45 protein-coding genes, 1 tRNA gene and 3 pseudogenes are annotated in these 53544 nt (G+C 69.3%); 26 read left to right on the top strand and 23 right to left on the bottom strand.

Annotation, left to right across the window (positions count from 1 at the left end):
* Positions 1-218, bottom strand: a 218-nt coding sequence (locus tag ACTWP8_RS34060; protein WP_443325947.1) for a hypothetical protein, incomplete at its 3' end; no start/stop codon positions are given.
* 880 nt (positions 219-1098) lie between these two features.
* On the opposite strand from ACTWP8_RS34060, the gene ACTWP8_RS34055 reads away from it, so the two are divergent.
* Positions 1099-3231 (top strand): ATP-binding protein, encoded by a 2133-nt coding sequence (locus ACTWP8_RS34055; protein ID WP_443325946.1) that lies wholly within the window; start codon positions 1099-1101, stop codon positions 3229-3231.
* Positions 3232-3661: 430 nt separating this feature from the next.
* On the opposite strand, the gene ACTWP8_RS34050 is transcribed toward ACTWP8_RS34055, so the two are convergent.
* Complete coding sequence (locus tag ACTWP8_RS34050; protein ID WP_443325945.1) at positions 3662-4915, bottom strand: hypothetical protein; 1254 nt, start codon at positions 4913-4915, stop codon at positions 3662-3664.
* Positions 4916-5201: 286 nt separating this feature from the next.
* Between ACTWP8_RS34050 and ACTWP8_RS34045 the strand changes: the two genes are divergently transcribed.
* Positions 5202-8360: a tetratricopeptide repeat protein gene (locus tag ACTWP8_RS34045; RefSeq protein WP_443325944.1), complete on the top strand. Its 3159-nt coding sequence runs from the start codon at positions 5202-5204 to the stop codon at positions 8358-8360.
* Between the two features lie 447 nt (positions 8361-8807).
* On the opposite strand, the gene ACTWP8_RS34040 is transcribed toward ACTWP8_RS34045, so the two are convergent.
* On the bottom strand, positions 8808-9371 hold the full coding sequence (locus tag ACTWP8_RS34040) for a type ISP restriction/modification enzyme (RefSeq protein ID WP_443325953.1): 564 nt from the start codon (positions 9369-9371) through the stop codon (positions 8808-8810).
* A 199-nt stretch (positions 9372-9570) separates the two neighbouring features.
* On the opposite strand from ACTWP8_RS34040, the gene ACTWP8_RS34035 reads away from it, so the two are divergent.
* A complete protein-coding gene (locus tag ACTWP8_RS34035; protein ID WP_443325943.1) occupies positions 9571-10056 on the top strand; it encodes an SPW repeat protein in 486 nt (161 codons plus the stop codon).
* A 114-nt stretch (positions 10057-10170) separates the two neighbouring features.
* Here the strand turns inward: ACTWP8_RS34035 and nrfD are convergent, their stop codons facing one another.
* From nrfD to ACTWP8_RS34005, 6 genes are all read right to left on the bottom strand, one after another.
* Positions 10171-11094: an NrfD/PsrC family molybdoenzyme membrane anchor subunit gene (nrfD, locus tag ACTWP8_RS34030; protein ID WP_443325942.1), complete on the bottom strand. Its 924-nt coding sequence runs from the start codon at positions 11092-11094 to the stop codon at positions 10171-10173.
* Between the two features lie 38 nt (positions 11095-11132).
* Entirely contained in the window at positions 11133-11960 is an 828-nt protein-coding gene (locus ACTWP8_RS34025) for a 4Fe-4S dicluster domain-containing protein (protein ID WP_443325952.1), read from the bottom strand.
* Positions 11961-12040: 80 nt separating this feature from the next.
* A complete protein-coding gene (gene fdh, locus ACTWP8_RS34020) occupies positions 12041-15334 on the bottom strand; it encodes a formate dehydrogenase (protein ID WP_443325941.1) in 3294 nt (1097 codons plus the stop codon).
* A 131-nt stretch (positions 15335-15465) separates the two neighbouring features.
* Complete coding sequence (gene selB, locus ACTWP8_RS34015) at positions 15466-17244, bottom strand: selenocysteine-specific translation elongation factor (protein ID WP_443325940.1); 1779 nt, start codon at positions 17242-17244, stop codon at positions 15466-15468.
* A complete protein-coding gene (gene selA / locus ACTWP8_RS34010; RefSeq protein WP_443325939.1) occupies positions 17241-18602 on the bottom strand; it encodes an L-seryl-tRNA(Sec) selenium transferase in 1362 nt (453 codons plus the stop codon). Before selA ends, selB begins: the two co-directional genes overlap by 4 nt.
* Positions 18603-18699: 97 nt before the next feature.
* Positions 18700-18791, bottom strand: a tRNA-Sec gene (locus tag ACTWP8_RS34005).
* A gap of 81 nt (positions 18792-18872) precedes the next feature.
* Between ACTWP8_RS34005 and selD the strand changes: the two genes are divergently transcribed.
* Positions 18873-19880, top strand: coding sequence for a selenide, water dikinase SelD (selD, locus tag ACTWP8_RS34000; protein ID WP_443325951.1), 1008 nt, complete (start codon positions 18873-18875; stop codon positions 19878-19880).
* Positions 19881-19993: 113 nt separating this feature from the next.
* A complete protein-coding gene (locus tag ACTWP8_RS33995; RefSeq protein WP_443325954.1) occupies positions 19994-20221 on the top strand; it encodes a hypothetical protein in 228 nt (75 codons plus the stop codon).
* Here ACTWP8_RS33995 and ACTWP8_RS33990 read toward each other — a convergent pair.
* From ACTWP8_RS33990 to ACTWP8_RS33970, 5 genes and pseudogenes are all read right to left on the bottom strand, one after another.
* Positions 20181-20350: pseudogene (locus ACTWP8_RS33990) on the bottom strand (IS630 family transposase); the annotation flags it as partial. The gene ACTWP8_RS33995 and the pseudogene ACTWP8_RS33990 sit on opposite strands and share 41 nt — an antisense overlap.
* Before the next feature lie 34 nt (positions 20351-20384).
* Positions 20385-21128, bottom strand: coding sequence for a VOC family protein (locus ACTWP8_RS33985; protein ID WP_443325938.1), 744 nt, complete (start codon positions 21126-21128; stop codon positions 20385-20387).
* 167 nt (positions 21129-21295) lie between these two features.
* Complete coding sequence (locus ACTWP8_RS33980) at positions 21296-21643, bottom strand: hypothetical protein (RefSeq protein WP_443325937.1); 348 nt, start codon at positions 21641-21643, stop codon at positions 21296-21298.
* Positions 21644-21666: 23 nt separating this feature from the next.
* Complete coding sequence (locus ACTWP8_RS33975; protein ID WP_443325936.1) at positions 21667-22116, bottom strand: hypothetical protein; 450 nt, start codon at positions 22114-22116, stop codon at positions 21667-21669.
* Positions 22117-22956: 840 nt separating this feature from the next.
* Positions 22957-23937, bottom strand: coding sequence for an alpha/beta hydrolase (locus tag ACTWP8_RS33970; protein ID WP_443325935.1), 981 nt, complete (start codon positions 23935-23937; stop codon positions 22957-22959).
* A gap of 612 nt (positions 23938-24549) precedes the next feature.
* On the opposite strand from ACTWP8_RS33970, the pseudogene ACTWP8_RS33965 reads away from it, so the two are divergent.
* From ACTWP8_RS33965 to ACTWP8_RS33955, 3 genes and pseudogenes are all read left to right on the top strand, one after another.
* Positions 24550-24636: pseudogene (locus ACTWP8_RS33965) on the top strand (hypothetical protein); the annotation flags it as partial.
* A gap of 448 nt (positions 24637-25084) precedes the next feature.
* On the top strand, positions 25085-25639 hold the full coding sequence (locus tag ACTWP8_RS33960) for a streptavidin (RefSeq protein ID WP_443325950.1): 555 nt from the start codon (positions 25085-25087) through the stop codon (positions 25637-25639).
* Between the two features lie 342 nt (positions 25640-25981).
* On the top strand, positions 25982-27205 hold the full coding sequence (locus ACTWP8_RS33955; RefSeq protein ID WP_443325934.1) for a cytochrome P450: 1224 nt from the start codon (positions 25982-25984) through the stop codon (positions 27203-27205).
* 94 nt (positions 27206-27299) lie between these two features.
* Here ACTWP8_RS33955 and ACTWP8_RS33950 read toward each other — a convergent pair whose 3' ends face one another.
* The 6 genes from ACTWP8_RS33950 to ACTWP8_RS33925 form a co-directional block, all read right to left on the bottom strand.
* Complete coding sequence (locus ACTWP8_RS33950; protein ID WP_443325933.1) at positions 27300-27725, bottom strand: thiolase family protein; 426 nt, start codon at positions 27723-27725, stop codon at positions 27300-27302.
* Positions 27722-29263: an AMP-binding protein gene (locus ACTWP8_RS33945; RefSeq protein WP_443325932.1), complete on the bottom strand. Its 1542-nt coding sequence runs from the start codon at positions 29261-29263 to the stop codon at positions 27722-27724. Before ACTWP8_RS33945 ends, ACTWP8_RS33950 begins: the two co-directional genes overlap by 4 nt.
* Before the next feature lie 55 nt (positions 29264-29318).
* The gene (locus tag ACTWP8_RS33940) at positions 29319-30479 is read right to left on the bottom strand and encodes an 8-amino-7-oxononanoate synthase (protein ID WP_443325931.1); all 1161 of its coding nucleotides are present in this window, start codon (positions 30477-30479) and stop codon (positions 29319-29321) included.
* Positions 30480-30495: 16 nt separating this feature from the next.
* A complete protein-coding gene (locus ACTWP8_RS33935; RefSeq protein WP_443325930.1) occupies positions 30496-31683 on the bottom strand; it encodes a beta-ketoacyl-[acyl-carrier-protein] synthase family protein in 1188 nt (395 codons plus the stop codon).
* Positions 31680-31919 carry an acyl carrier protein gene (locus ACTWP8_RS33930; protein ID WP_443325929.1) on the bottom strand — a complete coding sequence of 80 codons (240 nt, stop codon included), beginning with the start codon at positions 31917-31919 and terminating at the stop codon, positions 31680-31682. Before ACTWP8_RS33930 ends, ACTWP8_RS33935 begins: the two co-directional genes overlap by 4 nt.
* A gap of 101 nt (positions 31920-32020) precedes the next feature.
* On the bottom strand, positions 32021-33247 hold the full coding sequence (locus ACTWP8_RS33925; RefSeq protein WP_443325928.1) for an MFS transporter: 1227 nt from the start codon (positions 33245-33247) through the stop codon (positions 32021-32023).
* A 300-nt stretch (positions 33248-33547) separates the two neighbouring features.
* Here ACTWP8_RS33925 and ACTWP8_RS33920 point away from each other — a divergent pair, with 300 nt between their 5' ends.
* The 18 genes and pseudogenes from ACTWP8_RS33920 (at position 33548) to ACTWP8_RS33835 (ending at position 51440) form a co-directional block, all read left to right on the top strand.
* Positions 33548-34840 carry an adenosylmethionine--8-amino-7-oxononanoate transaminase gene (locus ACTWP8_RS33920; RefSeq protein ID WP_443325949.1) on the top strand — a complete coding sequence of 431 codons (1293 nt, stop codon included), beginning with the start codon at positions 33548-33550 and terminating at the stop codon, positions 34838-34840.
* A 334-nt stretch (positions 34841-35174) separates the two neighbouring features.
* Positions 35175-37175 carry an aminodeoxychorismate synthase component I gene (gene pabB, locus ACTWP8_RS33915; RefSeq protein ID WP_443325927.1) on the top strand — a complete coding sequence of 667 codons (2001 nt, stop codon included), beginning with the start codon at positions 35175-35177 and terminating at the stop codon, positions 37173-37175.
* Between the two features lie 5 nt (positions 37176-37180).
* Entirely contained in the window at positions 37181-37657 is a 477-nt protein-coding gene (locus ACTWP8_RS33910) for a GNAT family N-acetyltransferase (protein ID WP_443325926.1), read from the top strand.
* Positions 37654-38592, top strand: coding sequence for a hypothetical protein (locus tag ACTWP8_RS33905; RefSeq protein WP_443325925.1), 939 nt, complete (start codon positions 37654-37656; stop codon positions 38590-38592). The genes ACTWP8_RS33910 and ACTWP8_RS33905 overlap by 4 nt, the downstream gene beginning before the upstream one ends.
* Complete coding sequence (locus ACTWP8_RS33900; protein ID WP_443325924.1) at positions 38589-38912, top strand: chorismate mutase; 324 nt, start codon at positions 38589-38591, stop codon at positions 38910-38912. Before ACTWP8_RS33905 ends, ACTWP8_RS33900 begins: the two co-directional genes overlap by 4 nt.
* Positions 38909-39496, top strand: coding sequence for a hypothetical protein (locus ACTWP8_RS33895; RefSeq protein WP_443325923.1), 588 nt, complete (start codon positions 38909-38911; stop codon positions 39494-39496). The genes ACTWP8_RS33900 and ACTWP8_RS33895 overlap by 4 nt, the downstream gene beginning before the upstream one ends.
* Complete coding sequence (locus ACTWP8_RS33890; protein ID WP_443325922.1) at positions 39493-40653, top strand: LeuA family protein; 1161 nt, start codon at positions 39493-39495, stop codon at positions 40651-40653. Before ACTWP8_RS33895 ends, ACTWP8_RS33890 begins: the two co-directional genes overlap by 4 nt.
* Entirely contained in the window at positions 40650-41426 is a 777-nt protein-coding gene (locus ACTWP8_RS33885; RefSeq protein ID WP_443325921.1) for a class I SAM-dependent methyltransferase, read from the top strand. Before ACTWP8_RS33890 ends, ACTWP8_RS33885 begins: the two co-directional genes overlap by 4 nt.
* The gene (locus ACTWP8_RS33880; RefSeq protein ID WP_443325920.1) at positions 41410-42663 is read left to right on the top strand and encodes a GNAT family N-acetyltransferase; all 1254 of its coding nucleotides are present in this window, start codon (positions 41410-41412) and stop codon (positions 42661-42663) included. Before ACTWP8_RS33885 ends, ACTWP8_RS33880 begins: the two co-directional genes overlap by 17 nt.
* A complete protein-coding gene (locus tag ACTWP8_RS33875; protein WP_443325919.1) occupies positions 42660-44681 on the top strand; it encodes a LeuD/DmdB family oxidoreductase small subunit in 2022 nt (673 codons plus the stop codon). Before ACTWP8_RS33880 ends, ACTWP8_RS33875 begins: the two co-directional genes overlap by 4 nt.
* The gene (locus tag ACTWP8_RS33870) at positions 44678-45748 is read left to right on the top strand and encodes an isocitrate/isopropylmalate dehydrogenase family protein (protein WP_443325918.1); all 1071 of its coding nucleotides are present in this window, start codon (positions 44678-44680) and stop codon (positions 45746-45748) included. The genes ACTWP8_RS33875 and ACTWP8_RS33870 overlap by 4 nt, the downstream gene beginning before the upstream one ends.
* Positions 45749-45752: 4 nt before the next feature.
* Entirely contained in the window at positions 45753-46661 is a 909-nt protein-coding gene (locus ACTWP8_RS33865; RefSeq protein WP_443325917.1) for an aminotransferase class IV, read from the top strand.
* Entirely contained in the window at positions 46658-48019 is a 1362-nt protein-coding gene (locus ACTWP8_RS33860) for a hypothetical protein (protein ID WP_443325916.1), read from the top strand. Before ACTWP8_RS33865 ends, ACTWP8_RS33860 begins: the two co-directional genes overlap by 4 nt.
* A complete protein-coding gene (locus ACTWP8_RS33855; protein ID WP_443325915.1) occupies positions 48016-49281 on the top strand; it encodes an MFS transporter in 1266 nt (421 codons plus the stop codon). The genes ACTWP8_RS33860 and ACTWP8_RS33855 overlap by 4 nt, the downstream gene beginning before the upstream one ends.
* 342 nt (positions 49282-49623) lie before the next feature.
* Positions 49624-49941 (top strand): AMP-binding protein, encoded by a 318-nt coding sequence (locus tag ACTWP8_RS33850; protein ID WP_443325914.1) that lies wholly within the window; start codon positions 49624-49626, stop codon positions 49939-49941.
* 28 nt (positions 49942-49969) lie between these two features.
* Positions 49970-50128, top strand: a pseudogene (locus ACTWP8_RS33845) (AMP-binding protein); the annotation flags it as partial.
* A gap of 95 nt (positions 50129-50223) precedes the next feature.
* Positions 50224-50979 carry an AMP-binding enzyme gene (locus ACTWP8_RS33840; protein WP_443325913.1) on the top strand — a complete coding sequence of 252 codons (756 nt, stop codon included), beginning with the start codon at positions 50224-50226 and terminating at the stop codon, positions 50977-50979.
* Between the two features lie 5 nt (positions 50980-50984).
* Complete coding sequence (locus tag ACTWP8_RS33835) at positions 50985-51440, top strand: hypothetical protein (protein WP_443325912.1); 456 nt, start codon at positions 50985-50987, stop codon at positions 51438-51440.
* Here ACTWP8_RS33835 and ACTWP8_RS33830 read toward each other — a convergent pair.
* From ACTWP8_RS33830 to ACTWP8_RS33820, 3 genes are all read right to left on the bottom strand, one after another.
* Complete coding sequence (locus ACTWP8_RS33830; RefSeq protein ID WP_443325911.1) at positions 51405-52115, bottom strand: 4'-phosphopantetheinyl transferase family protein; 711 nt, start codon at positions 52113-52115, stop codon at positions 51405-51407. The two genes, ACTWP8_RS33835 and ACTWP8_RS33830, sit on opposite strands and share 36 nt — an antisense overlap.
* A 390-nt stretch (positions 52116-52505) precedes the next feature.
* Entirely contained in the window at positions 52506-53393 is an 888-nt protein-coding gene (locus ACTWP8_RS33825; protein ID WP_443325910.1) for a 3-hydroxybutyryl-CoA dehydrogenase, read from the bottom strand.
* Positions 53390-53544 (bottom strand): acyl-CoA dehydrogenase family protein (locus ACTWP8_RS33820; RefSeq protein WP_443325948.1); only part of this gene is annotated, 155 nt, incomplete at its 5' end. The genes ACTWP8_RS33825 and ACTWP8_RS33820, both read right to left, overlap by 4 nt.

Raw genomic sequence — 53544 nt, 5'->3', positions numbered from 1 at the left:
CCCGCCACTGGCCCTGGACAACCGTGATCACCAGCGCGATCCAGCGGCTGCAGGCCCTGCCGAACCCCGGCTGACCAGCGACAACGACCTGTCCCTGCGAGCAGCACCACTTCACCGGAGCCGTGGAACCCGGCGCCCACCCGGCGCGACGCCGGGCCATCGGCCTGCTCGCGCGCCGAAAACAGCACCGAGGAACAGGAAAGAACGGCCATCAGCAAGCTGACAGCCCATCACGCAAGATCGAAGTTAGTCCGGCGGTCTCTCGCGTACGTCGCGTGCCTGGCTCAAACCGCCGTCTATGACCCCGCCGACAACCGTGTTCGAAGTCGTTCCAGCCCTATCCGTGCTCGAGTCGGCGGATGGGTCGTAGACAATGTCTCGGGCCTGGAGCACGCCTCCATGGACCGTGGCTCCACGGATGGTGTTGGTGACGTCACCACCGCGGCTACGTGCTGTGTTCGCGGGTGGCACGCCAGTACTGCCGCGCGCCGATACCACCCCATAGGCCGATAGCGCTAAGCCACTCAACCCGACGAAGACGCCGATCACGCTCGCCAACTGATCAGCTTCGTCCAGGCCAACAGAGACGAAGAACACACCGAGCCCAACCAGAGCAACTCCACCCAGTCCGGCACTTGTCCACGTCAATACGCGCCTCAATTCCGTCCCCCAAACCAGTGTTCGTGATTCCGCCTCTGAGGAGTACCTGGAGCATCGGCAGCACGGGCCCAGCCCCTCCAGGAAAGCTCCAAACCACCTAACGAGGTGGTACCCACTGGACACCCCCATACGGCACCTGGCGGCCCAGCCCTCCTGGCCATGGCACCCAATCCGGTTCGGCCACTCGCCGGCGGGGCGCTTCCCTCGAACCCATGAGATCCTCCGGCAGGACCCGCAGTCGGTGCCATCTGGGTCCGCCACGAGCCCTATACAATCCTTCGGACCATCCCGACCGCATATGCCAAGCGCAATTACATGGGCACGTGACGAGCGTAACCGGGCACCGGAGACCCACATCACCTCCCGAGCCGCGGATATCGCTCGCATGTGCGGAAAGGATGTCCTTTAGCAACAATCGCACGTTTCGGAGGGGGATGGGTGCGGAGACATGAGCGCGGTGGCCACAACGAGTTAGGCGGAACGGTGTACGGCTCCGCCGTACAGGCCGGGACCGTGTATGGCGGCATCCACATCGGTGCCGAGCCGGCGGCCGGAGAGCAGGCGCCGTGGCAACTTCCGCCGTCGGTCCGTATAACCGACCGCACGACGGAGCTCAACGCACTGGAGCGTCACCGCGCCGAGACCACGCGGGAGGGCCGTTCCACGCTGGCTGCGGTTAGTGGACTGGGCGGGGTCGGGAAGACTGCGGTCGCACTTGCCTGGTTGCACACGCTGCGGCCCGACTTTCCCGACGGTCAGTTGTACGCGGATCTGGGCGCGCAGTCCCCGGGCGGACCGGCAGCCCCAGGGGAGGTAGTGGGCCGCTTGCTGCGCGCCCTGGGTGTGCCGTCCCAGCGGGTGCCTGGGGCACTAGCTGAACGGGCCGCGATGTACCGGTCATTGACTGCGGACAGACGGCTCGTGGTGCTGCTCGACGACGCCGCGACCGCGGCCCAGGTCCGGCCGCTACTGCCGGCCGGACAGAGCGTGACCGTCGTGACCAGCCGATGGCGGATGCCAGGGCTGACCGTTGACGGCTGCTACGAGGTGCATCTGGATCCCCTTGCGACGGAGGCCGCCGTCGAGCTGCTGGAGTTCACTCTCGGCGACGGCCGGGTGGCCGCGCAGCCCGACGAAGCGCGCGCCCTGGTCGAGCTGTGTGCCGGGCTGCCGCTGGCGGTTCGTATCGCTGGTGCGCGTCTGGCAGTGCGCCCGCGGCGCCGCATCACCGCGATGGTGCGTGCGCTGACCGATGAGCATGACCGACTGGGGGCGTTGGCCATCAAAGGTGACCACAATGTGCGAGCGACGCTGGACCTGTCGTACCAGGAGCTGCCCCCAGACGCTGCCCGGCTCTACCGGCTGCTGGGTCTGCACCCGGGGCCGGAGTTCTCCAGCACGGCTGCGGCTGCAGCGCTGGCCGGGGATGCAGCAGATCTGCTGGATGTGCTGTACGACGCGAATCTGCTCATCGACGCCGGGGAAGAGCGTTATCGCTTCCACGATCTCGTACGGCTGCACGCCGTCGCGAAGGCGGAGGAGGACGAATCCCTGCAGGAGCGCGCTGCTGCCCTGCGTCGCATTGCCGACCACTACCTCGCCACCGCCACCCGCGCCGAGGAAATCGTGGACCCCCAGCACCGCACGATGCGCCGTGACTACGGTGCGGGACCGGTGGTAACGGCAGACTTCGGCGACGGCGCCGAAGACGCGCTGGACTGGCTGGAGCGCGAGCTGCCCAATCTGATGGCCGTGATTCGCCGCGCCCGCGCTGCGGGCTTCCCGGCCGTCTGCTGGCAGCTTGCCGACGCCATGTGGCCCCTCTTCCTTCGGCGCAAGTTCTACGAGCACTGGCGTACCGCGCACGAGGAAGGTCTTGCCGCGGCTCGGGAGTTACGCGACAGGCCGGCCGAGTGCCGGATGCTCACATCGGCCGGTCTGGGCGAGCTTGACATGGGGAGCCACGAGCGCGCCCTCGAGATGTTCGAGCGGGCGGCACGGACCTTCCATAGCAGCGGGGATGCGCTCGGCTACGCCCGCACGCTCAACTACCGGGGGCTGGCCTACCAGAGACTCGGCCGCCTGGATGAGGCGGCCGAGTTCTTCACGCGTGCGGCCACGGAGCTGCCCGAGTGCGGCGACAGACGTGCCGGCGGACTGGCCCGGCTCAACCTTGCTGACGTTGCGCTTGCGAAAGGGCTCCCGGAGGAAGCAACTGCCGAGGCCGGCGCTGCCTACACCACGCTGCAGGAAGCCGGCGATACGTACAACGCCGCACGCGCGGCCACTGCTCTGGGCCGCGCGTACCTCAGCCGGGATCTCCTCGACCAGGCGGAGGACCGGCTCTCCACAGCCCTCACCACGCTGCGCAGCATCACCGCCGACTATGAGACGGCCCGCGCCCTGGCGAGCCTGGCCAGGCTCGCCGAGAGGCGCGGGCGGCCGGCCCTCGCCGGGGACCACTACCGGGAGGCGTTGGACCTCTTCTCCGCGGTGGGCCGGTCGGAATCAGCCGAAGCCTTGGCAGTGCGGGCCCGGCTCGAGAGTCTGGAGGGCGGTGCCGCGGAGTGAGCCCGTAGGACACGCACCGACGCGGATCCCAGCGCTGCGACAGGCAGCCCGGCCACCAGCCAGGTATGGGCCAGCGAGGCCCAGATTCCCCAGCTGGCTCCCGACACCGGCGGCCGCGTTCTCAGCGTCTTCACGAGGCCTTCGGAGCCGAGGCGTAGCCAGCATTGGGATCCGCCGTGCACCACAATCACCAGGGCGCCGGGATGACGAGCAGCCAACTCGGCGCTCTGGGCTTCGTCGCCTTTCGTCAGTAGCACATCGGCAAGCAGAGGCCACGGGCCTGGCGCGGGGAGTCGGACACGGAGATGCTCGTCGACGATGGGGGCCCCGGAGTCCGGGTGCACCATCGCGATCCGCGTACGGCGTACCGGTCCTCCCACCCTGCCCGCTTCCGGCACGGCCGCCTCGGACACGACGACGGTCAGCGCTCTCATGACATGACGCTGCCGGGCTCGTCGTACCGCACCGTGAGTGGGCGTCGCGCGGGCTCCGTGGTCGGGCATCCGGCAGGCGCCCGCAGCCGTAGCTTGCGGTAGAGCAGCGCGCGCATCTTGCGGGCGAACTGCCCTGGTTCGGAGGTAATGCGGGCCGCGATGCGCTCATAGCGATGCGATCGGTATGTCTTGAGGCTGCGGTTGAGCTGCTGACGCAGCGGACGGTCCGCATGCAGTCGGGGCGCCAAGGAGCTCAGCTCCGCCATGGGCGCCCCGGGATCCACATCCGCGTCAGGGAGGCCGGCCATCAGAACAGGAACGCCGATCATTGCGCCGTAGAGCGCGACGGAGCCGTGGTCCCCCACGATGTAATCTGCGGCGACGAGTGCCCCGACCCAGTCCGCGTACTGGCTGACGACGTTGAGCCCCGCGCGTCCCAGCCGGGCCAGCCAGCTGTGGATCTGCCATTCGCTGTGGGTGTTCCAAGCGTTCGGATGCAGCAACAGGACGGTGCCGTACTCGTTGCGGGGCAGATCCGTCACCAACCGCTCCAGCAGCTCCCAGGCCTTTCCGAACAGCGAGTTCGGCCCCCAGGTAGAGCAGACGGCGACCAACTGCTGCTTGGCCTTGATGTGCAGCGCCTCGCGGTACAGCGCCCGTGAGGGCAGGCTCGCGGTGATGCGGTCGAAGCAGGGGTCGCCCACCACCTCGGCAGCGGGCAGTGCCTCGGGGCACTCCCGACCGAGGCGAGTGAGCTCCTCGTGGTGCGCAAGAACGATGACCTCGGGTACCACCCTGCCGTCCCGTATCAGCCACTGCCTGCTGAGGCCGTACACCTCCCGCTCCGCCACCACGCGTCCGCGTCGCCCACCAGGAACGAACTTGTTGTGCCCGGCGCCGTGCGGGAGCACGATCACGGGCGCGTGCAGTTCATGGAGGCCGCCGTGCCCTGCGGCCAGCGCAAGGTCGAATGCCGTCTGCACTGCGTCGCTCCACGGCAGGACCAGTCCCTTGAGCTCCTCCAGGAAGGCAGCCACACCGTTGCTGAACACGTCGGGTGCCGCGGTGAAGAACACCTGCACCCGTGGGTCGCCCTCCAGAAGACGGACCGTATCGAGCAACCGCTGACCGGCGGTCACTGTGTGCACTACGACCAGGACCTTTCTGCGGATCTGGCGGGTGGCCCAGCGCTCGACGTCCAGACGCACCGGCACATGTCGCCAGTGCGCTTCCAGCATTGCCACGCTCATCGATTCAATCCCCCGATGCTCCTTCTCCTCGGACCGGTCACTCGGTCCGGCGAACCGCGAGGGGCCGCGGCCGCTAACGGAGAGGTGCCCTTGGGCCCTGGATGGCGGGCTTGCAGAAATCCTGCACACCGCGCACGGCGTGGGCGTGGCGCCGACTGTGCGCCCGCTGCGCTCCTGTGCGCGTCTGTCGGCTACGCCTGACCGCGGCAACAGTAAGTTGAGTGCCGTACGAACGTGCGGGCGCTGCCGGAGGCGGCAGCAGGAAGTCGCACACCCGTCGGGGGCGATGGTGGAACTTCTTGCACTGGGACCCGTTGAACTATGGCACGACGAGCAGCAATTCGAGCTCGGTTCCGTGAAAGAGCGTTGCGTGCTGGCCGTACTGATCCACGCACGGGGAGAGCCGGTCAGTGTGGACGCGATCATGGACCGCGTCTGGGACGACGAGCTGCCCAGGACAGCCGTGGACACGCTGCGAACTTATCTCTCCCGGCTTCGGAGGCGGCTGCGCAAGGCAGTTGGCGACTTGGTCCAGGTGGACAGGCCTTCTCCGCGTCTGTACCAGCTCCGCGTCGTCGATCCTGAGGACGTCGACCTGCTGCGTTTCCAGCGATTGCGTAGGGACGCGAGCGCAGCGGCTCAGCGAGGCGAGAGGGACCTGGCCATTGGTTTGCTCCGCACCGCCGAGGCCCTCTGGCGGGGTGAGCCGTTGGCGGAGTTCTCCAGCGACTGGGCTGTGTCAGCACGTGCCCGACTGATCGAGGATTACCGCCACGTGCGGGAGGAACGGATCCGCTTGGAGCTGGAGTTGGGACGACATGCGGATCTCATCGGCGAACTGCACGAACTCGCCTCAGAGAATCCGCTTGCGCAAAAGGTGATCGCCGCGCTGATGGTGGCGCTATACCGCTCCGGGCGGCCCGACGAGGCCCTCGCCCTCTACCGGAACACACGCCAGCGCCTCCGCCAAGGACAAGGGATCGAGCCCGGAGCGGAACTGCAGGAGCTCCACCTGCGCATACTGGAGCAGGACCGCACGCTGATGGAGCCGAACTCCGGCATTGCGCAAACATCCGGGCCGGAGTCTCGCAACAACCTCCCTCGGGATACTCGCGATTTCACGGGGCGTGCCGGCGAACTGCGCGTCCTGCTCACGAACTCCGAATCCAGTGACAGCGAGACAACGGCCCTACCGCTTACCGTCGTCCACGGCATGCCCGGGATCGGGAAGACGGCTCTGGCCGTCCGCGCCGCGCACCATCTGCGTACGTCCTATCCCGACGGCCAGTTCTATGTGGACTTACACGCCTACAGCGATCAGCCGTCCTATGATCCCGCCGAGGCGCTCGCAGTCCTGCTCCACGCCTCCGGGGCGCCCAAGGACCTGCCCAACTCCCTCGACGAGCGCGCGGCCAGATGGCGGGAATGGACAGCTCGCCACCGTGCGCTGGTGATCCTCGACAACGCCCGGGACGCCGCTCAGGTCAAGCCTCTGCTACCAGGCGCTCCCACCTGTCGCGTGATCGTGACCAGCCGCAACCGGCTCGCCGGGCTTGGCGGCGCCACAGCGCTCTTCCTCGACGTCCTGTCCAAAGCAGAGGCAGCCGCCCTCTTCACACGGATCGTGGGCGCCGCCCGAGTGTCCGCCGACGTCACTGCCCTGGGGCAGGTCATCGATGCGTGCGGCTGCCATCCCCTCGCCGTACAGCTGCTGGCGAGCCGCTTCCGGCATCGTGACTCGTGGGACCTCGGCCATCTCCTCGGCCGGCTGGCACAGGCAGCTGATCCTCTCGACGAGTTCGACGACGCCGTCGACTCGGCCTTCCGGTTCTCCTATGCCGAACTCAGCGGTCCCGCAAAGCGGCTGTTCCGCCGCTTGGCCCTGCACCCGGGCCCCGACATCACCCTGGGTGCAGCAACAGCACTTGCCGGCCTGAATACCGGAAAACACGCTGTACGGACCCACACGAGCATAGAAGAGCTGTTGGACGGCCACCTCCTCGAAGAGCCCGTCCCCGACCGCTTCCGGCTCCACGATCTTGCCCGGGCCTTCGGACTCAGGGTCTGCTCCCAGACGGAGTCGGAATCCACTCGTCGTAAAGCGGTCGACCGACTCCTTGCCCACTACGTCACCGCTGCTCATCGCGCGGATCGCCTAGTCCACCCGCACCGACGCACGCTGCCCGGGGGGCCGGAGCACGAGTCCCCATACGCTCCCAAGTTCACCGACACGGACGAGGCATCGGTGTGGCTCACCGTAGAACGCGCCAACCTCTTGGCCGTCGCGCGAACCGCCGCTGCCGAGTACCCGGGCTACGCCGCGCTCTTTCCGCACGTACTGGCCAAGGCGCTGAAGCTCTGGGGCACTTGGGACATCGCAGCCGAGCTACACGGCACCGCTGCGTCTTTCCTCCGAACGCGCGGCGACCGGGCGGCACTCGCCCGGACCCTGGTGGAGCATGCGGATGTGCTGGCCCAGAAGAACCACGACGAGGCCTTGCGTTGCGCCACGGAGGCTCTGTCCCTCTTCCAGGACCTCCACGACAACCACGGCTGTGCCGACGCTCTCCTCCAGTCAGGCCGCGCCCACCTGGCGGCGGGCCACGGTGATTTGGCCCTGCACGTTCTGGACCGAACCTTGACCCTGTACCAGAAGGTCCGTGACCGGTACGGAGAAGCGGAATGCCTCAACATCCAGGGCGTGGCCCATTCTTACGCGGGACGGCACCACGAGGTGCTCCGCACATTCCGTGCAATGCTCGCTATCTTCCAAGAGCTGGGGGATCTGCACGGGCAAGCCAAGGCGCTGAACAATCTGGGTCACCTCCACTACCTCCAGAGCCGCTATGAAGAAGCCCGTGACTTCTACGAACAGTCCCTGACGCTGGTACGGCAGTTCGGCGGCCAACAGGAAATCGCCATCCTCGACGCCAACCTCGGTGGCGTCTACCGGGCGACTGGGCAGACGGCCCGGGCCCTCGCCTGTTTCCAAAGGGCTCTCGACAGTTACCGGGCCAGCGGCGACACCCCTGGCGAAGCGGACGTACTGATCAGCATGGGCACGGCTTATGGGGAAAGCGGACGAAGGGGCGAGGCCCTGCTGCACTTCACTATGGCGGAAGAAGTTGCCCGCAGCATTGATAACGCGTACGAGCGCCAGCGAGCGCTCATCGGCGTGGCCGATATGCAGCGCGAGTCAGGGCGGCTCGGCCCCGCGCTGAAGGTCTATGAACAAGCGCTGGATGTCGCCCAGGGCATCGGATTTCCTCTCGGCTCCGCACACGCCCTCGCGGGGCTTGCCCGCACCGCCCTGTCGTCTCACAGCATTGAACGGGCACGCAACTACGGCGAGCAGGCCCTCGCTCTCTATCAAAGACTTGAAGCCGAGGCTGAAGCGGAGAGCCTGCAGCGGCTTCTCAGGGATTGGGGCGTGACCGGCTCATGAGCTAACTCCCACAGAGCCGGTGCCCGAATCCAGAGATTGGTCAGACGCTGACGCGACAACCTGTGACCGCCACCATCACCACATGTACCGCGCCTCGATGGCCAGCACAGTCGATGGCCGCCCGGACGAGTCGGCACCGGGCTCCGCCGTTGCGCCACTCACACTCAGAGCGATGACAACGGCAAGTGCAGCCGTAGCAACAAAGGCGGCGAAAGTTGTCCAGGTGCTCACGAGTCTCCTACTGCGTTTGAGAGTTGAACTCCAAGGCCGATGATCAGCCTACCTGCGTGGCGGGAAAGTGGATCACGCGGCGGACACGAATCGATCACGACCAACGACCTTCACCGATCGCTGTGCAATTTCCACGACTTGTAGGTGGCATATGCCGCGGGCGGTCGCAATCATCAACGGGTGATCACCGGCTGGACCGGACGGTCTCTCACATCATCAACTCACCGCCGCAGCCAGCAGATTGCGCGCTGTCATCCGCCCGAGTCGTTGGAGTCGCGGGCGCGCAGCGAGGCCAGTCTTCCTCCTGGCTGGTGTACCGCTCGTCGTAGGTGTGCAGCCACAAGATTCGGCGTCCAAGGGCGACTGCGCACCGCCGGAGCACCGGATCGCAGGTGAGGGGGGTCCGAGCCTGGGACCAGCAGTCCTCGCGGAAGCGGTCGGATTAGCCGGGTGGGAGACCACCGCGGCGATATAGGCCAGCAAGTCCTCGGGGATCACGGGTATGCCGAGCCGACGGTTGAGCAGCGGCAGCAGTCCGGGGGCCACATTCGGTGCCGTGGCGGCGGCGTTGCGGTACAGGGGGCGGACACAGCCGCTGCGATTGTTGAAGTAGTCCATGTCGGGGATAAGGGCGCTGAAGACCAGGCCCGGCCCGGATGCGCGCTGCCGTCGGCGCGGGCGCGGTGATTGATTCCCGCACGGGTGACGGCATTGCCGCGTGATCGCAGGCCCAGCAAGAGGAAACCGATGTCGTCGAGCAGCATCGGATCCCGTCGGCACGCTCAGCGTCCGAGCGGCCACCCATCGCGACCGCTGCCTGCGGCAGACACACGCCAAAGCCCCCGCCGGGCGGCCTCAGAGGACGTGGCAAATTTCCTGCATTGCGACAGAGGAACCTTTACGGAGCATGCAAAGTTAGACCTGCTCCGATGGGGTACCGCAAATGTGCAATGAGAAGTTTCCTGAGGAGGTGGTCTTGGTGACCGCTCCTACGAGCCCCACCCCCATCGAACACCACCCGGACCTGCTCGAGCTGCGCGCACGCTCCGAGCAGGCCACGGTGACGCTGCCCGCCCAGGCCGCCGAGGCGCTGGCCGTCCTCGCCGGTCTCTACCTGACGGTCTCGCCGTGGGTGGCAGGGTTCGATGCCCTGACGCCGCTGGCGATCAGCAACCTCATCACCGGTATCGCATACACGCTCTGCGTGGCGGGGTTCGGGACGGCATACGAGCGCACCCACGCCATGAGCTGGGCCGCCGCCGGTATCGGCCTGTGGACGATCATCAGCCCGTGGGCCATCGCCGGCAATGTCGACACCGCCCGCACGATCACCAGCAACGTCATCGCTGGATCGGTCGCGCTGGTCCTCGCCCTGGTCATCAGCGCCATGGCACCCGCAGCACGGGTGCGCCAGGCGGTGCGCTCGTACGGCGGCGCGCACGCTCGAGGGTCGCCTGGGGCATGAATCCGTAGTCTGCCCAACACGTACGGTCGCCACAGCGGCCGTACGTCTATGCCTGGACGAGCCCAGCCACCGCGTAGCGTCGAGGGACTGCTGAGGGACTGCTGTCCTCAAGCGCTACGCCGCCTCGAGGCGTTCCCGCTGCGGGACCACGACGTACTTCGGGTCTTCAGAGGACCGGACACCGGCTTCGAAGATGCCGAACCGCGTGCACAGCCCCGCCGCCAGATACGCCGTTCCCGCCAGTGCCGAAGCCGCCCTGCTGCGGCGCCCCAGTACGGAAAGCCCCGCCCCGGCCACGGTCAAGGCCTTGCTCAGCTTCAGCAGCCTGCCCGGCCGGCCCCGGACGTACAGCTCACCGACCAGCCCGAGCCGCTGTTCGATCCGGTGCATCGCAGCGAGTTCCATGGCCGCGCCCAGCATGCCCATCCGGAACGGCGGCCGGTGATCCGTGTGCGGTGCGCCGACCAGTGCGGCTCCCGCCCCGCAGGCCAGCGCGCTGCCGGCGAACGCGAACGGCAGCTCTGGGTACGCCTCGTGCCACGCCGGCACCGCGGTGTCGGCGAGCAGCACCGCCGTGTAGGTGCACATCGCCGGCCCGAGCGCGGCGGCGCCGAGTCCGGCCAGCTGGCCCAGCAGAGGGAACCTCCCGGTCACCTGGGAGGCGACCGACGCGGTGGTCAGCGCGGAGAAGGGCGAGAGGATCCACGAGCCCACGGACAGTGGGGACGTCGGCTTGAGGACGCGGAGCATCATCAGGAAGCGCTCGGGACGGCCGAGGTCGTGGACCAGGGCGCCGACGCCGACGAGGGCGCCGCCGGCGGCCACCCACCTGCCGACTCGGGCAAGTTCCGGCCGCCCCGTCAAGTCGGCCACCGCCGACATGGTTGCCGAAGCACCGGCCGTCCCGCCCAGGAAGAGATATCCCGGCACGTCCGGCACCTTCCAGGTGGGGCGTTTCAGGATCGGCCGGCCGTAATAGGAGCGGAACTCCGCCCGCGGAACGGTGGCTTGCTGCCGCTGTCCGTCAGCCGCTGTCACTGTGTGCTCCTCACTGGGTGCTCCTCACTGGGTGCTCCTCACCGGCGCCGCCCCACGAAGGACAGCGCGACGCTCGCGGCCACGCCGAGCGCCGCCACGGCCGCGTACCGCCACATCGACGGCAGGTCGCATGTGGTGACGACGGGGTCGGGCGGCAGCCCGTACACCTCGGGTTCGTCGAGCAGCAGGAAGAACGCCCCGTCACCGCCGACGCCGTCCGTGGGGTCACGGCCGTACAGGCGTGCCTCGGGGGCGCCGCGCCCGTGCAGTTCCTCCATCCGCCGGTCGGCCCGTTCGCGCAGCTCCTCCAACACGCCGAACTGGATGGAGTCGGTCGGGCACGCCTGGGCGCAGGCGGGCTCCTTGCCCGCCCCCAGGCGGTCGTAGCACAGCGTGCACTTGAACGCCCGGCCGTCGCCCTTCCGGGTCTCGATCACCCCGTACGGGCAGGCGGGCACGCAGTAGCCGCAGCCGTTGCAGATGTCCTGCTGCACCACGACGGTGCCGAACTCGGTGCGGAAGAGCGAACCCGTGGGGCACACGTCCAGACATGCCGCATGCGTGCAGTGCTTGCACACGTCACTCGACATCAGCCAGCGCACCCCGGGTTCCCCGTCCCCGGCGGGCTGCTCGGGCGCACCGATGGTCGGCATCCCCAGCTCGACAGGCGGGCGTTCCGGCGCCACCTGCTGCTCGATGAACGCCACGTGACGCCAGGTGTTGGCGCCCAGGGCGCCCGTGTTGTCGTACGACAGCCCCAGCAGGTCCGGCGCGTCGTCCTCGGGCGGGACCAGGTTCCACTCCTTGCACGCCACTTGGCACGCCTTGCAGCCGATGCACACGGACGTGTCCGTGAAGAAGCCCATCCGGGGCGGATGCGTGTCCGGGTATCCGGCGTCCGCGCTGGGATCGGCCAGCGGGCCGCACCATCCGCTGTGGTCGGCGGTCACGGCTGGGAACCTCCTCCTGCACTCGGGCCCTGTCGGGGTGAACCGGTGTCGTCGGTGATACCGGCGCGCCGGCGGTAGTCCGCGACGAAGGCCGGCAGGGCAGGGCCACGCGGACGCCGGCCCGGACGGATGTCGCAGGTCGCCGCTTTGGACTCCTGAATGTGGACATTGGGGTCGAGCACCACGGACAGCAGCTCGTTCGCCGCGTCCCCGGTGGAGAGCCCGTTCGGGCCCCAGTGATACGGCAGCCCGACCTGGTGGACCGTCCGGCCCCGGACCTTGAGCGGCTGGATCCGGTCGGTCACCAGCACCCTCGCCTCCACCGCCGTGCGCGCGGTGACGATGGTCGCCCAGCCCAGGTGTTCCAGCCCGCGCTCCGCGGCGAGAGCGGGGGAGATCTCGCAGAAGAACTCCGGCTGCAGCTCGGAGAGATAGGGCAGGGTCCGGCTCATGGCGCCGGCGGTGTGGTGCTCGGTGAGGCGGTAGGTGGTGAAGGGGTAGGGGAACACTTCGCTGCGGCTCGGGTGGTACCGGTTGGCCGGATGGTCGTACGCCTCGAGTGCCGGATTGGTCTGCTGCCGGTACAGCGGATTGTCCACCGGGGACTCGAAGGGCTCGTAGTGCGCGGGCAGCGGACCGTCCGCCAGTCCCGCCGGGGCGAACAGCCAGGCACGTCCGTCGCTCTGCATGATGAACGGGTCGGTGCCGTGCAGCGCGTGCTCCGCCCGGGCGCCCGGCGGCGGCTCGTAGTCGGGCGGCTTCGTGGGCTCGAAGTCGGGGACGTCCTCCCCCGTCCAGCGGCCCTGGTCGGCGTCCCACCAGACGTACCTCTTGCGCTCGCTCCACGGCCTGCCGTCGGGGTCTGCGGACGCCCGGTTGTAGAGGATGCGGCGGTTCGCCGGCCAGGCCCACGCCCAGTCGGGGGCGACCCAGCTCTGCTCGCTGCCCGGCTTGCGGTTCGCCGCATGGTTGTGGCCATCGGCACGGACCCCGCAGTAGATCCACACTCCGCAGGAGGTGGAACCGTCGTCCTTGAGCTGGGTGTACGACGACAAGGGCCCGTCGGGACCGGCACCGTTGATCTCGGCCTGCACGGCTTCTGCGCTCGGCTCGGCCAGCGGGCCCTCCGTCGGATAGTCCCACGTGAGGTCGAGCACCGGCCGGTCACGCGGATCCGTCGACCCGGCGAGCTTCTCCCGGGCGATGCGACCCAGGTGGTAGTAGAACCACAGGTCGCTGCGGGCGTCCCCCGACGGCTCGACGGCCTTGTGGTGCCACTGCAGGAGCCGCTGTGTGTTGGTGAAGCTGCCGCCCTTCTCCGTGTGCGCGGCGGCCGGCATGAAGAACACCTCGGTCGGGATCTCCTCGGTGCGCAGTTCACCGGTCTCGATCTCGGGCCCGTTCTTCCAGAACGTTGCGCTCTCGATGAGCTGGAGGTCCCGCACCACCAGCCAGTCCAGATTCGCCATGCCCAGCCGCTGCAGCTTGGCGTTGGCCGACCCGACCGCCGGATTCTGCCCGACGAGGAAGTAGCCCTTGCACTCCCCGGAGATCTGGTTCAGCACCGTCTGGTAGGTGCCGTGGGAGCCACTCAACCGGGGCAGATAGTCGAAGCAGAAGTCGTTCTCCTCGGTCGCCGCATCACCCCACCATGCCTTGAGCAGGCTCACCACATAGGAGCGCATGTTGCCCCAGAAGCCGGTGGCGCCGGAGTCTGCGGCCACGAACGCATCGAGGTCCTGGTGCTGATGGGCGTACGGCATCGGGATGTAGCCGGGCAGCAAGTCGAAGAGGGTCGGGACATCCGTGGAGCCCTGGATGCTGGCGTGCCCCCGCAGCGCGAGGATGCCGCCCCCGGGGCGGCCGATGTTGCCCAGCAGAGTCTGCAGGATGGACGCCGTACGGATGTACTGCACGCCAACGGTGTGCTGCGTCCAGCCCACCGAGTAGCAGAACGCCGTGGTGCGCTCGCGGCCCGAGTTCACGGTGAGCGCCTCGGCCACCCTGGCGAACTGATCCCGTGGAATGCCGCAGACGTCCTCGACCATCTCGGGCGTGTAGCGGGAGAAATGCCGCTTGAGCACCTGGTAGACGCAGCGCGGATGCTGCAGGGTGGGGTCCATCGTCGGCTGGGTGCCCACACTCGGGCCGCCCGCTCCGTACTGCTCCGCACGGGCGGTGTCGCGGAAAGCCTTGCCTCCGTGCTGCTCTTCTGCCGCGCCGGACTCGGCCCGTTCCCTCCACCGGTCCCGGCGGCCGGCGGCTGCGGCGGGCTCCGCCCCCTCGTACATCCAGGTCCCGGTCTCGTAAGCCCTGCCCTCCGGGTCGAAACCGGAGAACAGCCCGTCCAGGTCCTCGGTGTCGGCGAAGTCCTCCCGCAGAATGGCCGGCGCGTTGGAGTACGCCACCACGTACTCGCGGAAGTCCTTCTCGTTGCTCAGCACGTGGTTGACGAGAGCGCCGAGGAACACGATGTCCGTGCCGGCGCGCAGCGGCACAAACAGGTCGGACATGGCGCTGGTCCGGGTGAACCGGGGATCGACGTGAATGACCGTCGCGCCCCGTGCCTTGGCCTCCATGACCCACTGGAACCCGACCGGGTGGCATTCGGCCATGTTGGAGCCCTGGATGACGATGCAGTCGGCATTGGCCAGGTCCTGCTGGAACGTCGTGGCTCCGCCGCGACCGAACGAGGTTCCCAGACCGGGAACGGTGGAGGAGTGTCAAATGCGCGCCTGGTTCTCGATCTGGATGGCCCCCAGCGCCGTATAGAGCTTTTTCATCAGGTAGTTCTCTTCGTTGTCCAGCGTCGCTCCGCCGAGACTGGCGATGCCGAGCGTCCGCCGGACGGTGGCGCCGTCGAGCGAGTCCTGCCAGGTCCGCCGGCGCGTCTCGATCACGCGATCGGCGATCATGTCCATCGCCCGGCCCAGCGGGATCCGCTCCCACTCGGTGGCGTGCGGACGCCGGTGCAGAACGGTGTCGACGCGGCTGGGGCTGGTCACCAGCTGCTTGCTGGCCGAACCCTTCGGGCACAGGCGGCCGCGTGAGACCGGCGAGTCCGGGTCGCCCTCGATCTGGGTGACCTTCTCGTCCTGGACGTAGACCCGCTGGCCGCAGCCCACGCCACAGTAGGGGCACACCGACCGCACGACCCGGTCGGCCTGCTCGGTGCGGGCGCGCAGCTGCTCGGTGCCCCGGGAGCGAGCCGCCGCTCCTCTGCCCAGCACATCGTCACCGGTGAGCTGCCGGTACACCGGCCAGCCCTCGATCCACTGCCGCAGGCCCACGACGATCTCCCACCTCGTGTCCCAGCCATGTCCTCGTCACCGTAGGCCCGGGCGGGCACGGACGCATGTCGAGGAAGGGGGCCTACCCGTGCCCGCACCTCCCGTCGGAGGCCCGGATCCCACTGTGCGGTTCAGGCAGGCCGGGGCGCCCGCACCCGGCGGGTGCTGTCCGGCAGCCGCTCGGTGATACCCCGGCGGTCGAGCAGCTCGAGCAGCGGTACGGCAACACGCCGGGTGGTGCCCAGCGCCTGCCGGGCCTCCCCGAGGGTGAACGGCTGCGGCAGTCCGGCGAGCAGCTCGCCGGCCCGTGTCTCGCCGCCGGGCAGCACAAAGACGCCGTCGGCCACCTTCAGCAGCCGGCCCGCCCGCACCGCCGCGGCCAGCTCCCTGGCTCCCAGCCTCAGTTCGGCGAGCCGGTGGGCGTCCGGCGCCGCGAACGGGCGCTCCAGCAGCGCGGCGGTCAGCTCGGCCACCGCGGCCTCCACCGGAGGGGGCAGCTCACCCCTCCGGCCGGGGCAACACACCCGCCCCTCCACCACCGGGAGCGACGCGGCCCCGGCCAGGCGTTCCACCACACCGGTCCCGGGCAGCCGCAGCTGTTGCCGCACCGCGTCCACCGGCACACCGGGCTCCAGGGGATGATCGCCGCGCCATCGGTCGACGAGCGCGCGCAGCTCGTCGAGCAGCCCGGACCACGTCTCCGGGTGCACCCGCAGGCCCCCGCCCCCGAGCTGCTCGCCCACCACCGGCAGTCCCATGGCGCGCAGTTCGTCCGCTGTGGCGAACCGCTGCCGCCGCAGTACGGCGTCGGCCACTACGGCCGGCGACGCCCCGGCGAGCGCAGCCAGTTCCGCCCCACGCCGTCGCGCCGCGCCCCGTCGGCGCAGGTCGGGCGGTCGCACATCGAGCACGTCGACACCGGCTGCGACCCGGTGTCGTCCCGGATCACGCAGCAGAGCACGGTCGCCGACCCGCAGCGGCAGGGGCCGCGTCAGCCGGAGCCGGGCGGTGCCCGCGCCCAGGGGCCGGACCCGGACGGTGACCGCGGCGGAGCCCATATGCAGGACGAGCTCCCGGGGCAGGTCCTCGCTGCCCTCGCCTCGAAGCGTCACGTCGATCTCGCCCGTGGCCCGCCATCTGCCGGGGGTGAGCAGCGCATCGCCACGAGTGACAGCGCCGCGCTCCACGCCGCGGAGGTTCACCGCCGTCCGTGCCACCGCGGACACCGTGCGGGCGTCCTGGCCCAGCGACTGCAGGCCGCGTACGCGCATCGCCGCACCCGTGGACGCCAGCATCAGCTCGTCGCCCACCCGCAGCGTGCCGGCCGCCAGCGTGCCGGTGACCACCGTGCCGGCGCCGTCGATGCTGAACGAGCGGTCCACCCACAGCCGTACGTCCGCGTCCGCGTCGGGGCGCGGCAGCGCCGCGGTCAGCCGGGCCAGGCCCGAGCGCAGCCGGTCCAGCCCGTCGCCGGTCCGCCCGCTCACCGCCACCGAGTCGACCGCACCGAGGGCAGTGCCCGCCATCCGGGCCAGTGCCTCTTCCCGCGCCGGCCCCGGGTCCGCCAGGTCGGATCGGGTGACGGCGAGCAGGCCGTGCCGTACGCCCAGCGCGTCGAGCGCCGCGAGATGCTCGGTGGACTGCGGCATCCACCCCTCGTCGGCGGCCACCACGAACAGCACGGCAGGAACAGGGCCGACACCGGCGAGCATGTTCGGCACGAACCGTTCGTGCCCCGGCACGTCGACGAACGCGATCGGGTCCCCGGTGGGCAGGGTCGTCCAGGCGAACCCGAGGTCGATGGTCAGGCCTCGGCTGCGCTCTTCCTCCCAGCGGTCCGGCTCCATGCCGGTGAGCAGCCGTACGAGGGTCGACTTGCCGTGGTCGACATGACCGGCAGTGGCGATCACCTGCACGGCCGCTCACTTCCGCTGTCACTTCCACCGTTGCCCGGCCTCGTCCGTTCCGGCACCGCTCGGTGCGCAGCCAGCACCGAGTCCAGCAGGGCCCGATCCTCCGACGCGGCGACCGTACGCAGGTCCAGAAGGCATCGGCCCGCTTCCACGCGGCCGATCACCGGCACCGGTCCCGTGCGCAGCGGGCGGCCGTAGCCGGGAGGCAGACCGACCGCGGCGCTGGGCAGCGTCACCGCCGGTGCCCCGCCACCTCCGATAACCGCTTCCGTGCGGACCACGGCAGCCTGCACGCCCGCGTCGCGCAGTCGCTCGACCAGCAGGGCTGCGCGGCTCCGCAGCCCGGCCTCCTCGGCGGTCAGCGCGGTGACCACGGGTGCTTCGGGGCCGCGCAGAGTGGCTTCCAGCGCGGCGAGGGTGAGCTTGTCCACCCGCAGGGCCCGCGCGGCGGGGTGCCGGCGCAGTCGCTCGACGAGCGGAGCGTCGCCGAGGAGTAGTCCCGCCTGAGGGCCACCGAGCAGTTTGTCGCCGCTGGCGGTCACCAGAGCGGCGCCGTCACGCAGTGCCGTGGCCGCGTCCGGTTCGTCGGGCAGCAGCCGGTGCGGGGACAGCAGGCCGGACCCGATGTCCACCACCAAGGGCGGACCGAGCGCCGCCAGTTCGGTCACACCCGCAGCCGCGGTGAAGCCGGTGACCTGGAAATTCGAGGGATGGACCTTGAGCAGGAACGCGGTCTCGGGTCCTACGGCCCCTGCGTAGTCCCGAGCGGTGGTGCGGTTCGTGGTCCCGACCTCGCGCAGCCGAGCGCCGGTGCCTGCCAGCAGCTCGGGGATGCGGAAGCCGTCGCCGATCTCGACGAGCTCTCCCCGGCTGATCACGATCTCCCGCCCACCGGCGGCCAGCGCCATGGCGCACAGGAGCAGCGCGGCCGCGTTGTTGTTCACCACGTGGACCGCGCCCGCACCGGGCACGGCCCGGGCCAGTGCGGTGAGTGCCCCGCGCCCGCGCCGGGCACGGCGCCCTTCGGCCAGGTCGAATTCGATGTCGGTCCATCCGGCCGCGGCCAGGACCGCGTCGCGGGCGGCATGCGACAGCGGCGCCCGGCCGAGGTTGGTGTGCACCAGCACCCCAGTGGCGTTGATCAGCGGTCGCAGGCTGCCGGCCCGCTCCGGCAGACCGCCTACCGCCGCCTCGACCACGTCCTCCGGGGCGATCTCCCCTGTTCTGGCCCGTCGTTGGGCATCGGTGACCGCCCCCTTCACCAGGGGGCGTCCCAGCCTCCGTACCGCCTCGGCCAGCCGCGGCTCGGCCAGCAGGGTGTCGGTGCCGGGGATGCGCCGCCGCGGATCACTCATCGCACTCCTCCGGCATCGCACTCCTCCGGCATCGCACTTCTCCGGCATCGCACTTCTTCGGCATCGCTCTCCCCGGCACGGGCCGAGGAGGCGGAGGCGGAGGCGGACGGGAATCGAACCCGCCAACGGCAGCTGCTGCCGTTCAACGGTTTTGAAGACCGCGCCGGTCACCAGGCCGGATACGCCTCCTCGCGCCACGCGGCCATCTTCGCAACGCCACGATCCGCGTGCGAGCCGCCACGGCGGGGCATCATGGTGGACGTGACGGCTGTGACCCCCCGCGAACGCATCCGGCTCACCCAGTACGCCCACGGTGGTGGTTGCGCCTGCAAGATCCCGCCCGGCGAACTGGAGGACGTGCTGCGGGGCCTCGGGCGCGGCGTGCGGGTCCGTGACCCCGCGGGCGAACTGCTCGTCGGCCTGGACGACGGCGACGACGCCACCGTCGTAGGGCTGACCGAGGACCTGGCGGTGCTCGCCACTACCGACTTCTTCCCGCCCGTGGTCGACGACCCGTACGACTGGGGACGGATCGCCGCGACGAACGCGCTGTCGGACGTGTACGCCACGGGCGGACGTCCACTCATGGCGCTGAACCTGTTGGGCTGGCCGCGCGGCGTGCTGCCCTTCGAACTGGCCCGGGAGGTGCTGCGCGGTGGTCTGGAGGTGGCCGCGGAGGCCGGGTGCCATGTCGCGGGCGGCCACAGCGTGGACGATCCGGAGCCCAAGTACGGCATGGCGGTCACCGGTCTGGTCGACCCGGACCGTGTTCTGCGCAACGACGCGGGAAAGCCGGGAGTGCCGCTGTCGTTGACGAAGCCGATCGGCATCGGTGTGCTGAACAGCAGGCACAAGGCCACCGGCGAGGTGTTCCCGCAGGCGGTGCGTGCGATGACACAGCTCAACCGCGAGCCGGCCGCGGCGGCGCTCGCGGCGGGCGTGGTCTGCGCCACCGACGTGACCGGGTTCGGGCTGCTCGGCCACGCTTTCAAGCTCGCCCGGGCGAGCGGGGTCACCGCGTTGATCGACTCAGCCGCGGTGCCGTGCCTGGACGGTGCCCGGCAGGCGCTGCGCGACGGATACGTGAGTGGGGGCACGCAGCGGAATCTGGAGTGGGTCCGCCCGCACAGCGACCTGTCGGCGGTGACCGAGGAGGAAGCGCTGCTGCTGGCCGACGCGCAGACCTCCGGCGGACTGCTGGTGGCCGGTGAGATCCCCGGCGCGCCGGTCGTGGGTGAACTCGTACCCCGGGGTGAACACGTCCTGGTCGTGCGCTGACCCTGCGGCCTGCCGGAGTGACCGGGCATGGTCCCCGGTACCTGTCCATTCCGCGGCCCGGGGCGGCTGGGCGAAGGAATGACCCTGCGGGCACGGCGGTCGACCCGCACGGCGTGGACGCTCATGCCGAGTTGGGCTCCGAATTGTCCTCGGTGGAGGTCTGCGCAGTTACTGAGGTTGAACTCGTGATGTCGTCTCGCTGCCCAGGCGGCTCTGATGGTCAGCCCGGTCTCTGCCAGGCAGCCGTCTATGAGGTGGCTGCGGTACTGGATGTGCCGCAGGCCGAGCCGGATGCGCTGGACGAGGTGTCCGCCGCCACCGCTGCACCGAACGGACGCTGACCCGCAGGTCCTTGGCGATCAGCGCACTCGCCTCACCCCGAGCGAACCGCTCCGCGGCCTGGAGCCGTAACCCCTCGCGAAACTCCTGGCGTTCGGCGGTCAGCCCGCCCCCCCCTGTGGATACCGCATGCCTCCGGTGATACCGCAGCGGACGACCGCCCCGTCAGTGGGACAGGGCGAGGACGCAGAACTCGTGGCCCTCCGGGTCGGCCAGGCACGTCCACGGGACCTCGCCCTGGCCGAGGTCGAGGTCGGTGGCGCCGAGGGCCCGCAGCCGGGCCACCTCCGCTGCTTCGTCGTCACCGGGGTACGGCAGCAGGTCAAGATGGACGCGGTCTGGCACGGTCCGCACGTCGGGCGTGCGGAGGAACTCGAGATACGGGCCGACACCCTTGGCGGAGCGCAACACTGCCTGATCGTCAGTCACCTCATGCAGGGTCCAGTCCATCGCCTCACCCCAGAACCGGGCCATGGCCTGCGGATCCGCACAGTCGACCACCAGCCGGGCGATCGGCCCGGTGTCCCGGTAGATCTCCCGAGGCTCCAGCACGCAGAACTCGTTGCCCTCCGGGTCGGCGAGGACCGTCCACGGCGCTTGGCCCTGGCCTACGTGGGCCGGCATCGCACCGAGCGCCTCAAGGCGCGCGACCAACTCGGCCTGATGGGTCGCAGAGGTGGTGGCGAGATCGAGGTGCACACGGTTCTTTGCTGTCGTCTTGGGTTCCGGGACGGGAACGACGTCGATGCCGACGACGACCGGGTCCGGCCAGACGAGTCCGCCGCCGGGCCCGACGTAGGTGGTCACGCCGGGGCTGTAGGCACTCCAGCCGAGCGCCTCCGCCCAGAACCGGCCGACCGCCGAGTGATCAAGAGCCTTTATGTTCACCATGACGGGTCGCAGTGCCATGCCGCCGATCCTATGCACCCGCTCTTCAACGACGCAGGCACCGTCACCAAACAGAGATCAACTCGCCAGCCGCAATGCTCAGCTCGCCAACTAGAGCGCTCAGCACCGCCAGGTGAAGTGCTAAGTCACAGTCAGCCCCTACGACACCACGAGTTCAACCTCAGTAGCTAGTTTCTGATGACGCCGTCAGCGCCGGGAGGGCGCCTCTTGGCTTCGGTGTGGTACCACTCGATGAGATGTGTGCTGAACAGCATCGCGGCGAAGTCAGGTTCCCACTTCGCACTCAGGTCCGGTGCAACCTGCTGACTCCACACGAAGGTTACTCCTGGACGGTCATCAATGGAGAAGGAAGCAACCGCCCAACCCCCGGTCTCGCTGCGGTTGATGGTCAGCTCACGAAGGGCGCCGATGTTTCCCTCTTCACCGAGTTCATTGCGGACCTTCGCCTCTGCAGCTTGCCGGAACTGGTCGATCCAGTCGTCCAGGCTGAGCGCGCCACGCGGTTCCTCTTCCACCGGACCTCTCCTGAAGTGCCTGGTCACTCAAGGAAGGCTGTGATGATGCCGACCGAACGACCGTCCCCTGACGCGCTGTCGACGCGCTCGGTGAAGACTACCCTGAACGTGCCGCCGGTCGCGGTCTTGTTCCTGACCCTTACATCGCCGTTCGATTGAGTGGTGTAAGTCCCGTCTTCCAGGGCACTGTCGATGTAACCGACCAAGGTGGTCGTATCCATGGGATGCCTGTCCTGGATGTGGCGAAGTCCGAACGAGAGATCTCCATTACGGAGAGGCACGTCCTCACCATTCTTGCCGTAGAACGTGGTGTAGACACTCCAGTCGGTCGCCACCTGGCCGGCTACGGCCGGCGCCTCAACCACAGAGGTGCTGGTAGCAGCCTGGGACGGCGCCACCGCTATACCGAAGACGCTGACGAGCACGAGCAGCGTTGCCGCAGTAGCGCGCACCCAGAAGCGAACAGAATGCATAGCCGGTCCTTTCGTTGGAAGATGCCGACGGCACGTGCTTCCCACTACGACTCTCGACACTCCGCTGCACGCACAAAGGTCGAGCAGGAGCCCTCCGGAATCGACGTTGTCGAGGTAGTCGATGGGATCCTTGAAGGAACGTGGGACGCTCGGTTGTACACGAGGTGCACCCCAGCGAGGCCCCTTTCGTCCATCTCTAGAACGGTTTTCCAAGGAGATTTCCTGTGCCTTCGAGGCGGACCATCGGGGAAACCCGCGAGTCGTCCACCACGGTGACACCTTTGCCGCTTGCGGCCGAAAGCAATGCGAGGCCCTCCGATAAAGCCTGCCGCTAAAGTAATGAGAACTCGATCTCTAAGGTGACTGCGCACTCAAAGCGCTCAACTCTCCCTAAGGAACACGCGTGCAGCTTCTTCGGACGATCTGGCCACAAAAGCGCCACTTAGTCGGGGGCGACGCTCTTCGGCCGACTCGACAGACCGTACATCCGAACCATCCTGTGCAATCATGACGGGTGTCACGTTCAAGAGCGAGCTCCGGTTCTCTCATTCGTGAACAAGAGCGCGAAATGCCTGGCCGAATAGGATTCGGAATCGCTTTATCCGGATCGACACCCGGTCGCTCCCGGAATGGTCTTGACGGAAACCGTACGGTCCCGTGGCGCATTGCGCGTGGGTACGCCGTCGTTCGGGATCGGTACCGTCTTGCATTGCGAGGCACGGACGAGGTTTTCGGCAGGCGCACAGCCGCAGCAACACGGCCAACGCAGGGTCAGCCCTGGGCGGCCTCATCTCGCCGCATCCGGTACCCCGAGGAAGGGACGTCAGGCGCGTCTGCGGGTCATCCGGCCCTCTCCGGCAGATAGGCGCTGAGCCAAAGTCCGAGCTCGGCAAAGACGCGCTCGCGCACCTCGGGTGCCGACAGAACCAGGTCGTGCACCCCGTCCCGGACGCGCACGGTGGTGACCCGGGGGCCCAGCCGGGGGGCGAGACGGGCGATGTCCTCGGCGCGCAGTATGCCGTCGCTGCGGAGCAGGGCTTCGTCCCACTTGGTGGTGACGGTGCTGGCGGTCGAGGCCATCAGCAGGACCGGGCAGTCGATCCGCAGTCCGCGGCGTACCCGCCGCTGACCCTGTTGGATCGCCGCCAGCCACCCGGAGTAGAGCGGGAAGCCCTCGGCGGGCTTGAGCGTGAGGTCGAACTCCCAACTGCCCCGGAAGTCGCGGTGGAGGCTGTGGACGTAGTGCGGGTTGAGCGGAGCCGGGAGCTTGCGGGTGCCCGCGACGCGTCCAAGGGCGTCAACGACGGGGGCGCCGAGCGTGCGTATCGGCAAGGCAGCGGGCATGGACAGGAAGGGGCTGTTGAGGAAGAGCGCGTCGATCGTCCCCTGGCCGGCCCGCCGGTCGGCGTACAGGGCACTGATCAGGCCGCCCGTGGAGTGGCCGTTGAGCAGCAGGGTGTCGTGCCCGTCGACCTCCCGGATGATGCGGACGGCCTCGTCGAGTTCCTCGCCGTAGGCGTCGAGGTCGCGGATGAAGTTCGGCGAGTGGTGCGGGCGCAGTGAGCGGCCGTACTTGCGCAGGTCGAGGGCGTAGAAGTCGTAGCCGCGCTCGGCGTAGAAGTCGGCCAGGTGGGTTTGGAAGAAGTAGTCGACGTAGCCGTGCACGTAGAGCACGGCCCGGCGGGAGCCTCCAGCCGCGGTGCCAGAAGCTCCGGCCTGGCGGCGGATCAGGGTCGCGACGACCTCACCCTCGTCGTCAGCGGCGAGCGGCAGGTCGACGGCCTGATACGGCTCGCCCAGGATGTCGGTACGGAAGTCCACGGCGCAGACTGTAACGGGCATGCCCGCTCCAACACCGCGGGATTCCCGTGGGCTTGGTCACTTCCGACGCGGGCGGCGATGCATTCTCGGCAAGCGCCCGTGGGAAAGATCGGCGATGGGGTGGTCGGGGCGTGGCGGGTGCAGCTGTTGTCCGCGGTTGGGTCTTCGCCTGTCGTCATGCCGGATGTATTCATCCAGCACGGTGCGCAGGTGGCGTTCGCCGAACACGAGCATCCGGTCGGTGACCTCTCACCGGACGGTGCGCACGAACCGCTCCGCGTGGGCGTTCGCCCGTGGACTACACGGGCGGGCGACCGGTCCGGCTCGGGTACGTCCACTTCTTCGCCACAAGCCTTCGGTGCCACCGAAGCATCGTGTCGGGTGCGACCAGGCGGTGCCATCGCAGTTGCCGGGGCAGCTGTCGGATCAGAGCGGCGAGGTGCGCGCGGTCGGCCAGTCAAAGCGCGGCTGAGGGTCCGTGCGAAGTAACACCGCGACCTGTGCCGCAGGACGAGCAGCTCGACGCAGCGACATTCTGAGATCGATCCCTGCGCGTGGTGCTCCACCCAGCGCAACTGGTCAGAGAGCCAGCCGAGTTCTCGAACCCGACAGGTGAGCGCCTACTTCTCGGCGGCCTTGCTCGTGCCGGACGCGCTCGGCATCCTCAAGGACGTGGAGATCGGTCATCATGGCGGATAGCCGCCGGAGGGGCGGGGTGATGCCGTGGCAAGGCCATCACACGAGAGAGATATCTCCAACGCGAAGACTCCTATCGCAAGATACGCATCGCCGATGACGACACACACTCCTCCTGATCGCTGACTTCCGTCACTTCATTGCCGGGTCGACGCCGCTAGGTGGTATTCAGCCATAGTTTTGGCCGAAACTCCTTTACGGAAAAGAGCGTTGAGACAATCCGCAGAGCGCGAGTACGATCTCCACCGGACATGTGCTGTTGGCAGTTATCGACTCGGACCTCGACCATCCTGCTCTTTTCGGCCAAGGGCCATCCACATTGCTGATTGTCCACCGGGCACCACCAGGTGTACGGGTCACACACCTTTGCGGAGCGAGCTTCCGGCCGTCGCGCGGAACTCACGTCCGCCGGTCTCGCCAGCATCAACTAGGGGAGAAATTCGTGTCTCACATGCGCAAGATCGTGGTTGCAGCTGTAGCCGTTTCGCTGACCTGTGTCACAGTCACGGCCAGCGCGTCGATGGACACCGGCAAGACCTCCAAGACGGCCGCCCAGTCGGCCTCGCAGGCCGGAATCACCGGTACGTGGTACAACCAGCTGGGCTCGACCTTCATTGTGACCGCGACCGCGGACGGCGGGCTTGTCGGCACCTACGAGTCGACCGTCGGCAACGCCGAGAACCGCTATGTGCTGACCGGCCGCTACGACAGCGCAGCCGCCACCGACGGCAGCGGCACCGCCCTCGGCTGGACGGTCGCCTGGCGCAACGAATACCGCAACGCCCACTCGGCCACCACCTGGAGCGGTCAGTATGTCAGCGGCAGCCAGGAGAAGATCGCGACGCAGTGGCTGCTGACCTCCGGCACCACCCCCGCCAACGAGTGGAAGTCCACCCTGGTCGGCCACGACGTGTTCACGAAGACCAAGCCCTCGGCCGCCGCCATCGCCCAAGCAAAGAAGAACGGTGTCAACAGCGGCAACCCCTTCGAGGCCGCGCAGAAGTGACACGCTGACGCGCGGAACCGAACGCAGACGAGCCGTCCGAAGGAGTTCTTCGGACGGCTCGTCCGTCTCCATGTCCGCTTATCCGCGCCGTCCACAGCGGCGGATGCATGGAGACATAGGCGGCTATGGTCTCCGGCGGCGGGCCATCGGCGACGACCCTGCCACGGTTGAGGACGATCACCCGGTCGAACTCCGCGTCACTCATGACCCCCGGCGCCGACCCGCACGAGACACGTCTCACACATCTGTCCCCCGGCAGCTATTCAGCGTGATCACGAACGATTGATACCGTCGACCGGGGGAGGTGGGTTTGACGCCATGGTGGCAATTCCCATTGACAGTGTGGATCTGTTCGATCAAGGGTACGCGCTCGACCCATTTCCGGCGATGGCGGCGCTCCGCGAGAACGAACCCGTGAAGTACGACGAGAACACGGGACTGTGGTTGGTGAGCCGGTACGAGGACGTACGCGCGATTCTCCTCGATCCGGAGAACTTCCTTCCGGACAACGCCATCGACGCGGTCGGCCGTTTTTCCGTGCCGACGCTGCGCATCCTCGCGCGGGTCAAGTTCGACCTGCCGCAGACGCTGGCGAACAACGGCAGTGAAACCCACGCCGGTTACCGGCGCATCATGACCAGGCTGCTCAACGCTCAGGCCGTCAACGCATCCGTCCCGATGGTCGAGAAGGTCGTGGCGGAGTCGCTGGACGAGGTCGAGGAACGGCTCGCCGCCGACGGCGTGTGCGATCTGGCCACAACTCTGGCCCGGGACGTGCCGTTCCGGGTGATGCTGCGGTTGCTCGGTCTGGAGCGGGCCATCGATGTGGACATCGACACCCTGGCCCGGTGGAGCGACGCGTCCCTGGAGCTGTTCTGGGGGCGGCCGCGACGCGGGCGAGAGGTCGAACTGGCCCGTGAGGCCGCCGACTTCTACGCCTGGCTCACGGGTCTGGTGCAACAGCCCGATCCCCAGGACGGTACGCTGCTCGGCGCGCTCGCCGCGCACCGCCTGCCGGATGGGGAGCCGCTGAGCGTGGCCCAGGCAGCGGCGGTCGTCTACTTCATGATCATCGCTGGCCAGATGACCACCACGCAGATGCTGAGCACCATGTACCGGCGGGCGCTCGAAGTCCCCGGCCTGTGGCGGCAGTTCGCCGCCGAGCCCGGCACCGTCGAGCCGTGGACCGAGGAAATGCTGCGGCGGGAACCCCCCATCACCACCTGGCGGCGGGTCACCGGCCGGCCGATGACCCTCTCCGGCGTGGACTTGCCGGAAGGGGCTCCGTTGCTTCTGATGCTGGCTTCCACCGGCTCGGACCCCGATGTCTTCGAGCGCCCCGAGCAGATCTGTCCGCACCGGGCCAACGTACGCAAACACCTGTCCTTCGGTGTGGGGCGGCATCGCTGCTCCGGAGCCGAACTGGCCAGGATGGAGGCCGATGTGGTGATGCGGATGACTGCCGCCCGGCTGCCCGACCTCAGGCTCGCGGACGACTCGACACCGGAGATGCTGGCGCTGCTGTCGTTCCGAGCCCCGCGGCACGTCCTGGTGGAGCGCGGCTGAACCGGCCCATACCGGGGCGCACACCGAGGGGGCTTCCGATCAACAACCGGAAGCCCTTTCGTCGTTGCCCTCATGCTCAACCGCTCAGCGCACGTCACCCTTCTCCGTACGCCGTGCACCACGCCGCCGTGCGCGCCGGTCGTCGGCCCTCGCGTCCAGGCCCCGCGCGTCCAGCGCCTCCGCCCAGGCTGTCGGCCAGGCGCAGCGTCCTGATGAGCAGCGGGGTGAGGAAGGCTGTACTGCGCTCCACTCCCCTGGCTCGCTGAGCAGCCCGCACCTGGTCCGCATCGATGCCGAGACCCGCGGTGAGCGAAACGTACGGGGCGGGATTGCCGCCGGAGCCGCCCGCGTTGCCGACGATCACGTCGTCGATGTCGGCCCCGGTGACGCCCAGGTCGTCCAGCAGGGCCGTGAGGACAGGCCTGAGCAACTCATGGATCGGCATCGTGGCGAAGGCGCCGCCGAACCGGCCGATCGGGGTGCGGCGCGCCGCCACGACGATGGGCCGCTGCCCGTTCACAGAAGCTCCCGCATGCCCTGCCCTCCGTCCAGGAGAATGTTCCGCACCCGCCTGTTGTCGATCTTTCCGCTCGTTGTGTGCGGCAGCTCGGCCGTCTCGAACAGCCGCCGGGGGCACTTCTGCCGCGAGACATACGCCGAGGCCTGGTCCCGTATCTGCGCCAGGTCGAGGCGTGCGCCGTCGCGCCACCGGACCACAGCGCACACCAGGTCGCCCCAGCGCTCGTCGGGCAGGCCGACGACCGCGACCTCGGCGATCTCCTCCAGCCGGAGCAGGGCCGCCGTGACCTCCTCCGGGTGCACATTGAGGCCGCCGCTGATCAGCATGCCCTTGTCCCTGCCGACGAGATGCAGATAGCCCTGCTCGTCGACGCGGCCGATGTCGCCGACGGTGAACCACCCGTCCTCGTCCGGGGCTCCTCTGTGGTCGGCGGACAGGTACTCGGTGAAGAGCATGTCGCTGCGCACATGCACCTTGCCGACCTCGTTCACCCCCACCTCGCCGCCCGAGGGCGACCGCAGCGACAGCTCGACGCCGGCCACGGGCCTGCCCACGGAGTCTCTCGGGCCGTCGTCGTCGCCGTGCAGCACGGAGACCAGGCTCAGTTCGGTCGCCCCGTAGAACTCCACGGCGTCGGCGTTCGGGAAGAGGTCCCCAGCCAGGGCCTGGCGCGTCGGCGACCACTTCGCCCCCGCCGAGAGCAGGGAACGCACCTGGGGGAAGGAGCGGCCCGGGTGTCGGCGGGCGTACTCGAGCAGCGCCTCGAACATAGTCGGCACCAGGTAGAGCTGAGTGACGGAGTACCGCTCGACGTGGTCGAGAACGAGGCCCGCGTCGAACAGCGGCATCAGATGCACCGTCGCGCCGGCATGCAGCCCGTGCACCGCTCCAAACAGGAAGTGCGAGTGCGCCAGCGAGCCCGGCAGCAGGATCGTGTCGGTCTCGTCGATGCCGAACTCGGCAGTGTAGTGGTCGAAGGTACGCAGCCAGGACCGGTGGGAACGCACAGCGCCCTTGGGGCGGCCGGTGCTCCCCGAGGTGAAGCCCACGTAGAACAGCGCGTTCTCCGGCACCTCGGCGAACTCCGGGAAGCCGTCGGCCGCTTCCCTGCCGCCGTGGCGGCGCAGCCAGTCCTCGAAGCCGTGACCAGCCACCTCAACCACCGTGCCGCTGGGCGCGTTGTCCGCAATCGGCCCGGTGGCGGTCTCGCAGAACAGCCGCACCGGGGGCGTGTCCCGCAGGACGGACGCCACTTCGGTGGCGCTCCACGCCGGGTCGAGGACCATCACGGGGATCCCGGCGACCGCCGCGCCGAAGAAGATCTCCAGGAACTCCTTGCGGTTGCCGAGGAGCACAGCGGCCCGGACCTCGGGGCCCGGGGCCGCGCCGAACTCTGCGCGCAGCGCCTGCGCGACGGCAAGCGTGCCGCGCCGCAGCGCGTCGTAGCTCCACCGCTGTCCAGGATTGCCGCCGATGGCAACAGCATCACGGCCGGGTGACGTCGTGGTGTGCGAGAGGAACCTGCTGGCGATCGTCATGATGTCCTGTCTCGTTCGGCGTAGGCCACCGTGTCGTCGTACGCGCAGTTCCTCATCAGGGGCTGTTCTTGACCACTACCTCGACCGCGCGGTCGATCTCGGCTCCGGTCAGCTCCGCCCGGGCGGTCAGACGGATGCGGGAGAACCGGTCGGGGACCGACGGAGGGCGGAAGCACGCCACCTTGACGCCGTCGGCCAGGCAGCTCTCCGCCCACTCGGCGGTCTGTGCCGCGGAGGGCCCGCGCACCGACACCACGGCTGCCTGCGCTTCAGTCACCGCCAATCCGGCGGCCGCGAGACGTTCGGCGATGGCCACCGCCACCGCGCGGGCCCGGGCCGGGCGGTCCGGCTCGGCACGCAGCACCCGGAGCGCCGCCAGCGCCCCGGCGGCCGAGGCCGGGGCCAGCCCGGTGTCGAACAGGAAGCTGCGGGCCATGTTCATCACATGCTCGATCACCCGGCGGGGGCCGATCACCGCACCGCCCTGTGCGCCAAGGGATTTGGACAGGGTGATGGTGGTGACGACGTCGGGGCTGCCGTCCAGGCCGGCAGCGGCCACCGCACCCTCGCCCCGCTCGCCGATGACGCCGAATCCGTGCGCGTCGTCGACGAGCAGTCCCGCAGCGTGATCGCGGCAGACGGCCAGGATGGCCGACAGGTCCACGAGGTCGCCGTCGACCGAGAACACCGACTCGGTCACGGCCACCGCACGCTGCTGCTCGCGCTCGGCCAGCACGTGCGCAAGTGCCTGCGAGTCGGCGTGCTCCGTGTTGACCACGTCGGCGCCCGACAGCCGGTAACCGTCAATCAGGGATGCGTGGTTGAACACGTCGGAGGCGATCAGCGTGCCGGGGCGGGCCAGCGCGGTGACCGCGCCGAGGTTGGCCAGGTAGCCGGAGGAGAAGACGAGCGCGGCCTCCGCCCCGCAGAACTCAGCCAGTTCCCGCTCCAGTTCGGCGTGCACCTCGGTCGTCCCGGTGGCCAGCCGGGAGCCGGTCGACCCGGCCCCCCACGTCAGGGCTGCGTCGGCCACGGCCCGTACGACGTCGGGGTGCCTGGTCAGGCCGAGATAGTCATTGCCGCCGAAATCGATCACGCTCGCCCGGGTGCCGCGGACCTGGACCCGCCGGGTCAGTCCGGCCCGGTCCCTGCGGCGCGCGCTGTCGTCGATCCACGCGAACACGTCGTGCGGACTGCTACGTCGCTCTGCTTCCATCGCTGCGCTCCGAACGCTAACCAGCGGGGCCAAGGACAAGGACGCCGTTGTGGCCGCCGAAGCCGAACGACGACGTGAGGGTCGGGCCGGGCTGCCACTTCCTGCCTTCGCCCGTCACCACGTCCAGACCGAGCTTGGGGTCGAGCTCGGTGAGCCCGAGGGTCGGCGGTATCACCTCGTGCCGCATGGACAGCAGCACCGCGGCGGCCTCCAGCGCACCGCCGGCGCCGAACGCGTGCCCGGTCGCTCCCTTGGTGGAGGTCACGGGCGGGCAGTCGTCGAACACCGACAGGATGGCGTTGGTCTCCGCCTCGTCGTTGCGCAACGTGCCGGTGCCGTGGGCGTTGATCTGGCGTACGTCCTCCGGGCGCACCCCTGCGTCGGCGAGGGCCAGCCGGATGCACCGGGCGGCCTCACGGCCGTCGGGAGCGGGCATGGTGATGTCGTGCGCGTCGGCCGTACTGCCCGAGCCGAGCACCTCGCCGTAGAGGGTGGCGCCGCGCTCCACGGCCGCGTCCCAGCTCTCGAGCAGCAGCACCGCGGCGCCCTCGGCGATCGCGAAGCCGTCGCGCTCGGCGTCGAAGGGCCTGGTGCGGCCCGAGGGCGACAGGGCCCTCATATTGGTGAACCCGGCCACGATGGCGGGCGTGATGGCGGCCTCCGTCCCGCCGGCGAGCACCGCGTCACAGGTACCGTCGGCGATCATCCGCGCGGCGTGCCCGATGGCGTGGGTGCTCGCGGCGCAGGCCGTCTCCAGGCTCTCGCACGGCCCCCGCCACCCCTGGTGCATGGCCACCGTCGCCGCGGCGGCGTTGGCCATGATCATCGGCACCAGGAACGGGGAGACACGCCTGGCGCCGCGCTCGTGGTGGACGATGCTCTGCCGTTCGAACGTGCTGACGCCGGCGAGGGCCGTGGCCACGATGACGCCACAGCGTTCGGCTTCCACTTCGGTGAGGCCCGAGTCGCGGTACGCCATGTCAGCGGCCGCGACGGCGAATTGGGTGAACCGGTCGGTGTGCCGGACTTCCCGGGTCTCCATCCAGGGCGACGGGTCCCAGTCCGTCAGCTCCCGGTGGCCCGGGGGCGGCTCCTGGAACAGGCCTTCCCAGAAGGACTCCGCTCCCATGCCGCAGGCGCTCACCACACCGAGACCGGTGACCGCGACGCGGCGCCCCTCGCGTTTGCCGTTCCCGTTCGTCATGAGACGAGGGGCAGGATGAGGCGGTGCAGGTCGTCCATGGTGCGGATGTCCTCCACGGCGTCGTCCGGCACCGAGATGCCGAACTCCTCCTCGATGGCCATGACCAGCTCGACCTGGATGAGACTGCTGGCACCAAGATCGTCGGCCAGGCTCGCGTCCGGGGTCACGGACTCCTGCTTGACCTGTAAGACGTCGACGGCGCAGGCGGTGAGCCGGTCGAAAACGTCGTCAGCCATGGGTGGCCAACCTCCCCCTAAATCATATGGATTGTCGCTGTCCGCACTGTTTCACTTCCGGACCTGCGATGTCGTTGCTGACCTACCGGAAGTCATCAAGGTCACACTTCACGCACGGGTTCCGGGGACGCGTGGCCGGGCACGTGCACCCGACTCCGCCGACCTGCGGAAACCCTGGGCAGGACGACACATGCCAGAGCGATCAGCTCCAGACACACACCCGCCCACGCCACCGCGGCGGCCGAGAGCCGGTCGAGCACCGCCCCGCCGACCGCGCCGCCCAGAGCCACGCCGAGATACGACGCGGAGCTGTTCACGGAGATGGCCACGCTCGGGGCCGTCGGAGCCAGGTCCAGAACGCGGTGGATGGCGGTGGGAGGTTCGGCCCAGTAGACCGTGCCCCAGGCGACGGTGACGGCGAGGAAGACGGCCACGACGAGGGTCGAGCCGGAGGCGAAGAAGCTCGCCATCACGGCCAGCAGGGTCATCGTCACCACGACGCCCGACACCGAGGCGGTGAACGTGCGTTCCGCCCCGATGCGGTCGCTGAGCCGGCCTCCGATCGCGTTCCCGACCGCGCCCGCGACACCCCACACCAGCAGCACGACGCTCACACTGGCGTCGTCCATCCCCGTGGCCGTCCGTGTGAAGACGGCGAGGTAGGTGAATACGGTGAAACAGCCGGCCACCGCGAACAGGTTGGCCAGAATCGCCAGCAGCACCGGACGCTGGGCGCCGATCCGCACACGGTCGCGCAGGCTGATGAGCGGCGGCTGGGGCACGGCGGGCAGCACGAAAAACAGGCTGATGAGCACGGGCAGGGCCAGCACCGCGACCAGCACCAACGTCGCCCGCCAGCCGCCCAGTTGCCCGACCAGCGTGCCGCCGGGCACACCGAGCGCGGTGGCCACCGTGAGCCCACCGATGATCAGGGACACGGCCCTGCCCCGGTACCGCTCCCCCGCGAGCGCCGTCGCCGCGGCTGCCGCGGTGTTCATGTAGAGCGCGGCACCGACCCCGGCCAGAATCCTGGCGGCCATCAGCACCCCGTACGTCGGGGCGATCGCGCCGAGCACATTGGCGAGCAGGAATATCAGCAGCGAGCCGCGCAGCATGACGCGGCGGGACAGGCCGGCGGTCAGGGTCATCAGGACTGGTGCACTGATCGCGTAACTGAGCGCGAAGGCCGTGACGAGCTGCCCGGCCACGGGCTCGGACACCTCCAGTTCGCCGGCGATGCGGGACAGGATCCCGCTGATGACGAACCCGTCGGTGCCGACGGCGAAGGAACCGACCGCGAGAAGCGCCAGAATCACCTTGTGGGGCACGGCGCCCCCTGGAGAGCTGGTATGGGATCGCGCATGACGGGATTGCGGATTTCCCGCCCCCTTTCCAGTCGAGCCGCTTTGCGGACCGCTTTACACGGCGGGCTTGTTCGTATCAACGTACCAGCAAGGAGGGCTTGGTCATGGCAGCCCGCGTGAGGGGATCATCAAGGCGGGTGGCCGAAAATCGTCGTCATTCCGCCTGAGCCACACGGCAGTTATATTCAGGCCGTTTAGTGAACCGCTTCGATGAGACGAAGCGTCAAGGAGGAATCGCATCTCGTGCCTGTACCCGCGCCGCCCATGGACCCCCAGCAGCTCATCGCACTCGACCGGGCACATGTGTGGCACCCGTACGGGCCCATGCCGGGACGGACAGACCCGGTCGTGGTCGAGTCGGCCTCGGGCGTACGGCTGCGGCTCGCCCAGCCCGTCGAAGGCGTCGGGGAACTCGTCGACGGGATGTCCTCGTGGTGGGCGGCTGTCCACGGCTACGGGCACCCGGTGCTCGACGCCGCTGTGCGCGACCAGCTCGGCAGGATGAGCCATGTGATGTTCGGTGGCCTCACCCACGAGCCTGCCGTGCGGCTGTCCACGAAACTCGTCGAGATCACGCCCGAGCCGCTCAGGCATGTGTTCCTGTCCGACTCCGGATCGGTGTCCGTCGAGGTTGCGGTCAAGATGTGCCTGCAGTACTGGCGTTCGCTCGGCCGCCCGGAGAAGAGGCGGCTGCTGACATGGCGGGGCGGCTACCACGGCGACACGTTCCAGACGATGGCGGTGTGCGATCCGGACGGCGGCATGCACAGCGCCTGGTCGGGCCTGCTGCCGTCACAGGTGTTCGCGGACCGCCCACCGGCCGGTTTCGACGCCGGAGTCGACGAGGCGTACGCCCGCCACCTGGCCGATCTCGTCGAGCGGCACGCCCACGAGCTGGCGGCCGTGATCGTGGAGCCAGTGGTGCAGGGAACGGGCGGGATGCGCTTCCACGCCCCGGGCTATCTGAAGGTGCTGCGCGAGGTCGCAGACGCCAACGACGTACTGCTGATCTTCGACGAGATCGCCACCGGATTCGGCCGCACCGGCGAGCTGTTCGCCGCCGACCACGCCTCGGTCGCCCCCGACGTGATGTGTCTGGGCAAGTCCCTCACCGGCGGCTATCTGTCGATGGCCGCGACGCTGTGCACCTCCCGCGTCGCCGACGGCATCTCCCGCGGCGAGCTTCCCGTGCTGGCCCACGGCCCGACGTTCATGGGCAATCCGCTGGCCAGCGCGGTGGCCAACGCCTCGATCGAGCTGCTGTTCCAGGACGACTGGCGGCAGCAGGTCAAGCGGATCGAGTCGGCGCTGCGGAAGGCCCTGGAACCGGCCACGGCGCTACCCGGTGTGGTCGACGTACGCGTGCTCGGCGCGATCGGCGTGGTCCAGCTCGACCATGACGTCGACGTGGCGGTGGCGTCGCGTGCAGCGATGCGCGAAGGAGTCTGGCTGCGGCCGTACCGCGACATGATCTACACCATGCCGCCGTTCGTCACCGGGGACGACGACCTGGCCCGGATCGCGGCCGGGGTCCTGGCGACCGTCGCGGCTGCCTGACCGCTCCAGCAGGGCACCCTCCGGCACGCATCGTTTGCTCGTCGGCGGTCAACTCGCGTACTCCATGGTCGACTTGCAGTGGGTTGAGTCACACCAGGGTGTGTTTCCGGCTGGAGGTGACTAACATCAGTTTCACTGGACATCTAAGCAGTGACAAACGTACGGGGGCCGGGGGACATGTCACCTCAATCCGCATGCCTATCCGCTTGAGCATGCTCACCTTCGCTCAATTCGTAGCGATTCATTCCGCGGTGTTTCATCGCGGATAAAAGTCGGTCTGCCGGATTGCCGCGCTCACAAGCGCCTTCCGGTTCTCAAGGAGTTCGAGCACATCGTGAAAGACCTGCGGATTCTTCTTGTCGACAACTATGACTCCTACACGTGGAACCTCTTCCAGCTGATCTGGAAGGTGGCAGGAGTGCCTCCCGTCGTCGTGCGCAACGACGAAGCGACGGCGGACGAACTGCTGCGACAGGACTTCACCCACGTGGTGATCTCCCCGGGCCCGGGCACTGCGGCCAAGGAGGAGGACTTCGGGCTCTGCCGGGCCCTGCTGGAGCGGGCCACCGTGCCCTGCCTCGGCGTGTGTCTCGGTCACCAGGGCCTGGCCCTCGCCTTCGGGGGCGACGTCCGGCACGCGCCGGAGATCGTGCACGGCCAGAGCAGCGCGATCACCCACACCGGGACCGGTGTCTTCGCCGGGATCCCGCAGGGGTTCCGCGCGGTGCGCTACCACTCCCTCACCGTCACCGAACCGCTGCCGGAGAGCCTGGTCGCGACGGCCTGGTCGGAGAGCGGTCTCGTGATGGGCCTGGAGCACCGCGAACGGCCGCTGTACGGCGTGCAGTTCCACCCCGAGTCGGTGGACAGCCAGTACGGCGCGGAACTCATCGCGAACTTCCTGGGCGTCACGCCCGCGCTCCGCTGGAGCGAACTGGATATCGACCTGACCGCCGAGGACCTGTTCCTGCGGGCCTTCGCCGACAGTCCGTACAGCTTCTGGCTCGACAGCTCGCGCGCGGCGTACGAGATGGGCCGCTACAGCTACCTCGGCTCCTGCGCCGGGGGCGGCCTCGAGGTGATCCGGGCCTACGCGGGTGCGAATCTCGTCGAACGCGAGACCGAGGACTCCATGGAGCGTGTCTCCGGCACCGTCTTCGAGCAGTTACGGGCCGGCCTCGCGGCTACGCCCGTCCCAGCCGACGCGTCGCCGGTGCCGTTCGCCGGAGGCTACGTCGGATATCTCGGATACGGCGTCAAGGGAAGCGTGGGAATCGGCCGTTCCGGCAGCGGTGAGCGGCCGGACGCGGAGCTGCTCCGCGTCGACCGCTTCGCGGCCTACGACCACGAGACCGGCCGGCGCTATCTGATCACCGTGGGCCTGTCCGCCGAGGAGCACGCCTCCTGGTGCGATGAAGTGCGCTTACTGGCGCGGCGCGCACCGGCGCCCAGGCCCCCGCGGGAGACGGCGCCGGCCGTGCTGGAGCCCGGAGTGGACCGGGAGACGTACCTGCGGCACTTCGGCGTCGTGCAGCAGTGGCTGCGTGACGGCGACTCGTACGAGGCCTGCTACACGTACCAGATCAGCGGCACCAGCGAGGCGGATCCGCTGGAGACCTATCTGCGGCTGCGGGCGGCCAACCCCGCGCCGTACGCCGCATACATCCGGCTGGGAGAGCGGTCCCTCCTGAGCTCCTCGCCTGAACGATTCGTCACGGTGGCCGGCAACGGCCAGGTGGAGACCAAGCCGATCAAGGGCACCGCTCCCCGGCACGCCGACCCCGTGGCCGACGAGGCCGCGCGCAGGGCGCTCGAGACGGACCGCAAGGTCCGCAGCGAGAACCTGATGATCGCCGACCTCCTCCGCAACGACCTCGGCCAGGTCTGCGACACCGGCACCGTGCACGTGCCCAAGCTGATGGCCGCGGAGTCGTACGCCACGGTGCACCAGCTCGTCACCACGGTCCGGGGACGCCTGCGCTCCGACCGTGACGCCGTGGACTGTGTGGAGGCCCTCTTCCCTGGCGGGTCGATGACCGGGGCGCCGAAGAAGCGGACGGTGGAACTCCTCGACGACCTGGAGCCGGAGGAGCGTGGTGTGTACTCCGGCAGCCTCGGGTTCTTCGGCTTCGACGGCAGAGCGGACCAGAGCATCGTCATCCGCACGATCGTCTGGGAGGGAAACCGCGTGCGCATGGGAGTGGGCGGTGCGCTGATCGAGCTCTCCGACGCCGAGGAGGAGTTCCAGGAGACGCGCCTCAAGGCCCGTGCGCTGCTACGCGTCCTCGGCGTCGAGGAGCTGAGCGAGGCCACGCTGGAAACGGGTGTGAGGTGACCGGCATGCCCCCTCTGGTCTTCGAGACGGGCCCGGCGAAGCCGGCCGAGGCGGACGCGGTGGCGGCGGCGGTCACCGCCCTCCTGCGGGAGCTGCGCGCCGACCCCGGCCACACGATTCCCGGGATCGGGGCGGCCGTGGCCGACGCCATCGCGGGCAAGGACGGCTCCGGGGTGCTGGTCGCTCGCGATGAACAGCGCCGCGTGGTCGGCGTTCTCGGATACACCACCCAGATCGCCCTCCGGCTCGCCGCACCGTACCGCCTGGTCCAGGAGTTGTGGGTGGACCCCGGGCTGCGGTCCCGGGGCGTCGCGGCCCAGCTCCTCGCCGAACTCGACGCGGCCTGCGCCGCCGACGGCATCCGGCGGGTCGAGGTATGCCTGCCCGGCCCGCACTTCGCCACGTTCCCCCGGACGCTGGCGTTCTACGAACGCTCCGGTTTCCGCGTCTTGGGCCCTCGCGTGATCAAGGACCTGACATGAGCCTGCATGTGGTGGTACCGGAGGAGTCCGACGCCCTGCCGTTCACGGTCGAGCCGTCCCGCGTCCAGGTGGCCAGCAAGGAGGTCCCCGAGCGGATCCACCAGATCCTGGCCGGGCTGCAGGACGGCGGTGCCGTCGTGGCCCCGCTCGGCGGGGACAGCCTGAGCCGCGCGGAGCGGCTCGTCGCCGCCGTGCACGACGACGCCCTTCTGGACTACCTGCGCCACGGAGTGCCCGAGGGCCGGGAGTCGGCGCTCGACGACGCCTTCGCGGCGCCCGGCCTCGACCAGGAGACGCCAGTCACCCGAGCCGTCTGGCCCGCCGCGCTGGGCGCGGCAGCCGCCGCCGTACGGGCCGCCGAACTGACTGCTCGCCAGAGACGCAACAGCTATGCCCTGGTGCGGCCCCCGGGCCACCACGCGGGACCCGGCTGGCACGGCGGCTACTGCTTCCTCAACAACGCCGTCGTCGCCGCGCGGACCCTGCGCGAGGAGGGCGCGGCCAAGGTCGGCATCCTCGACATCGACTACCACCTGGGAAACGGCACGCTCGCCTGCGTACAGAACGATCCCACGCTGCCGTTCGCGTCGGTCCACTCCAGCGACCCCGAGGACTTCCCCTACGGCTTCGAACGGGGGCCGGGTCTCTTCGGAGTGCCGTCCGACCCCGGCACGGAGGGATTCCTCGCGCTGGTGAAGGACGCCGTGTCCCATCTGCGCCAGGAGGACGTCGACGCTCTGGTGGTGTCCGTCGGCTACGACGTACTCCTGGGCGACCCGCACGGGTCCTGGACCCTGCCGCCGGATGTGTTCGCCCCTGTCGCAGCGCTCCTGACCGAATATCAGCTGCCCACCGTCTTCGTCCAGGAGGGCGGATACGGACTCCCGTCCCTGCGCGGCGCGGCCCGCGCCCTGGCATCGGAGGCTTCGCGATGAACCCGACTCCCGACACCGTCCTGCGGCCGTACCGGGAACGGCTGGAGGCACTGGACCAGCAGCTCGCGGAGCTCGTGGCGGCGCGCCTGGCGATCTGCTGCGAAGTGGCCGAGGTCAAGCGGGCCAACGGCATTCCGATGATGCAGCCCCAGCGGGTGCACACGGTCCGTGAAGCGTACGCGGCGCGCGGCGGGCGGCTGAACCTCTCCGCGGACTTCATGCGCTCCCTGGCAACCCTGCTCATCGACGAGGCATGCCGCCTGGAGGACGAGATCATCGACGGTTCCCCGGCGAAGTCATCTGTGGAGGTACGGCGATGACCCTGACGTTCACCACGCTCGGCCCCGAGGGAAGCTGCCACGAGAACGCGGTGGCGCACTACCTCACGTTCCAGGGCATCGAGGAGGAGGCGAAGACCGACCTCACCCTCGATCTGCACGAAGGTCTCGAGCGCGTCCGGCGCGGCGAGTCCGACTTCCTGGTGCAGTGCAGCGCGCACCCCGAGGTGCATCTGATCACCGAGCGGTACTTCGGGGAGGTCCATGTGGTGGACACCTTTGTGTACCCCACCAAGGAACTGGTGCTGCTGAGCCGGGCCGACGTGGAGCGCCCGAAGACCCTTGGCCTGGTCCCGGCGACCGCCGGCTATGTCGATCCGTCGCAGTGGGAGGAGGTCATCCGCGAACCGTCCAAGCCCGTGGTGGGCCGCAACCTGCTGTCGGGGGCGTACGACTCGGGGCTCACCCACCTGGAGTACCTGGAGCAGTCGGATGGCGCGCTCCGCCTCGACCGCTACATCGGAGCGGTGACCACCACGTGGGTCGTCTACGGCCCCCGTCCCCGGTTCACCGGAGACCTGATCGGCACCCGGTGCCGGGAGTACCTGTTGGGAGAGGGAAAGTGACCCAGGTCGAATCCCCGGCGAGGAAGATCCTCGTCTGTGACACCACGCTCCGCGACGGCGAGCAGACCTGCGGAGTGGCCTTCCAGGTCGAGGAGAAGGTGAAGATCGCCCGCCTCCTCGACGAGATGGGCGTCGACTGCATCGACGCCGGCTTCCCCGCCTCGTCGCAGGCCGACCAGGAGGCCGTGCGCGGCATCGCCGCCCTGGGCCTGCGGGCCCGCGTCGTGGCGTTCTGCCGCCCGAACCGTACGGAGATCGACCTCGCGAAGGCGTGCGGTGCGGACGCCATCTACACCTTCGTTCCCACGTCCGACGTGCACATGAAGGTCAAGTTCGGCGGTAGCGGCAGCGCGGTGCGTGAGCGGCTGAAGCGGGAGATGGCCGACGGCATCGCCTACGCCAAGAGCCTTGGCATGTTCGTCGGCTGCGGCTCGGAGGACGCCACCAGGACGTCGTACGACTTCCTCGAAGAGGTCCTCGTCCTCGCCCAGGAGAGCGGTGCCGACCTGGTCGGTGTCGCGGACACCGTCGGGTCCACCACCCCCGACGACTTCCGCACCCTCATCTCGCGGCTGCGCTCGCGCATCAGCGTGCTGCTTTCGCTGCACTGCCACAACGACTTCGGTCTCGCCACGGCCAACACCGTCGCCGGGATCCTCGGCGGCGCGGACGAGGTGCAGTGCACCATCAACGGCATCGGGGAGCGGGCGGGGAACGCCTCCCTGGAGGAGGTGACGGCGGCTCTGACCCAGCTCTACGGGTACGACACAAATGTCGACCTGTCTCGGCTCAAGCCCATGTCGAACCTCATCGCCGGCCTGTCCGGCATCGAGGTCAGCCCCATGAAGCCGATCGTCGGCGGCAACGCCTTCTCGCACGAGTCCGGCCTGCACGTGTCGTCGGTGATGAAGGACTCCAGCGCCTACGAGCCGCTCCCTCCCGAACTCGTCGGACACACACGACGCATCGTCATCGGCAAGCACTCCGGCAAGTCGATCATCTCCCATGTCCTCGACGCCCACGGGCTGTCGTACGACGACGCGGTCCTCGGCGCGGTGCTCCGCGACGTCAAGGAGGTCGCCGTGCTGACGAAGTCCAGCGTCACCGAGGCGCAGATGATCGAGATCTATCACAAGCGAACGGCCAATTCGGTATGACCGCAGAGCACGACAACCCCGCATGGTTCGAGGACGAGAGGTTCTGGAACGATTTCTTCCCGCATCTGTTCTCCGAGGAGCGCGCCGCCGAGGCGGCACGGATCGTGGCACAGTCGCCGCTGTTCCGCTTCCCGCCCGGTGCACGCGTCCTGGACCTGTGCTGCGGCCCGGGCCTGTTCACCGTGCCGCTCGCCCGCAACGGCCATGCGGTCACCGGCGTGGACCGCAGCGGAAGGTTGCTGAAGCACGCCTCCTCGGCCTGCCACGAGGCGGGCGTCGGCGCACAGCTCGTCGAGGCGGACATGCTCGACTTCGCCGAGCACGGGGCGTTCGACGTCATCGTCAACATGTTCACCTCCTTCGGCTACTTCGACCGGCACGAGGACAACGTCCAGGTCCTGCACAACGCCCACGCCAGCCTGGCGCCGGGCGGCTCGCTGCTCATCGACGTCGTCGGCAAGGAGGTGCTCGCGCGGCTCGACGAGCGGGTCTCGCTCTCCGAGCAGGACGGAAAGGTGCTCATCCAGCGCGACACCATCCTCGACGACTGGACCCGGCTGCGCAGCGACTGGTTCTCCATCGACGGCTCGGCCGCTGCCAGGGGGTCGATGACGATCTATCTCTACAGCGCTGCCGAACTGCGGGACATGCTGGGGACCGCCGGTTTCGACGACGTACGGTTCTTCGGCGGCTACCTGGGCACGCCCTACGACCACCGGGCCGAGCGGCTCATCGCGGTGGCCACGAAGGACGTGGATGTCCGTGGGGACTGAGGTCGTCGTCGTACGGTCGGCATCCGGTGTCGACCGCGAGGAGTGGGACGCGCTCGTGCCCGCGCCGCAGGTGTATCTCACGCACGACTGGCTGTGCGCGGTCGAGGACTGTTTCGGCTTCGAGCTGGTCTTCTTCCTGCTGCGGGACGGCGGTCGCACCGTGGCCGGCGTGCAGGGCCTGCTGGTCCGCGACCCCGACGCGTTTCCGTACCACGACCCGACGGGCGCGCTGTTCGGCGACTACGAACTGGACCACCTCCGCCAGGCGCTCGCGCGGGACCGGTCGGAGGCGGAGTCCGCCGAGGCCGCCGCGCTGCTCGCCGCCGTGGTGCGCGCCGAGGCCGCCCACACGCGCGCGGCCGGCTATCCGGCACTCGTGATGACCAGCCCGTACGGGTACGCGAGCGACGTCCTCACGCTGCCGTCGGCCGACCGCCGGTCGGCGATCGGACAGCTCCTCGGCGGCATCGACGCGTTCTGCCGGACACAGGGGATCCCCGCACAGAGCTTCCTGTGGCAGTCCGGCACGGACGAGGAACTGCACCGCGCCCTCGCCGGACACGGCTATCTGGAGTTCCTCTCCGACCTGGAATACGACCTCGACATCGCGCCCGCCTCCTCGTTCGAGGACTACCTCCGCACACTCGACCGCAAGCGCCGCACGGTCGTGCGGTCCGAGATCCGCAGATTCACCGCGAGCGGGATGCGTATCGAACACGCCGCGGACCCGGGCCCGGCAGTGATCGAACGCTGCGCGGAACTGTCCGAGGGGCAGCAGAAGAAGTACGGCCTTCCGGTCGACCGGGCGGCGATGGAGCGGCTGTTCACCTCCCTCCTCGACGCGAAGCGGCTCGGAGCCACGCTGCATCTGGTGCTGCGCGAAGGCGCCGAGGGGCCAGACATCGCGGGCTTCCTGCTGTGCCTGGAAGCCGGGGGTGTGCTGCACCCCAAGTTCGTCGGCTTCGACACCGCCTCCGTCGGCGCCAACTACGCCTACTTCAACCTCGCCTTCTACCACCTCGTCGAACAGGCAGTCGCGGGCGGCGCCCGCCGTATCTCGTACGGGATGGGTTCGGCGGACGCGAAGCGGCTGCGGGGCTGCCGCCCGGCACAGGTGCGCGGCTGGATCCGGTTCTCGTCTCCGGCCATGCACCGGCGCCTCGAGCCCTACGTCACCGTCTTCGACTGCCTCAAGAAACAGCTTCTCGGTTCCCAGGATGGAAGCGTTCTACGATGACACTGGTACGACAGCTCTTCGAGCACAAACTCGGCCGTCCCGTCAGCACCGGCGAGGTCGTCGACCTGCCGTTCGACCTGTGCTGGGGCAGCGAGATGACCGTCAAGTGGGCCCTGGACATCCTCCGGGACAGCGGCTTCGACGACGAGTACATCGCCACGGGCCTCGCCGCGCAGCGTGAGAAGACCGCGTTCGTCTTCGACCACGTCGTCCCGACGCACACCGCCTCGATGGCCTCGATCCTCGTCGAGCTGCGCAGGTTCGCCAAGGAGCACGGCATCCGGGTGTTCGACGTCGGCTACGACGGCGGCATCCAGCACAAGATCCTCATCGAGCAGGGCCTGATCCGTCCCGGCGACATCGCCGTCGGCGCCGACTCGCACAGCTGCACCGCGGGCGCGATCGGCTCGCTCGCCACCGGCATCGGCTCGACGGACCTGGCCATGGCCCTGGTCCGGGGCAGCTGCTGGATGCGAGTGCCCGAGGCGACGCTGGTCCGCTTCCACAGCTCGCTGCGCCCCCACGTTCAGGGCAAGGACGTGGCGCTGCACCTGTGCGGCCTCCTCGGTGTGCACGGCGCCGTCTACCGCAGCCTCGAGTTCGGCGGCCCCGGCCTCGCCTCCCTGGCGATCACCGACCGGCTGTCGCTGAGCAATATGGCGGTGGAGATGGGCGCCAAATACGGCCTGTTCCCGACCGACCGGGTCCTCGCCGACTACCTCGGCGACGTCACGTACCCCACCTTCACCGTCGACGAGGACGACGCCGAGTACGTCGACGTGATCGACGTCCACCTCGACCGGATCGAGCCCACTGTCGCTCTTCCGTTTTCGCCGGACAACGCCATCGGCACGCACCAGCTCCAGTACGTACTGCGCCACTGGGACACGTACGGCGGCCGCGAGGACCTGATGACCGGCATCGCGCCGCTGGCCCGTATCGCCAACGAGGACGGCGAGATCCCGGTCAACCAGGTCTTCATCGGCTCCTGCACCAACGGGCACCTGGAGGACCTCAGGGTCGTCGCGGAGACGCTCAAGGGCAAGCGCGTCAAGGACGGTGTCCGTACCATCGTCATCCCCGCGTCCCAGAAGGCCTACCGGGCGGCGATGAAGGAAGGCCTCATCGACGTCCTGCTGGAGGCGGGCTGCTACGTGGAGTCCTCCAGCTGCGGCCCGTGCATCGGCATCAAGTCCGGTGTGCTCGGCAAGGGGGAGGTCGCGGTCTTCACCTCCAACCGCAACTTCCGCGGCCGCTGCGGTGACGTGGACGCCAGTGTCGTGCTGGCCAGCCCCGCCGTCGCGGCGCGGGCGGCGCTGACCGGGGTGCTCTCCCCCATCGGCGACCGGGCCGACTACTACACCACCGAGGGCGATGTCCGAGGCGGGATCGACGAGTTGTTCTCTGTCCACGCGGCACGCGAGGGCAGGTCGCCGCTGACCGCCGCGGCCGGGGGGCCGGAGCCGACGGCTCCCGCAGCCGGCGCCGACGGCACGGGAAGCCTTGCCTGGGTCTTCGGCGACCACGTCAACACCGACGTGATCCTGCCCAGTGTGTACTGCCAGATCCCCGACCCGGCCGAGTACAAGAAGCACATCATGGCGCACGCGGGGAACCAGCCGTTCCTCGACCACTACCAGGATTCCGGGCACGATCTGAGCGGCTCGGTGATCGTCGGCGGCATGAACTTCGGCTGCGGCTCGTCCCGGGAGAACGCCCCCATGGGCATCAAGGCGTCCGGCGCCCCGTTCGTCGTCGCGCACAGCTTCGCGCGGATCTTCTCCCGCAACGCCCTCAACATCGGCCTCAGGCTGATCGAAGTGGGCGACTTCGCCTACGAGATCCAGGAGGGAGACCGGCTGATCGTCGACGACGAGCGCGGCGAACTGGTCAATGCGACCCGGGGGACGTCCGCGCCGATCACGCCGCCCTCCGCGTTCGAGCGGGAGCTGCTCACCGCGGGCGGTCTCGTCGCCTACGCCGGTGCGCAGCTCCGGTCCGGAGCGTCGGCACGATGAGTTCCCTCGCGGTCATCCCGGGAGACGGCATCGGCCCCGAGGTCATGGCCGAGGTGGTGAAGGTCCATGCCGTGGTCGAGGACATCTTCGGCACCGGCCTCACCACCGACGTACTGCCGTACGACGCCGACTACTTCCTCGAGCACGGCGATGTCGACATCGACATCCAGGAGATCAGAAACAGGTACCGGGCCGTCCTCCTCGGCGCGCTCGGCGATCCGCGCATCCCGGACAACCGGCACGCCAAGCAGATCATCGGCGGACTGCGCCAGCAGCTCGAACTGAGTGTCAACCTCCGCCCGGTGCGGCTGCGCACCCTGGAGCACTGCCCACTGAAGCACGTGACGTCCATCGAGGACGTGGACCTCGTCATCGTGCGGGAGAACACGGAGGATGTCTACGTCGGCATCGGCGGCACGGTCCGGGGCGGCCGCCCCGGGCACGTCGCCATGGAGGTGGGCGTGCACACGCGCTGGGCCGTGGACCGGGCGGTCACGGCCGCGTTCGAGCTCGCCCGCTCCCGTCCGCGCCGCAGACTCACACTCGTGGACAAGAGCAACGCCATGCCGAGCGCCGGTCCCCTGTGGCAGGAGCGCTTCCGCGCCATCGCCTCGTCCTACCCGGACGTGGAGTGCGACCACCTGTACGTCGACGCCGCTGCCATGGAGCTGATCCGCTACCCGGCCCGGTTCGACGTCGTGGTGGCCGGCAACCTCTTCGGGGACATCCTCAGCGACGAGGCCGCCCAGCTCGCCGGCGGGCTCGGGGTCGCGCCGTCGGCGAGCTACGACCCCGAGGACACCGGGTTCTTCGGCGTCTTCGAGGCGGTGCACGGCAGCGCTCCGGACATCGCGGGCACGGGGCGCGCCAACCCGCTCGCCTCGGTCATGAGCTACTCCCTGATGCTGGACCGCATGGGGTTGCGCGAGGCGCACACCGCCGTGGAACGCGCCGTCGACCACGTGCTGTGCGGGGACCTGCTGACGCCCGACCTGGGCGGCATCGCGCGTACCGACGAGGTCGGCGACGAGATGTGCCGGGCCATCGCCCGCCACGACAAGGACTGAGAGCATGAACGAACCAGCGAAGTTACTGTGGTGGCAGGGCAGGGTCGTCCCCGCGGGAGACACCGCGTTGACCCTCGCCAACCACAGCCTCCACTACGGCCTGTGCGTGTTCGAGGGGATCTCCGCGTTCCCCTCCGGGGACACTGACCACCACATCTTCCGGCTCGAGGAGCACCTGACCCGGTTCGCCGAGTCGTGCCGCCTGGTGGGGACGGCGCTGGCCCAGTCCCCCGCCGAACTCGCTGCGGCCTGCCACGAGACACTGCGCGCCAACGGCCTGCGCCGGGCCTATCTGCGTCCCATCGCCTTCCTCGGTGACGGGGTGCTCGGCCTGGCCAGGCCCGGCGCGCAGGCCGAGGTGGCGGTACTGGCCTTCGACGTCTCGGACTTCGACGAGCTGATCCGCGGGCAGCAGCCCCGGCTGACCCTGTCGCCGGTCGCCCGGCTCAGCCCCGGAGCGTTCCCCACCAAGGCGAAGGTGTCCGCCGCCTACCTCAACTCCAGGATCGCCTGGATGGACGCCCAACGGCGCGGCTACGACGACGCGTTGCTCCTCGACGACACCGGCTCCGTCGCCGAGTGCACCGTGCAGAACGTCTTCGGGGTGCGGGGCCGCACCGTCGTCGTGCCCGACTCCGCGGCCGCGCTCGACGGCATCACCGTCGCGTCCGTCGCCGAGATCGCCCGCGATCTCGGCTATGAGGTGGCCCGGACCCGGGTGAGCGCGCAGGAGCTGCTCGGCTGCGATGCGCTGTGCGTTGCCAGCACCGCCGGCGGCGTGCGCCCCGTCCGGTGCGTCGACGACACCGAGTTCGACACCGGCAACCCCGCCGTCGCCGAGCTCGTGCGGACCTACCAGCAGGCCGAGCAGGGCCTGCTCCCCGGATACGAGACGTGGGTGTCGGCTTCGTGAACGACGCACCCGTGGTGGACCTGTACGACTCCCTGCCCGAGGAGTTCCGCCGGACGGCCGGCGCACTCGGCGGGGCCCACTGGGGCCAGGTGCACGCCGGGGTTCCGCGCCTGGCGGATTCCTGGTGCCCGACCAGGCCCCTCATGCTGGGCGAGGCGGCGTACGCCCGGGTGGGTGCCGTCGCGCTCCGCGCCGCGGCACTCGTGCTGGAGGCGTGCAGGCGCCGGGCACGGACGGCGGGCGACCTGCTCGATGCCCTCGGCATGTCCCGGAAGGAGTTCCCGCTCCTCGACCCCGACGAACCGCTCACCGAACGGTTACTGACATCCCTCCGCGCCGACGTCATGGTCGAGCGCGGTGTGCCCAAGGTCGTCGAGCTCAACATCGACGGGGCGGTCGGCGGAGCGATCGAAGCCGATCTGATCGCGGGGCAGTTCATGGAGCTGTACTCCGCACTCGGCGCCGCGGAGCAGACATCGCAGACGGTCGCGCTACGCCCGCCCCCCTCCGCTCTCGACGCGCTCTTCACCGAACTGACCTCCTTCCTCGGCCTCACCGAGGGCACCTGCCTCGCCGTCCCCGTCTTCCGTGAGGACGGGCTCGACAGCCTGGCCGACCCCGAGGACTTCATCGCCTTCCTCGCTCCCCTGGCCGAGCGGGGCAAGGCGCACGGAATCTCCATCGTCGGTCATCCGCTGGACCGGCTGACCCTGGACGACCAGCGGCGGCTGCACGCCGGTGAGCACATCGTCCATGGTGTCTTCCGCCTCTTCCTACCGGTCGAGCAGCCGGGTGCGGGACTCGACGCCCTGGCCGGGGCACTTCGGGCCGGCACCGCGAAGATGTACACGCCGGAGGCCACCAGCCCGGTCAGCGACAAGCGGGTGCTGGCCTGGATCTGGGAGGACCTCCCCGGACTGGACCCGGCCGACCAGGACTTCGTACGCCGCCACATACCCGAGACGATCACCGTCCGAGCGCAGGCGCTCAGTGGTGACAGGACGTCCCTGGTCCTCAAGCCCGGCGACGGCTATGGCGGCGCCGGTGTGACGCTGGGGCGTTCGGTGACCGAGGACGAGTGGCGGGAGCTGATCCTGCACGCCGCGGAAAGGGGCGACCACATCCTCCAGCGGGTCGTGGACACCGACCAGGTCACCTTCGAGTTCGCGCACACCGAGAGCGGGGAGATCCGCAGCGCCGCCGTCCCGTGCGTGCTGGGGCCACTGGTGTACGGCCGCAAGCCCTCGGGCCTTTACGTCCGGCACTCCTCCCCGAACAGCGGTGTTCTCATCAATACGCACCAGGGTGCCGCCTCCAACGGCGTGCTGGTCCTGGAGAGTCCGGTGGACCAGCGATGAACGACCGCGCTCGCACCCCCACCCTGCTCGACACGCTGCGGGAGCGCGATTTCCGCTGGTTGGCGTGCGGGAGGATGGCGACCTATGTCGCCAACGCGATGGCGCCCATCGTGCTCTCGTTCGCGGTGCTGGACCTCACGGGCTCGGTGATCGACCTCGGCATCGTCGTCGGCGCACGGTCCGTCGCCAATGTGGTGCTGCTGCTGTTCGGCGGGGTGATCGCCGACCGGCTGCCGCGCACGTTCGTGCTCCAGGGGTCGAGCGTGGCCGCCGGGATGGCCCAGGCCTTCATCGCGGCGAGCGTGCTGCTCGGCTTCGCCTCCATCCCGGTCCTGGTCGTGGTCAGTGTCATCAACGGCATGGTGTCCGCAGTGTCGCTGCCGGCGGCCGCCGCACTGGTCCCGCAGACCGTTCCGCACGCGATGATCCGGCAGGCCAACGCGCTCGTGCGGATGGCCATCAACGCGGGCATGGTCGTCGGTGCCTCCACGGGCGGCATCATCGTCGGCTTCGTCGGCTCCGGCTGGGGCATCGCCGCCAACGCGTGGGTGTTCCTGCTGGCGGGCCTGTGTTTCGCCGGCATCCGGCCGGCGAAGACACCACCGCCGGACGGCGACCGGGCACGGCCGCTGGCCGAACTGCGCGAGGGCTGGTCGGAGTTCGTCTCCCGCAGCTGGGTGTGGGTCGTGGTGCTCCAGTTCCTGGTCATCAACGCGGTGGTCGCCGGCGGCCTCCAAGTTCTCGGGCCCACCATCGCCGACCAGTCCTTCGGCCGTACGACCTGGGGACTGCTGCTCGCGGCACAGACGGCCGGCGCGCTCGCGGGCGGCGTCATCGCGGCCCGCACCCAGCCGCGGCACGCCCTGCGGCTGGGCGCGGCCATCGGAGTGTTCGAGGCGCTGCCACTGCTGGCGCTCGCGACCACGTCGAACGAGCTCGTGCTGGTACTCGCGATGTTCGCCAACGGCGTCGCGCTGGAACAACTCGCCGTGGCCTGGGACGTGTCGCTCCAGGAGAACATCCCGCCGGAACGGCTGGCCCGGGTCTACTCCTACGACGCGCTCGGCTCCTTCGTGGCCATCCCGCTCGGTGAGATGGCGGCGGGCCCGCTAGCCCTGCACACGGGACTCCGTACCACCCTCCTGCTCGGCACCGGACTCGTCGTCACCGCGACCTTCTTGGCGCTGTGCAGCAGCAGCGTGCGCAACCTGAGCATCAGACCCGCGGAGCCGCGACTACCTGCCCACGCCCACAGCGAATGAGTCGCCGGTCCGGCCGCCCGCCGGACCGACCAGGAAATGCGTCGCGACGACATCACAAGACCAGGCACGTCGTTCACAGTCGAAACACGGGGGACATTCCGCCATGCACGTAACTGCGGGCCATCCGGGCCGCGCCCTGCGCGGACCGGCTGTCGACCATCCCGCGCCGTACGGCATCCCGGGACTGACCGGGCCGCTGGCCCACCGCGGCCCGCATTGTGGCCTGCGTCGGCGCCGAGGAGACCTTGATCCTGGGCACCGCCCGGCCCGGCCTGGTGGTGGGCACCACCGAGGCCCTGGCCACCTGGCAGGGCCCGGACGGCCTCGACTTATTTGGACGTGGTGCCGCTCTCCGCCGGCACCGACGACGCCTACGCACCCGCCCCGCTGCGGCCCGTTGCGCCGGACCAGCCGATCAACGTCATCGTCACCTCGGCCTCCACCGGCACCCCCAAGGGCGTCGTCGTGGCCAGCGGCGGCGTCACCAACCGGCTGCTGTGGGGCCAGCGCCACTACGGGCTGCGCCCTGAGGACCGGGTCCTGCAGAAGACTCCGTACACCTTCGACGTGTCCGGCTGGGAGATCTACTGGCCGCTGGTCGTCGGGGCACAGCTCGTCCTGCTCGCCCCGGCGAGCACGCCGACCCCGCCGCGATCATGAAGACCGTGATCGAGCACCAGGTCACGGTCTGCCATTTCGTGCCCTCGATGCTGGACGAGTTCCTATCGACGACGTACCCATCGGACAGGCCGTCGACAACTGCGAACTGCTCGTCGTGGACGAACAGGGACGGCCCGTCGCCGACGGCGAGACCGGCGAATTGTGCATCGGAGGCGTCCCGTTGGCCCTCGGCTATCTCGGTCGCCCCGATCTGACCGAGCGGGTGTTCGTCCCCGCCCCCGAGGGCAGCGCCGTGGACCGCGTCTACCGCACGGGCGATCTGTGCGCGTCGTGGACGGCCAGATCCGCTACCACGGCCGGATCGACAAGCAGGTCAAGATCCGGGGCGTGCGGGTGGAACCCGGCGAGGTCGAGAGCGTCCTGCGCGAACACCCCGGCGTCGACGAGTGCGCCGTGATCGCGGCGGATGAAGGGGCGCCCCGGCTTGTGGCGTTCGTCCGGCCGTCCGGCGCCGTGGCCGGGACGGACCCGGACTGGCAGGAGGAGTGCAGTGCCCATGTGGCCTCCCGGCTGCCCTCCGCGTACGTCCCCAGCCACTTCATCCCCCTCGACACGATGCCGCTGACCCGCAGCGGCAAACAGGACCGTGTGCTGCTGCGGCAGTGGGCCGACGACTTCCTCATGGCCCGCGCCTCCGACGCGCCCGTCGCCGGCGACCGGCTGACCCGGCTGTGGGCCGAGGTGCTCGGCCTGGACGCGGTCGACGAGGACGCGGACTTCCTGGCGCTGGGCGGGCACAGCCTCACCGCCGTACGACTGCGCGGCGAGCTGCTGCGGACGTACAGCCTGCGGCTCACGCTCGCGGAACTGCTGCGCGACCGGATCACCTTGGCCGACCTGCGTCGGCGCATGGGATACGGCGCGGAGCCCGCCGACAGCACGCTGCCCCGGCGGCCCGACTCCGCCCGCGCGCCCGTGTCCGGCGGCCAGCGCCGGCTGTGGCTGATGGAGCAGCTCTACCCGCGGCTGAGCGCCTACAACGTCGTCGCCGCCGTGCGCGTCGCCGGTGGGCTCTGATCGCCGTGGTCTTCGCGGCGCAGGGGGCGGGCGCGGTGCTCGGGGCGGCGGCGTGTCCCTGGCTGGCCCGCCGCTTCGCGCCCGGCCGGGTCATCATCGCGGGCACGGTCCTGGCCGGCGTCGGTATCGTCGCGCTGATCCCCTTCCGGGACGTCGTCGGCATCTCCGTGCTGTGGGCGCTGATCTACGGCATCGGCACCGTGAACATGGTGAGTTGGTTCGTCCTGCGTCAGCGCACCGTGCCCGCGCGGCTGCTCGGCCGCGTGGTCGCCACCACCAGGATGATCGCGTTCATGTCCATCCCGGTCGCCTCGATCCTGGGCGGTGTGCTGGAGCAGCACTGGCACAACATGTATCTGATCATTGCGATCGCGGGCGCGCTGCGGCTGCTCGTCGGTCTCGGCGCCCTGATATCGCCGCTCAACTCACGGGCGGGATGGAGGAATCCGGACCACTCCTGACACAGGAACGACAGGAACCACGGGCACCACGACGGTGGCGAGGAGCAGGCCCGGGGTGGCCGTCCAGCGCCCCTCGAAGGAGTAGGACGCCGGCGCGTCCCCGGCGCCGGCCGGTTCGCTGACGTCGACGTGGAAGCTCCCGGCCGTCCGGTCGAACGTGACCGACGCGTCCGCGAAGCCCAGAGGGCGGCGCGTCATCGGGAACCACGCCTTGTACACCGCCTCCTTCGCACAGAACAGCAGCCGGTCCCAGCACACCTCCGGGTCGGCGCCGGAGAGTACGGCCAGCCGCTCCCGTTCCTCGGGCCGTGTGACGGCGCCGAGCACCCGCCGCGGCAGTGCGGCATGGAGTTCGGCGTCGATCCCCACCGCCCGTATCTCCTCGCTGCGCGCCACCGCCGCCGCCCGGTACCCCAGACAGTGCGTCATGCTCCCGACCACCCCCGCCGGCCACCGCGGTGCCCCACGCTCGCCGGGCAGCAGCGGTGCGGGCGGTACGCCGAGGTCGGCCAGGGCCCGCCGGGCGCAGTGGCGGACCGTGGTGAACTCCCGCCGCCGACCCTCATGGCGCGCTGCCCCGAGGGCCTCCCGCTCCTCAGGAAGGAGCGCGGACTCGGTTACGTCCGCGAAGGACTCGGCGCACGCCACGGCGGTCGGCAGGATCAGCTTGAGCACGCCAGGACCCTAGCCCGGCCTGCCCGTACAAAGGGCCGGGGGGACCGCGAGAAACAGGGTCGCGCTCACCGATGCACCATCTGACCTCTGGAGGCGTGAAACGTCCCGGCCTCCGCACCGGCGCCACGGTTGTTGCCCGGGGAACCGTGGCTTCCTTGAGCAGACTGCCTCACCCGTCCCTGATCGGACGAGACGTCGGCCCGCGATGCCGCACCGTCCCTCGCTACCCCCCCCCCGGCCTGGCGATACCCGTAGCGATCGTCGCCTGCCTCGCCACGTCGTGGAAGCTGCACGCAGAGGGCCGCCGTAGCCGGAGTTGCAGCCGACGATCCGCGAACTCTCAAGCCCGCGGACGTGATGGGCTTGTCATCCCAGAACTCCGTTGGTGATTCAGGGCGTGCGCGGCGGGTACCGGTAGAAGCCGCGGCCTGCTTTGCGACCGACGTGTCCGGCCTGCACCATCCGTGACAACAGGGGCGGAGGTGCGTACAGCGGTTCCTTGAATTCCTCATACAGGGATTCGGCGACCGCCAGCGTCGTGTCGAGGCCGATGTGGTCGGCCAGCGCCAGTGGGCCCATCGGGTGGGCGCATCCCCGCACCATGCCGGCGTCGATGTCCTCGGCGTGTGCGAACCCCGACTCGCACATACGGATCGCTGCCAGGATGTAGGGGATCAGCAGAGCGTTGACGACGAATCCCGCCCGGTCCTGGGAGACGATCACATGCCGGCCGAGGACGTCGTCGGCGAACGTGCGCATTCTTTCCCAGGTCTCGTCGTCCGTGACCAGGGACGGCACGAGTTCGACGAGGTCGAGGACCGGCACAGGGTTGAAGAAGTGGAGCCCCACGACCTGTCCCGGGCGGGAGGTGGCTGCTCCCAGTTTCATGATGGGAATGGAGGAGGTGTTGGAGGCGAAGAGAGCGTCGGGGCGGATGATGACCTTGTCGAGTGTCGCGAAGATCTCGACTTTCAGGTCCTCTTTCTCGGGAGCGGCTTCGATGGCGAGGTCGCGGTCGGCGAAGTCGGCCAGATCGGTGGTGAAGCCCAGGGAACCGAGGGCGGCGTCATGCTCTTCCTGGCTGATCTTGCCGCGTTGCACGCCACGGGCTAGGGAACCCTGGATTCTGCTGCGGCCCGCGGCCAGCGCAGTGGCGTCGACCTCGTACACCAGCGTCTCCAGGCCCGCCCGCGCGCAGACCTCGGCGATTCCGGAGCCCATGAGCCCGCAGCCCACGATGCCGACCTTCTGTATGCCCGAGCTGTTTGGATTGTTCATCGCCGTCCCTCCTGTGCGCCGGGAAGGTTGCGGGCCATGACGATGCGCTGGACCTGGTTGGTGCCCTCGTAGATCTGGGTGATCTTGGCGTCGCGCATCATGCGCTCGACCGGGTAGTCGCGGGTGTAGCCGTAGCCGCCGAGGAGCTGGA

This window comes from Streptomyces sp. 7N604 (genome assembly GCF_052245475.1).
Taxonomy (GTDB): domain Bacteria; phylum Actinomycetota; class Actinomycetes; order Streptomycetales; family Streptomycetaceae; genus Streptomyces.
Note: the sequence above shows the minus strand (reverse complement) of the source record. Positions and strands in the feature narration are given on the sequence as shown.

Excerpts from the sequence above, each read along its gene's own strand:
- ACTWP8_RS34050 (WP_443325945.1), bottom strand. The coding sequence starts at position 4,915 with ATGAGCGTGGCAATGCTGGAAGCGCACTGGCGACATGTGCCGGTGCGT.
- ACTWP8_RS33935 (WP_443325930.1), bottom strand. The coding sequence starts at position 31,683 with ATGACGAACGGGAACGGCAAACGCGAGGGGCGCCGCGTCGCGGTCACC.
- ACTWP8_RS33920 (WP_443325949.1), top strand. The coding sequence starts at position 33,548 with ATGGACCCCCAGCAGCTCATCGCACTCGACCGGGCACATGTGTGGCAC.
- ACTWP8_RS33880 (WP_443325920.1), top strand. The coding sequence starts at position 41,410 with ATGTCCGTGGGGACTGAGGTCGTCGTCGTACGGTCGGCATCCGGTGTC.
- ACTWP8_RS33930 (WP_443325929.1), bottom strand. The coding sequence starts at position 31,919 with ATGGCTGACGACGTTTTCGACCGGCTCACCGCCTGCGCCGTCGACGTC.
- ACTWP8_RS33865 (WP_443325917.1), top strand. The coding sequence starts at position 45,753 with ATGAACGAACCAGCGAAGTTACTGTGGTGGCAGGGCAGGGTCGTCCCC.
- ACTWP8_RS33960 (WP_443325950.1), top strand. The coding sequence starts at position 25,085 with ATGCGCAAGATCGTGGTTGCAGCTGTAGCCGTTTCGCTGACCTGTGTC.
- ACTWP8_RS33905 (WP_443325925.1), top strand. The coding sequence starts at position 37,654 with ATGAGCCTGCATGTGGTGGTACCGGAGGAGTCCGACGCCCTGCCGTTC.
- ACTWP8_RS33975 (WP_443325936.1), bottom strand. The coding sequence starts at position 22,116 with ATGCATTCTGTTCGCTTCTGGGTGCGCGCTACTGCGGCAACGCTGCTC.
- ACTWP8_RS33910 (WP_443325926.1), top strand. The coding sequence starts at position 37,181 with ATGCCCCCTCTGGTCTTCGAGACGGGCCCGGCGAAGCCGGCCGAGGCG.
- ACTWP8_RS33885 (WP_443325921.1), top strand. The coding sequence starts at position 40,650 with ATGACCGCAGAGCACGACAACCCCGCATGGTTCGAGGACGAGAGGTTC.
- ACTWP8_RS33900 (WP_443325924.1), top strand. The coding sequence starts at position 38,589 with ATGAACCCGACTCCCGACACCGTCCTGCGGCCGTACCGGGAACGGCTG.
- selA (WP_443325939.1), bottom strand. The coding sequence starts at position 18,602 with ATGAGTGATCCGCGGCGGCGCATCCCCGGCACCGACACCCTGCTGGCC.
- ACTWP8_RS34045 (WP_443325944.1), top strand. The coding sequence starts at position 5,202 with ATGGTGGAACTTCTTGCACTGGGACCCGTTGAACTATGGCACGACGAG.
- ACTWP8_RS33875 (WP_443325919.1), top strand. The coding sequence starts at position 42,660 with ATGACACTGGTACGACAGCTCTTCGAGCACAAACTCGGCCGTCCCGTC.
- ACTWP8_RS33825 (WP_443325910.1), bottom strand. The coding sequence starts at position 53,393 with ATGAACAATCCAAACAGCTCGGGCATACAGAAGGTCGGCATCGTGGGC.
- ACTWP8_RS33855 (WP_443325915.1), top strand. The coding sequence starts at position 48,016 with ATGAACGACCGCGCTCGCACCCCCACCCTGCTCGACACGCTGCGGGAG.
- ACTWP8_RS33870 (WP_443325918.1), top strand. The coding sequence starts at position 44,678 with ATGAGTTCCCTCGCGGTCATCCCGGGAGACGGCATCGGCCCCGAGGTC.
- ACTWP8_RS33985 (WP_443325938.1), bottom strand. The coding sequence starts at position 21,128 with ATGGCACTGCGACCCGTCATGGTGAACATAAAGGCTCTTGATCACTCG.
- ACTWP8_RS34025 (WP_443325952.1), bottom strand. The coding sequence starts at position 11,960 with ATGGGCTTCTTCACGGACACGTCCGTGTGCATCGGCTGCAAGGCGTGC.
- ACTWP8_RS33895 (WP_443325923.1), top strand. The coding sequence starts at position 38,909 with ATGACCCTGACGTTCACCACGCTCGGCCCCGAGGGAAGCTGCCACGAG.
- ACTWP8_RS33940 (WP_443325931.1), bottom strand. The coding sequence starts at position 30,479 with ATGGAAGCAGAGCGACGTAGCAGTCCGCACGACGTGTTCGCGTGGATC.
- ACTWP8_RS33945 (WP_443325932.1), bottom strand. The coding sequence starts at position 29,263 with ATGACGATCGCCAGCAGGTTCCTCTCGCACACCACGACGTCACCCGGC.